Source organism: Pseudomonas sp. UMAB-08, from assembly GCF_900095225.1.
In the GTDB taxonomy this organism is placed as follows: domain Bacteria; phylum Pseudomonadota; class Gammaproteobacteria; order Pseudomonadales; family Pseudomonadaceae; genus Aquipseudomonas.
Genome location: NZ_LT607414.1, coordinates 434,618 through 492,288, shown reverse-complemented (window position 1 = coordinate 492,288; position 57,671 = coordinate 434,618). Strand labels below are relative to the sequence as shown.

The following is a 57,671-nucleotide window of genomic DNA, read 5'->3' as shown; positions in this document are numbered from 1 at the left end:
GAGAGAGGTGCGCGATGTGTCATCACGATCTGCACCGTTGTCTTTCTAGAACACATCCTACTGTTGAACATGCTAGCGATAAACGGCCTTAAACTATAATCTGGGTAGACTAAAATTCTACAATCGGCGAGCCGGCATGGTACCTATCGATTCGTTTCAGGGCGTCATCACATTCGTAGTGGCTGCGCGCTCGACCAGCTTCACCCAGGCAGCTGAGCGCCTGGGCCTGTCAAAATCCGCCGTAGGCAAAGCCATTGCGCGCCTGGAAGAGCGCTTGGGTACCCAGCTGTTTCATCGCACCACTCGCCGGATTTCCCTGACCGCGGACGGTGAGGCGTATTTCGTGGCGTGCTCTACCGCCCTTGAGGAAATTGGTGCTGCAGAGAGCGGATTGGGGCCCGGCGCTGGTGAGCCTTCCGGACGTCTGCGAGTAGACATACCTGTGGCATTCGGGCGTCGGGTCGTCGCCCCGTTGCTGTTTGAGATCGCCAACAAGTACCCGGCTTTGCAACTGAACTTGACGTTTTCCGACCACCTGGTTGATCCCTTCGAGGAGGGGATCGATTTGTTGGTCCGCTTCGGAGAACTGCAGGACACCAGCGGTCTGGTGGCGCGGCGGCTGACCCGACAACGCTGGGCCATTTGTGCCGCCCCCGACTACCTGACACGCTTTGGTGTTCCGCAGACCCTGGAAGATCTGAGCCATCACCGTTGCATTGTCGGGCATCGACGCGGCCAGCCGCTGTCATGGCGGGTCATGCAGGCGGGGCAGACCGTACGTTACGCGCCACCCTCGACCCATCAGATTGGCGACGGGGAAGCCATGATTCTCGCGGCAGTCGCTGGCACGGGCTTGTGCCAGATGCCACGCAGCCTGTTCCAGGAGGATATCGAAGCGGGCAGGCTGGTGGAGGTTCTGCAAGCGTATGAACCGGAAGCTGTCGATGTGCATGCCGTCTGGCCAAAGGTGTCCCATCTGCGGCCGAAGGTGAGGTACGTGGTCGATGAGTTGGTCAAGCTATGTGAGCATTGGCAGTGATACAGGCTGACGCCAGGTGAGTGCTATCACTGGATGAGACCGCCACTCCGTCAGCCTTCATCGCTCAATCGCTGAACAGATCAAACATCAGTTGCCTGAACCATTTGTTGGCCGGGTCCCGATTGTATTTACCGTGCCAGAACAAGTTGATGGCGATCTCGGGAAGCGGCAGTGGCAGTGGCAGAGTCGTTAACCCGAAGGGGTCCGTGCAGCTGTTGGCGAAACGTTCCGGCACTGTGGCGATCAGGTCTGTGTTCTGCAGGATATGGCCGACGGCGACAAAGTGCGGAACCTCCAGTCGAATGTCTCGTTGCAGACCGGCCCGCTGCATATGCGTATCGATCTCTCCATGCCCCGTGCTGGCGGCGATGATCCTGACATGCCCGAACTCGCAAAAGCGCTCCCGTGTCATGGGGTGTTCAGTGAGCGGATGGTCTTTATGGCATAAGCACACGTAGCGATGGTGGAACAGGCGCCTCTGGTAGAAGCCCGCTTGCAGATCCGGCAGCAAGCCGACGGCCAGATCCACTTCTCCACTAGCCAGGTTCTCGGAAAGTTCTGCATTGCTGCGCAATGTGCTGACCGATATCCCGGGGGCCTGTTTGAGCAGGGCGTCGATCAACCGTGGCACAAAGTAAACTTCCCCGATGTCGGTCATCGCCACTACAAAGCGCTTCTGGCTGGTCGCCGGATCGAACTCGTCATGGCGATTGATCGCGCCGTGCAGGAGGCTGATCGCCTGAGAGACCGGTTCGGCCAGTTGAGCGGCGTAGGGTGTCGGTTGCATCCCCTTATTGGTGCGCACAAACAGCTCGTCGTTAAACGTGTTCCGCAAACGCTTGAGCGCATTACTGACGGCGGGTTGAGTCAGCCCAAGGCTCTCGGCCGCAGCTGAAACACTTCGATCCACCAGCAATTGGTGAAAGATCACCAGCAGATTCAGATCCAGTTCACGCAGGTTCATCGCGACTTTTCTCGGCTTGGAGGCGGCTCTTGAAAGTTAATGAGTATTCAGTTTGGTGATAGTGTGTATGGGGTTGAGGGCATTTATCAATGCTTTGTGAATAGTCATGATCGGACTACTCCAAAAACAACACATAAGGTTTCCTCCATGAGTAGCCCTCATTCTGTCTTGCAAGTGGGCATTGTCGGCGGTGGCATCGCTGGCGTTGCCTTGGCACTGGATCTTTGCCGTCATCAACATCTTGATGTGAAATTATTTGAAGCTGCTCCCGCCTTTGGCGAGGTCGGCGCAGGCGTGTCCTTTGGTGCGAACGCCGTCCGCGCCATCGAAGGACTGGGTATTGGCAAACCCTATGAACTCATCGCTGACCGCACCCCGCAACCCTGGCAAGACATCTGGTTTGAATGGCGTCGAGGCGTCGATGCCGGTTATCTAGGTGCCAGCGTTGCCCAAGGCGTCGGTCAGTCCTCCGTTCACCGCGCAGATTTCCTCGACGCCTTGGCAACGCAATTGCCAGAAGGCATCGCCTGCTTCGACAAACGTGCGGTTGGCGTCCATGAGATGGGGGACAGGGTCAGCGTTCAGTTCACTGATGGCACGGACTATCAGTGCGACCTTTTGATTGCCGCCGACGGTATCAAATCCTCGATTCGCGACTATGTACTCCAGGGGCTGGGTCAGCCTTTGGTCGCGCCCCGATTCAGCGGGACCTGCGCCTATCGTGGAATGATCGACAGTGAGCAACTGCGCGCCGCCTATCGCGCTGCGGGTATTGATGAACACCTGATCAACGTCCCGCAAATGTACCTGGGGCTCGACGCCCACATCCTCACGTTCCCGGTCAAGCAGGGCCGATTGATCAACGTGGTTGCATTCGTTTCTGATCGCACTGACCCCAACCCGGTATGGCCGCAAGACACACCGTGGGTCAAAAGCACCAGCCAGGCCCAGATGCTGGAAGCATTCTCTGAGTGGGGTGATGCCGTTCGCGTGCTGCTCGAGTGCATTCCCGCGCCCACCCTCTGGGCACTTCACGAACTGGAGGAGCTTGCAGGCTACACACATGGTCGCGTAGCGCTGATCGGTGACGCCGCCCACGCGATGCTCCCCCATCAAGGAGCCGGTGCAGGGCAGGGGCTGGAAGATGCCTGGCTACTCGCGCGCCTTCTGGGGGACCCTCGTGTGCTTGAAGGTGGCACCCAAAACGTACTTGAGGTGTACGACGCTATCCGCAGACCTCGCGCCTGCAGGGTTCAGCGAACGTCCTGGGAAGCCGGCGAACTCTACGAGTTTCGAGACCGTCAGGTCGAAGATCAAGAACCTCTTCTGTCGACAACCCTGGCCAGTCGTTTCGACTGGCTGTGGAACCACGACATGCAATCGGACCTGGCAGAGGCTCGCACCCGACTCGGGTGGGCAGAGGCCATTTGATTGCGCTCCTGCAATGCGCCCGTTTCCTGAGGCTGGTGCGCGACACCCACAATAAAAACAGGTAATACCTCGATGACTGTCCGTATTTCCAATACCGCACCAATGCTTGAGCTGTTCCAAGACGCAGCAGGGCTGAAGAATGCCGCTGGCAACCCGCGCAACAAGCAAATCGTGTTACGTATCCTGCAAGAGACCGCCAGGCTTATTGAAGAGCTGGACATAAGCGACGATGAATTCTGGGTAGGTGTTGAATACATCAACCGTCTCGGCAAAAGCAACGAAGCGGGGCTGCTGGCGGCAGGTCTGGGCGTTGAGCACTTTCTGGATCTACTTAACGATGCCAAGCAAGCCGAAGCCGGGCGCACCGGAGGAACACCGCGCACGATTGAAGGGCCTTTGTACGTAGCCGGCGCGCCGCTCAGTCAGGGCTATGCCCGTATGGATGATGGTGCCGAGGATGATGTCGCGACGCCTATGTTTGTCGAGGGCCAGATCCTGGATCTGCAAGGGCAGCCGATCGCTGGTGCCCTGGTAGACCTGTGGCAAGCCGACAGCCAGGGCAACTATTCCCACTTCGATAAAAGCCAATCCGAATTCAATTTGCGCCGGCGCATCGTGACCGACGCCGAGGGACGTTATCGCGCCAGAAGTATCGTGCCGTCGGGCTACGGCTGTAACCCTCAGGGTCCGACCCAGGAGTGCCTCAACCAATTGGGCCGCCATGGCCAGCGCCCGGCGCATATCCACTTTTTCGTATCCGCCCCGGGCTACGAACACTTGACCACGCAGATCAACCTGTCCAACGACAAATACCTCTGGGATGACTTCGCTTACGCCACCCGGGATGGATTGATTGGTGAGGTGCACTTCATCGATGACCAAGCCTTGGCTGCTGCCCATGAAGTGGCAGGACGTTTTGCACAATTGTCATTTGATTTTCAGCTGCGCCCGGCAGCCAACCCTGAAGCGGAGCAACGGAGCAATCGCCCGCGTGCTTTTCAAGAAGAGTAAGCCAAAGCGGCATACCCAGAAAAACTTATTCAAGAGGATAAAGGCATGTCCACAAGCGATCTCACAGCCATCGAAGTAACCGTCGCCGTGTTGCGTGAAACAGGTGGCAAGCTCCATCTTGAGCGCGCAAAGCTGGCCGCCCCGCGTGCCGACGAGGTCCGCGTGCGTGTCGTGGCTACAGGTGTTTGCCACACCGATATGGTCGTTCGTGATCAGCTCTTTCCTACGCCGTTGCCAATCATCTTGGGCCACGAAGGTGCGGGCGTGGTTGAGGCGGTGGGCGCCGCGGTAACGACCATTGTTCCTGGCGATCATGTGGTCATGACTTACATGTCCTGCGGCTTGTGCCTGCCCTGCGAGACCGGGCATCCCGCACATTGTTCCCATATGCATCCGCTGAACTTCGGTGGCGGGCGCCTCGACGGCAGTACTTCCACCTGCAGCTGCGACACCGATGCCCCGATACATGACCATTTTTTTGGCCAGTCTTCCTTTTCGACTTACGTCATTGCGAACGAGCGCAATGTCGTGAAAGTGCCCAAGCATGCACCGCTCGAATTGCTGGGCCCGCTGGGGTGCGGCATTCAGACAGGCGCAGGTTCGGTACTCAAGGCTCTGCAGGTAGAGGCGGGAGCCAGTTTCGCCGCCTTCGGTGCTGGCGCGGTAGGCCTGGCTGCGGTGATGGCGGCCAAGGTTGCTGGCGCGACCACCATTATTGCCGTCGATGTCACGCCGAGTCGCTTGAGCCTTGCGCTTGAAGTGGGTGCCACCCACGTGATTAACAGCAGGGAAGAAGACCCGGTTCAGCGCATTCGCGAGATCACTGGCGGCGGGGTGAACTACAGCCTGGAATGCTCGGGCCGCGCAGAAGTATTGCGTCAGGCCATCGACGCCCTCACCACGCTGGGCACGTGCGGGATTGTAGGTGCGACGAAAATGGGTACTGAGGTCGCGTTCAACATCAACGACGTCATGATCCCTGGCAAGCGAATCATGGGCATTGTCCAGGGCGACGTGGTCGCCAACGCCTTCATTCCCACCCTCGTCGAACTGCACCTGCAAGGTCGCTTCCCGTTTGACAAGCTGTGCCGGTTCTACGCGTTTGACCAGGTCAACACAGCGATGGCCGACAGCGAAAGCGGTATCACGATCAAACCGATTCTACGCATGCCGGCCGCGGCCGACCTGGCGTGATTGTTCAGGCTCATTAAAGGACCCCAAAATGAATGTTCAGCTCGTAATCGACAATATCTCGCAAGATGCCTCGGACGGTAAGACCTACCAGCGTGTTGACCCTGTCAGCGGCAAGGTTGTCACTACCGGCGCCGCCTGCAGCGTCGAAGACGCCCGGCGTGTTGCGGCCTCTTCGCAGCAGGCGTTCAAAACATGGTCGAAGGTCGGTCCTACCGAACGTCGTCGTCTGTTGCTGGCGGCAGCCGATGTACTGGAAAGCAAGATGGACCTTTTCTGCAGTGTCATGGCAGAAGAGATCGGTGCTTCCCAGTTATGGTCGCAGTTCAATGTGGGGGCTTCGGCCAACCTGCTCCGTGAAGCCGCCGCACTCACGACGCAAATCAAGGGTGAAACCCTTGCCACCGACAAACCTGGCACTTTATCGGTAACCCTGCGTCAGCCCGCCGGTACGGTACTCAGCATCGCGCCCTGGAACGGCCCGGTCATCCTGGGCACCCGATCCATCGCCTACCCATTGGCGTGTGGCAACACCGTTATTTTCAAAGGTTCGGAAAATAGCCCGCGCACCCATGAGTTGCTGGTGCAGGCCTTCTATGAAGCGGGCTTTCCGCCCGGCGTGTTGAATTTCATCATCTCTGCGCCCGAAGATGCCGGTGCTGTGACGGAAGTGTTGATTGCCCACGATACGGTTCGCCGAGTGAACTTCACCGGTTCGACCAAAGTGGGCCGGATGATTGCCCAGACCAGTGCGAAACACCTTAAACGCTGCCTTCTGGAGCTGGGCGGCAAGGCGCCGTTTATCGTGCTCGATGATGCCGACCTGGATGGCGCAGTCAATGCCGCAGTGTTTGGCGCCTTTCTGTACCAGGGGCAAATTTGCATGTCGACCGAACGGTTCGTTGTCGATGAAGCCGTGGCGGACGTGTTCGTTGCGAAGTTTGCGCAGCGTATCCGCGGTCTTGAGCACGGTAACCCGGTGACCAATCCAGCCAGCGTAGTGGGTCCGGTGATTTCCCAGGGCTCCGTGCAGCGCATCAACCAGTTGCTTGACGATGCCATCGGCAAGGGCGCCAATATTGTTGTAGGTGGGCTGGCGGATCAGGCTCAAATGGCGCCGACGCTGGTGGACCGAGTGTCCTCGGCGATGGAGATCTACGATGAAGAAACCTTCGGCCCGGTCACTACTGTGGTGCGAGTCAAAGGCGCCGAGCAGGCGCTGGAAGTCGCCAACGACACCGCGTTCGGCCTGTCATCGGCGATTTTTAGCCGCAATGTCAGCCTCGCCCTGGACCTCGCCAGCCGGTTGGACGCGGGTTGCGTGCATATCAACGGGGCCACCGTGCAAAACGAGCCCCAGGCACCCTACGGCGGCATGAAGAACAGTGGCTATGGCCGGTTCGACGGCAGCGCCGTTATCGACGAGTTTACTGAAGTGAAGTGGGTCACGGTCGAGCCCTCCGACCAACTTTATCCGTTCTGACGTCAGGTCACGGTGATCGGCTCTGAGGAGCCGGTTACCGACACTCCTTGCTTTTGACGACGACACCCTTGCGCCAAGCGGTACTGGATCAAGCTAACAATTGCTCTTTAGGTTTGCTTATGCACGCTCAAGCGCTGGAGCTTCATTTACTTGAAGGTCTTTTGCAGCATGGAAATGATCAGTGCAATGGCGGCGACTACGATGACAGCCCAAAAGTATTCCATGCTTGCGACCAGGGTTGATTGTTGGTGCAAGGATTGTGCAAGCGTCGACACTGAAATCTGACTGGCTGGGCCCGCGCCTACGGCAGGGGTGAGTGCTTGAGTCAGCATCTGAGTCTGTTCCAGATAGAGCGGATCGCCTGAGCTGAAATGCCCGTTGAGGTTGTTGTATTGCAGGGTGGTGCGCCATTGCAGAAACAGGGTGGCAACGGTGGTGCCGAGTGCCATGGCAATCTGCGCCAGCATACTTTTGATCTGATAGGCATGGGCGAACAGCGTGTCATGGTGTGTCACGTCACGAAATGTCTGCATGGCCGCCGTGGCGAGCACCAGCATCACGAAGCACCCGTTAAGCACCAGCGCAGGCAAGATGTTCGACCACATATTGGCGTCGGGCGTCAGGGATGACAGCAGCATGCCAAAACTGATCAGGGCAACGAATCCGGCCACGAAAAATTTCTTGGGAGCCGGGTACTTTGGAATGACGATGGCCATGACGATCCATGTCAACAGCGCACCAGCCAAGCCGAAGGCCTGGAACGTACCGATGGTGTCCCAGGAATACCCCAGCGCCGTTTGCAGGAAGTACGGCAAAATGTAGTTGTTGCTGCCTAGCACAATGTAGGTGAAGCAGAACAACGCCACCCCGAGGATGTAGCGAGACTGCATCAAGTCCTTGACCTTAAGGAAGGGCGCCTCTTTACCGTGTTCGGCGTGGAAGAAGATATACACGCCCAGGGCGGCCAGCAGCGCGAAGGCGAGGAGGATGAACGTCTCATTGTAAAAGTCGTAGTAGGAGCGCTGGAGCACATACAGCAGGAAGAAAGTACTGACGGATAACAACAGGATGTTCGCCGGGCTGGAGGGCGTCTGGTCATCTTCATGAATCGGTGTGTTGGGTAAAAAGCGAGTGCAGAGCACGGCCGCCGCCGACGCACCGGCGATCAGTAGCCAGAAGATCGCGTGCCACGTGTCCTCGACCACCACCAGTGATGAAAGAAAGGGCGCCGCTGCCGTACCGCTGGCCAGCCCCGTGGCGAATACTTTTACCCCGACGAAACGCCCGGGACCCGGCGGGAGCAGGTTGACCATCAGGCGCGCCGAGGTCATGAACGATGCGCCGCCCAGCGCCATGACCACGCGGCCGGCGGTGAAGGTGGTGAGGTCACTGCTGACGCCGCACACAAAAGCCCCCAACACGTAAATGCTGATGGAGCCCAGCATGAAGTTGCGCCAGCCGAGCCGTTCCACCAACCAGCGCTGTTTTGAGATAACCACCACTGCGATACACGCATAGAGCGCTGCAATCAGGGTGAATTCTTCAGGGCTGGCGTCAATCTCACCGCGGATGGGGGCGGAGGCAAAGGCGATCATGCCTGCCTGCAGATACTCCAATGCGCACAGCAGCCCTACGGTGATCAACAAGGCGGCGTTTTTCCGGTACATGAGCTACCCCGTCAAGGTTTCAGATGCTTGGCATATTGGCCACGGTCATCGTTGGCGCTGATCACTTGCTCCACGACGTCATTGGCGTCCTTAAGCTCATTTTCAAAGACGTTGGTGCTGTAGGCCGGTTGCGCGGGCGTCTTTTTATTGAGCACCTGGCCACTGGTGTCGGTGGTATCTACGGACACGTGCATGGAGAGTCCGAGGCGCAGCGGGTTGGCGGCGATTTCCTCGGGTTGCAGGGCGATTCGCACTGGCACGCGCTGGGTCACCTTGATCCAGTTCCCCGTGGCGTTTTGGGCGGGCATCAAGGAAAACGCACTGCCGGTACCGGCATCCAGGCCCACGATGGTGCCGTGAAAAACCACTTTGCGGCCGTAGGCATCGGCACGCAGCACCACGGGTTGGCCGATCCGCAAATCCTGGATCTGCGACTCCTTGAAGTTAGCGTTCACCCACACTTGATCAAGCGGAACCACCGACATCAGCGCTACGCCCGGATTGATGCGCTGGCCTACTTGTACGCTGCGTTTGGTGATCAGGCCGGTAACCGGCGAGTAGATTTGCGTGCGATGCAGGGAAATAAAGGCATCGCGTAAATTGGCCGCAGCCACCAGCACGTCGGGATGGGTGCGCAGCGTCGTATTGTCGACCATAGCCAAGCGAACGGCCAGTGCATGCTGGGTGCCGTCGAGGCCTGCGAGGGCGTTTTTGAGGACTTCCTCGGCATGGCTGATCTCTTCACGGGAGACAGCGCCGCTGGCGGCAAGTTGACTGCGCCTGCGGACGTCGTCCTGGGCCTTGCGCACGTCGTTCTGTCGTTGGCTGACCTCCGCTTCCAGTTGCTGCACCTGGTAATACTGGGTCCGCGCCTGACGCACGGCGCGGGCCAGGTTGGACTGGGTGCGTTGGTACTGGATCTCGGCATCAACGGCGTTGAGCGTGACCAGAGGTGCATGGGCATCGATATGGTCGGTGTTATCGCCGCTGATCACCGTCACGGTGCCGCTGACTTGGGAGGTCACCTGAACGATGTTGCCGTCCACATAGGCATCGTCGGTAGATTCGGTACCAAGTCCCAACAGGTGCCAGATTCCCAAGGTGGCCATTAACAGCACAATGCCGAGGATCAGCAACAACTGCGGACGATAGGACGCTTTGGGTTGAGCGGGATGGACGGGGGAGGGTGTTTGGGTGGTCATGATTTATCAGCTACGGTTGGGAGTGCAGGGGCGGTGGTGGAGAGCTCGGGGCGATAGCCGCCGCCCAGCGCCCGGCTCAAGTTGGCTTGCAGAGAAAGCGCACGGGACTGCAGCGTGACCAATTGACTTTTCTGGGTCAGTGTCGCGTTCTCGGTGGCCAGCACTTGCAGGTACGTTGCCAGCCCCGAGCCATAGCGCAGGTTGACTAAATCGGCCGCGGCCTGGGCTGTGTTGACCGCTTCAGTCTGTTGTACCAGGCGCTCTTTCAACCAACGCAGCGAAGACAATTGATCCGCAATGTCACGTAGCGCGTCGATGACGGTCTGGTTGTAGTTTTCAACGGCGAGGTCGTAAGCCGCATCCTGAGCATCCAGATTGCCGCGCAAGCGCCCACCCTCGAAGATGGGCAGGCTGATCGCCGGCGAAAAACCTAGAATTCGACTGCTGTGGTCGTTGAAGGTGTCGAACGCGAGGCTTTGCAGGCCAATAAAGGACGTGAGGTTCACGTTTGGGTAAAACCGGGCTTTGGCCACATCAATCTCATGCCCCGATGCCTCTACGCGCCAGCGTTGAGCGACCACGTCGGGACGGTGCCCGACCAACTCAGCAGGAATATTACTGGGTAGCGCGATGGTGCTGGTTGCCTGCATGTGGGGGCGGGCAATCGAGCGTCCACGATCAGGCCCCTTGCCGAGCAAAGAGGCGAGCTTGTTCTGGTTAAGCTCAATCACTTCTTTGAGGCCCGCAATATTGGCCCGGCTGGCGGGCAGCGAGGCTTGGGCTTGCTTTATGTCGATCTGCGTGCCCAATTCGGCGGTAAAGCGCTGCTGCGTCAGCTGTTCGATGTGCACTTGCTGGTCGAGTAACGCTTGAGCAACGTCCAGTTGCTCATAAGTGTCCTGCAAGGCGATGTAGGTTTGCACGATGGACGCCGATAGCATCAGCGCTGCTGCGCGGCTGTCGACCTCAAGCGCATGTCGGCGCCCCACGGCGGCTTCAACTGCCGAGCGATTCTTACCCCAGAAATCCAGTTCGTACCCGACATTTAGTGTCGCCTGGTTGACGTTTTGCCAGGTGCCTTTCACGGGCGCGGGCGTGGTGCCGTTAGCACTGAAGCGTTCGCGGGTGGTACTTGCCGTCGCGTCAATTCGAGGCAACAGCGAGGCACTTTCGATGGCCTCCAGGGCGCCAGCCTGGTGCACACGAGCGGCGGCGGAGCGCAGTGTCGGACTATCCGCGAGCGCCTCTTCGACCAATGTGTTGAGCTGCGCATCGTTGAAGCTGGTCCACCAGGTTTCGGTTGGCCAAGCGGCAGGCGATAACGTGATGCCGCTATTGGCCAAGGTTTCACCGGCATCCCCGGGTGAGAGCATTCTGGACTGGGACTTCAAGTCGCTGAAAGAGCAACCGGCAAGCAGGATCAGCAGGACAGCGACTGACGCTTGGGCGGCAAAGGGGCGTCTGGATCGCACGTCCGTAAACCCCTCATTTTTTCGACTGTTCATGAACGGTATTCTCTGGCCTAAAGACTGATGTGCAGCAACGAAAGGTGACCGGTTGGAAGCGCGATGAAGCTAATAAAAACTATCAGTGTCGTTAGGGGCAAAAAAAAGATTCAGGTACCCAACCGACTATCGAACTCTCAAGCCTTTGACGATCAACGCCACCGAATGGTCGATGTCGTCAAGATTCTCCAGGTTTGCGGTGACCAGATGCAGCCAGGACATGCCGGTGAGCATAGACACGGCAACCTCCACCGCAGGACCGTCGACAATTTCCCCTGTGCTCACTGCTCTGGCGAATATCTTGCGCAAAGTACGTTCGCGACGCGGTAGAAATTCTTCTCGGAATTCCGCAATGGCCTTTGAATCCAACTGAATTTCAATGAAGACACTGCGAAGGGTTTCGCCGGCGCTTGAAGACCGCCACCAACTCCAAAGCGAGCGCAAATGTTCAATCAAATCCTGTTCCAGATTCCCGGTGTCGGGGGAGGTGACGAAAGTCAACGCTGCGCGCTCGTAAACATCCCTCAACAAAGCGCCTTTGCTGCGCCACCACCGATAGATGGTCGGCTTGCTTGACCCGGCGCGCTCGACAAGTGCATCCATGGTGAACGCCCGATACCCTTGCTCTTCAAGAATAGCGGCGGCCGCTTCCAGGATGGCCTCGGTGCTTTGCGGGCTGCGCACCGCGCCAATCGAGGATCGGCTACGTGGTTTGGCAGGCGTGGACTTGGTGGTCTTTTGGGTCATGGGCTTGGCGATGCTCGAAATCGGCTGTTCAGTGCTTTGCGAATTCTATAGAAACTGACAGTGTTTATACAATAGCATTTTCCAGGGGCAACGTAGTTAGCTGATGGTCGGAGGGGCTGCTTGCCGGTGGCTTGGGCATTTGCCGGAGCTCCGGCTTAGTGCTGAGAAAGAATGGTCTCGAGCAATCCTGGGAAGCGACAGCCAAGCACGCGTCTAGCTGGTACCGCCTGCGAGTTAGGCGTTGACGGCTGTTAGCTTGAACTGCTCTGAGTATTTACTCATAAAAAACACCCCGATCATGGCCCGTGACGCCACCTCCGCACAAAACGGATAGATATCTGCACGGGTCGGATATTGCATTTTGTTTTTCCTCCATAGCCTCACATGGCCTCAAAAAAACGATGGACTTATCGTCTGCCGTTCTTAAAAAATAATGAGAGACGGATGCCATGCGCAATATCGGCGTACATGAGGTTATCGAAAAACTGGCTGATCTTCTGTCATACCTGAACGCCGCTGTGATCGGCATGGAGGCTCATAGGGCACGTAAAGTCTGGGCAGGTTTGCTGTTGATGGTTGCAGGCGTGGGCGCTGTGGTGTTGGCCTGGGGTGATAGTGGGCGCCTGCTGCCCGGGTTTCATCAAACGTTGCCCGAGCAGCCGCCCATTACCTTATAAACCAGGCGATGGGTTTCACCTTGGTGATCGACATAAATCATGGTCGCGGGCACTACTTCGCAGGCACCTGCCGTTGGTGTGACCGATATCACCTCGGCGATATCGGGCGGCTGCGCGGGGTTGTACTGAGTCGCCGGGATTTGTTCGTTGCCGGCCGCCATGGCCGAGGTCGCGATTACTGCCAGAAATAGACCGATCAACGTTTTCATTTTTCTTTTCTCCGTGGTGATCCTGATGCCTAAAGTCTATTCCTCGCCTGCTATGGATAAAGAGGTGTTCGCTTGATGCAGCGTTACATGAAACGCAACAGTCGGCGCGCCGGGAGGACTTATGGACCTGTTCAATAGCGTGCGGGTGTTCGTCCGCGTGGTGGACAGCGGCAGTTTTACCGCAGCAGCGCAGGCGCTCGACTTATCGACTGCGCAAGTCTCGCGGTTGGTGGCGGACCTGGAGCAGCATGTGCAAGCCCGCCTTCTGCAACGCACCACACGGCGACTGGTATTGACCGAAGCCGGGGAGCGTTTTCTGTTACGTGGCCGGCAGATTCTCGAGGAAATGAAAGAGGCCACGGCTGAAGCCCGCGGCGCCCATCTCAAGCCCAGTGGTCGGCTCCGCGTACACAGCATGAACGGCCTGGGCGTACTGATCACGCCGCTGATCGCTCGGTATGGAGAGCTCTACCCCGACGTGCTCTTCGAGCTGACCCTTTCACATCGCAATCCAGACCCGCTGGAAGAAGGCTACGATGTGGTCATCTCGATTGCCCAGGAATTAGCCGATACACAATTTGTCGCACAGGCCATCGGTCAGATCTACAGCGTGCCTTGTGCCTCCAGGGATTACCTGGAGCGCCACGGCGTACCCGGCAACCCTTTGGATCTGAATGAGCATCGCTGCCTGCGAATGCTCGAACCTTTGTACAGTGATGAATGGGTATTTCACGACGAGCAGGGCGAGCATCGTGTCATCCCCGGCAAGACCTTTCAGAGCAATGTCGCCGAGTCCATGGTCAAAGCCTCTGAGGCTGGCATGGGCATCAGTCTGCTGCCGTTTTATACCGCTACCCGTCCGGTGAGTGAGGGCAAGTTGCTGCGCCTGCTGGCGGCTTATCGTCTACGGGAGCGCACTGTCTATGCGCTCTACCCATCACGGCGCTTTCTCGATGCCAAAGTCAGAACCTGGGTTGATTTTCTCAAGGCTGAGTTGCCCAGGCTATTCGCGGAGCATGAGGCTGTTTTGAAAGATCCACGGCATTGGGCCTGATGTATTTAAAGAGCAGTTGAGTGTGATGACCAGATCCGCGTCCGGTCTGTTGCGCCCAGCCCGCAACTCGGCGCGCGTAGATATCCAGCTCGCAAGTGGTAGTGGTGAACACTTTGGAGTCGATATCTGACACGTCTGGATGATCCCTGACGCAGACAATTCGGTTAGTTCTTAATAACCTTGAAAGTGGTGCGCGGAGATCAACAATGGCTATCAGTGTTTTTGACTTGTTCAAAATTGGAGTCGGCCCCTCCAGTTCCCATACCGTCGGCCCGATGCGTGCCGGAGCTCTTTTTGTCGAAGCCTTGCGCGAGCGGGAAATGCTGGCGCGGGTGCAGCGCATCGAGGTGCGGTTGTATGGTTCGCTGTCGGCCACCGGTATTGGTCATGGCACGGATAAAGCGGTGATCATGGGGTTGATGGGGGAATGGCCAAACAAGGTCGACCCGCTACAGATCGAGCCACGGCTGATGGCTCTGCGTGAGACGCAATGCCTGCTGCTGGCCGGTCAATACCGTGTGCCTTTTGTATGGCAGCGGGACATGCGCCTACTGGATGAGAACCTGCCTTACCATCCCAACGCCATGACGTTGAGTGCGTTTGCCGAGGATCATCTGCTGTTGTGCGAAACCTACTACTCCATCGGGGGTGGCTTTGTCATCGACCAGCAACAGGCAGAGAGTGGCCAACTCGATAAAGATCTGACCGAACTGCCCTATGACTTCAGTACAGCGGCACAGTTGTTGAGCCAGTGCAACGCCCATGGGCTGCGCATTTCCCAACTGATGTTGGCGAACGAGCGGGCATGGCGTAGCGAAGAAGACATCCGCCAGGGGCTGGCGCAGATCTGGCAAGCCATGCGCACCTGTGTAGACAGCGGGCTCAAGCACGAAGGCGTATTACCTGGCGGATTGAATGTGCAGCGCCGTGCGGCGCGCCTACACCGCAGTCTGCTGGAAATCGGCAAGCCGAATGTCATCGGTTCGACCTTGAGCGCCATGGAATGGGTGAACCTGTTCGCCCTGGCGGTCAACGAAGAGAATGCCGCCGGCGGGCGCATGGTCACCGCACCCACGAACGGAGCTGCGGGGATCATCCCGGCGGTGTTGCAGTACTACATGAAGTTCTGCCCCGAGGCCAAGGACAGCGACGTGGTGGACTATTTTCTCGCCGCGGCTGCCGTAGGCATTCTGTGTAAACGCAATGCGTCGATCTCGGGGGCGGAGGTCGGTTGTCAGGGCGAGGTCGGTTCAGCCTGTGCGATGGCCGCGGCCGGCCTGGCGGAAATCCTGGGAGCCAGTCCCGAACAAGTGGAAAACGCGGCGGAAATCGGCCTGGAACACAACCTCGGGCTGACCTGCGACCCTGTCGGCGGATTGGTGCAGGTGCCGTGCATCGAGCGCAACGCAATCGCAGCGGTGAAAGCGATCAATGCCGCACAAATGGCCTTGCGCGGTGACGGCACGCATTTCATCTCTCTGGACCGGGTCATTCGCACCATGCGCGATACAGGTGCCGACATGCATGACAAATATAAAGAGACCTCTCGTGGCGGGCTGGCGGTCAGTTCCATCGAGTGCTGAGCCACCTTGGCCAAAGGGAGAGCGGGACATGCTGCAACTGACCGAATCTGGCGGGCCACAACTGCCAGCGCTGCGTATTGGTTTCTGGTTGATGGAAGCCTTCGATTTGTATGCCCTGGCCAATGCGCTGGAGCCCTTGCGCCTGGCTAACCAGTTGGCTGGGCGCAATGTTTGCCAGTGGCAAATTCTCAGTCTGGAGGGCCAACAACTGAACGCCAGCAACGGGATAGCTACCGCCACTGCGCGACTGGATCAGGCACAAACGCTCGATGTGTTAATCCTCTGTGGTGGCGAGAACCTGCACACTTGCACGGATCATCCGGACTTTCGGCAGCAGCTGTGCCACTGGGCCATGCAGCCAATCAGTCTCGGTGCATTTGGCAAGGCCGGTTGGCTGCTGGCGCAGATAGGTGCACTGGACGCTTTCCGCTGCAGCCTGCCGGAATCTGATCCATTGCTGTCGTTGGGTCCCTTCAATGATTTGACCCCTGTGACCGCCCCGTTCTGCATTGACCGCCAACGTCTGACCTGCGTCGGCCCGCAGGCCGTTCAAGGGTTGATGCACGAACTGCTTGCCCGGACCCACGGCCGCGGTCTGATACTGCGTATGGAAAAACATTCAGCACGCCAGGCCAGACCTCTACAACCCATGCATAACGCCCCGGCAAAACTTCAAGCGACGCTGGCATTAATGAACGAGCACTTGACCCGAACACTGGGAATCGACGAATTGGCCGTGACCATGGGCATTTCTCGGCGGCATCTGGAGCGGCTGTTCAAACACCGTCTGGGTTGTTCGCCCTCTAGACACTACCTGGACCTGCGTTTGCAACAGGCGCGTCAGTTATTGCGGGCCGGTGAACAGCCCATGTCGGATGTCGCGCGGGAGTGCGGATTCGTCTCGTTGCAGCATTTCTTTCGTTGCTATCGTCAGTACTTCGGCGTACACCCTCGCGACGAACGGACACCCCCGCAACCGTCTTGCTCACTGACCGCCTGACCCCTTTGCCAATGCCCCCGCCAAGCGGCTTTCATCGCGCTTTTCGGGGGCATTTTGGTCTTTGTCTGATGGCCCTGAGGGTCACTTTCGGAAACAGCGGATATGACCAATTACAGGTCGGATTCGCGCAAAAAATCTCACTTTGCATCTGTTCGAATGATCTCCAGCGGCCCGCCAGAGTGGCGCCCTCTGTCGCTCAATCACTGACAAGGATAAATGACATGCAAATGCCCAAAACCATCCAGATCAAGAACGGCGAAAAAGTGACACCAACGTTCTCAGCCCAGGAATACGCCAATCGCCAGGCCAAATTACGGGCGTACCTGGCGCAGAACAATATCGACGCGGCAGTGTTCACGTCCTATCACAACATCAACTACTACAGCGATTTTCTGTACTGCTCCTTCGGTCGTCAGTACGCGCTGGTTGTGACTCAGGACAGCGCCGTGACCATCAGTGCCAACATCGATGGTGGTCAGCCATGGCGCCGTACCATGGGCACTGAAAACATCGTGTACACCGACTGGCAGCGCGACAACTATTTCGTCGCAATCCAGCAAGCCTTGCCCAAGGCCGGGCGTATCGGCATTGAGTTCGACCATCTGAATGTGCTCAACCGCGACAAACTTGCCAGCCGCTACCCGCAGGCTGAGTTGGTGGATATCGGCGCACCCTGCATGCGCATGCGCATGATCAAGTCCGCCGAAGAACACGCGATCATCCGCCATGGTGCCCGTGTAGCGGACATCGGCGGTGCCGCCATCGTCGAAGCCTTGCGTGATCAGGTTCCAGAATATGAGGTGGCCCTGCACGCCACTCAGGCGATGGTGCGCGAAATTGCCCGCACTTTCCCGAACTCCGAACTGATGGACACCTGGACCTGGTTCCAGTCCGGCATCAACACCGATGGCGCACATAACCCGGTGACGTCACGCAAGGTCAACAAGGGTGACATCCTCAGCCTTAATTGCTTTCCGATGATCGCCGGTTACTACACTGCACTGGAACGTACATTGTTCCTGGACCACTGCTCCGACGAGCATCTGCGCTTGTGGGAAGTTAACGTCAAAGTGCACGAGGCCGGTCTGAAACTGATCAAGCCGGGCGTGCGTTGCTGCGATATCGCCCTGCAACTGAACGAGATCTTCCTGGAACACGATCTGCTGCAATACCGCACCTTCGGCTACGGTCACTCCTTCGGCACGCTGAGCCACTACTACGGCCGCGAAGCCGGGCTGGAGCTGCGCGAAGACATCGACACCGTGCTGGAACCGGGGATGGTGGTCTCCATTGAACCGATGATCATGCTGCCTGAAGGCCTTCCGGGTGCAGGCGGCTATCGTGAACACGACATACTGATCGTCAACGAACAGGGTGGCGAAAACATCACCAAATTCCCGTATGGCCCGGAACACAACATCATCAAGAAGTGAGATCACGCGCCGCACAGTGAACCTGTGCGGCGCTTCTCTTTGACGAGTGGCATCGACCTTCTGCACCGGCAAGACGTGCTCTTACGCGTTAATGCAAGGAAGCCACTTGTTTACGTTCACCGATGGGCGATACACCGAAAAAGCGGCTGTAGCACTTGGAGAAATGCGCAGGTGAAACAAAGCCGCAGGCGAGGGCGATATCGCGTACTTGCGACTCGCTGCGTAGCAGTAATTGCCGCGCCCGTGAAAGGCGCAATTCCAGGTAGTACTGACTTGGCGTACGTTGCAGGTGCTTGTGAAACAGGCGTTCCAGTTGCCGCACCGACACTTCGTTCAGCCGCGCGAGTTCCTCAAGGCCCACCGGCTCCTCGAGATTGGCTTCCATGATCGCCACCATCTGACTGAGCTTGGGTTGGGAGGTGCCCAGTTTTTGCCGCAATGGCACACGCTGTTGCTCCTGCGCGCCACGTACCCGATCACACAGCAGCAACTCGGCCGCATGGGCCGCGATGTCCCGACCACCTGGTTCGCGGGCAATCAACTGCAGTGTCATGTCCATGGACGCCACGCCACCGGAGCAGGTATAGCGATCCCGATCCAGCTCGAACAGCTGGTTGGAAATGATGATCCCTGGAAAACGCTCCTTCAACGCTTCGATGTCTTCCCAGTGAATCGTGCAGCGATAACCCTTGAGCAAATCAGCGCGAGCCAACAAGTGGCTGCCGGTGCAAATCCCGCCTAGCGCCACCTGATCATGGGCCAGCTTACGTAGCCAATTGAGTAACGGTCGGCTGCTGTGATTGGAGACGATCGGGTTTGATCCGACAACGAACAGAATATCCAGTTTTGGCGCATCGGTAATGGAGTAGTCGGGCAGGATGCGCATGCCGTTGCTGGCTGTGACCGGCTCTGTGTTGGCTGCGATGATAACCGTGCGGAACATAGGTTGGCGCGCTGCCAGATTGGCCATGCGCAAGGTTTCCACGGCAGAGGCGAAGCCGATAGTAGTGAAGTTCGGTATGACCAGAAAACCTACGATCTTCACTGGCCGTTGTTCATTAGCCGAACGTCCCGCAGCAGGGGGCACCGCCTGGAGTTTCGCCATCTTTACCGCTCCTCAACTGTATAAGTGACGCGCTCTTCGGCACGCTGCCGGCTTTGGCGACATCATCTAGTTTTTATGATTATTAACCCTGCTTTCAGGTTTCTGGATCTTACACCGAGTGTTCGATCAATAGACCATAACGAAATGAATTTGCATGCAAGATGTGATTGAGATTGGATCCGACTAAATGGCCGAAGGGAAGCGTACAAAACGTAGGGAGGGAGAAAGAAAAAAACGGCCAGCTCTGTGGTGGAGAGCGGGCCGCAAAGAGGTGAGCGAGGATGAATGTTCGTATGCGACGTTATGTGGATATAGAGTTAAGCATTCTCTGTTTGAGCCATCTCAACGTTTTGCAATGTCTTCTTCTTGGCGTTGAAGATTGCGGCCATACAAACGATGGACAGTGCGAGCGCACCCGTAGCAATAACTTCCATGCGGTGCTCTGGCAAAATAAGCATGACGATCAGGATACTCAGGATGCAGAAAATAACCAGGTAGCTGAGCCAAGGATAAAACCACATTTTGAATGCGATAGGCTGTCCCGAAGCATTCATTTTTTTGCGAAGTATCAATTGAGAAATAGCAATGGCCAGATAGACCAATAGGGCAACAGCTCCAGAGCTGGCCAGGAGGAAGGAGAATACTTCGTTGGGCGCAAAATAGTTAAGCGCTGTGGTCAGGAAACCAACCGCTGTGCTGGCTAGCACCGCAACATAGGGCACCCCTGAAGACGAAGTTTTCTGCAGTACTTGAGGGCCATCCCCGCGTGTGCTCAGCGAGTAGACCATACGTGACGCCGTATAGATGGCTGAGTTAAGGCAGCTGGCTACCGCAATCAGTACAACGATATCTACAATCATCTTCGCGTGTGGAATATTCATCAACTCAAGCGCTCTCTGATAAGAACCGACTTCCATAAGCATGGGGTCGTTCCACGGGACGATGGAGATAATGAGGAACACCGATACAATATAGAAAATCCCCATTCGCCAGACGACGGAGTTTGTCGCGCGGGTTATCTGTTTGGAGGGGTTCTGAGATTCGGCCGCTGCAATGGTGACGATTTCTGTTCCCATGAAGCTGAACACTGTGGTGAGCATTGCACCGATAACGGCGGTCATGCCATTGGGCATGAAGCCACCAAACTCTTTGCTTAATTGAACGACACCACGCACCGTCGTATCAGGTAATGCGCCAGCCAGGGCAAGCGCGCCAAGCGCGATAAAGCCCAGTACTGCAATGACTTTGAGCATGGCGAACCAGAATTCAAACTCCCCATAACGAGCGACACTGAACAGGTTCGTTAACGTCAGCAGACCGGTTACCGCTATCGCAAACTCCCACGTTTGTATGGCGGGAAACCAGGCGTGCAAAATAGCGGCTGCTGCAATGGCTTCGATAGGAATGACCAACACCCAGAACCACCAGTACAGCCAGCCGATGGTAAAGCCCGCGCCGCGTCCCATCGCACGCTCGGCATAGGTCGAAAATGATCCTGTATCGGGCGAGGCTACGGCCATTTCTCCAAGCATGCGCATGACCAGAACGACCAAAGTGCCGGAAAATATGTAAGCCAGAATCGTTGCTGGACCCGCGGAGGCGATAGCGTGTCCTGAGCCGATGAACAGGCCGGCACCGATGGCGCCGGCAATTGAAAGCATGGTGACGTGACGCTGCTTGAGGCCTGGGGCCAACGTGGAGCTGCTGGACATGATATTTACCCTTTTTATTCTATTTGGGACGGTGAAGGGTTAGCTGTCGTTTGTTATTTGTGCACGTCCGTGAGCTCTTTATGTTTCCAAATCAAAAGCCTCTCGCACGGCGGCACTAATGCCTGAGACACACACTTCAAGAATCAGCTCACCTTTCTCTCGACTGGAACCTTTAGGGGATGACAGTGTTCCACACGCCGGTGTGCGCTCAGGAATGATGGGAAAGACGTCATAAGGCGGGAAGCTCGCTGGGGGATGGTCGACTGCGCGACTCAGATCGACCTTGTCAGGGTGAAGGGCCAGCATCAAAGAGGTTTCGAAAATACCGCCATGTTCTATGTCCCAGCCGAGGAACCCATCGGGATACAGCTTTTCGATCACGGCGGGCTCGTTGATGAAGTCCCAATAGGACAGCACGACAACTTTGAAGTCACTGATGCCACCGTAGCGAAGTTCTCGAAGTGCAAGGTCTATGCCCTCGACAATGAACATCGAGTTTTCATAGTGACCATTCATCATCACCAGTTTGCGTGCACCATGGCGTGCAAGTTCTCTGATGATGTCCTGCACGGTATGGGTCAGAGTGGCCCCATCGAGACTGGTCGTTCCAGGAAAGTGGTTGCCGCCTCCTGATTTCTGCTGAGACTTGTAGCCATAGGCCAGTGCAGGCAAAACCAGGCCGCTGACATTTTTTGCGACCGCCTTACATATCGCGGTAGGTAGCAGAACATCGACCTCCATGCACATGTGATGTCCATGCTGTTCCAATGCGCCAACGGGCAGAAAGATAGGGCAGCCGGTAGCGACCTTCTCTGCATACTCTGGCCAGGTGAGTTCTCCAATAACGACGCTGTTGTTCATCTACACACCCTTTGAAAGTGATTGAACTGTTGGCGGTTTTTAACCGGTGGTTGGGGGCGTTCGCCTATTGTCTGACCGACCCTTTGGATTGCAGGAATCGAAGGTGGCGCATAGAGCGATTCGATCAGATCGGGAAGGGGGCGATTTGTCCAAATCCGACCCGTAAATGACAAAACATCCTCTAATTTGGCATTTCTGGCTGGGGGAAGGCTTTCCGGGTTTTTCGCTTTTCGGTGAAAGGGGGGCGATGGGTCGGATCTGACAAACTTCAGGTCGGACGCGTACAAAAATGGGTGATGGCGACCTGCTGCAATGCATGCAGCCAGCTAATGATGCGTGTGGTTGGCAGCGACAGTAAGCAGGAGGCAAGCGCAAAAGGATGAAACGGACACGGGCAACTTTCCATCACCCAGGAGAGACAATAATGAAAAATCGCGTCGACCTTTCACGCCGTACATTCCTCAAGACCACCAGCATCCTGGCAGGCACTGCAGCGCTATCTGGGTTCCTGCCTTTGAGAAGCTTTGCTGCATCGGAAAAAGAACTGGTCATCCTGGCATGGGCCGGACACGCAGAGCCGGACATAGTCGCTGATTTTGAGCGCAAGTATGGGGTCAAAGTCCGGGCCAAGTACTACACCGGTGGGGACAACATGCTGGGGCTGATCTCGCAATCCCCGCCCGGTACCTTCGATCTGATCCTGTCCGACGCCGAATATGTGCAGCAACTCAATGCTGCCGAATACATTGAAGAGCTCGACCCCGCGGACTATCCCTTTGACGACTTCTACCCTGAGTTCCAGCACTTCCCTGGGCACTGGCAGGGTGACAAGCTCTATTCTGTCCTTATCCGCTTTGGCTTTCTGGGCATCGCTTACAACACCCAGCTCATTCCCGAAGCCAAGGTGCGCAGCTATGACATGTTCTGGGACGAAAGCCTCAAGGGCAAGGTTGGGCACTTCGACTGGCACTTGCCGAATCTGGGGCAGATCAGTCTGCTGAACGGCAATGCGCGCCCTTACGACATCGACACCGCGCACTGGCAAAGCGTCAAACAGAAGATGATGAGCCTGCGCCCACAGATCGGTGGATTCTTCGATTACGGCGGAACCTTTTCTTCGCTGAAGAACGGTCAGATCCATGCAATGTGCGGTATCGGCGACTGGATCACCGGGGTCCTGCAGCGCGCCGGCGCACCGGTGAAAACCGTGCTGCCGGAGGAGGGCGGGTTGCAATGGACGGAGTCCTACTGCATCGCCAGGAAAGCACACAGTCCGGAGCTGGCGAAGAAGTTCATCCAATACATCACATCGCCGGAAGGCCAGGTCAAGTCGGCGAAGATGGCCGCTTATCCAGCCCTCATCCCGAGCAAAAAAGGTTGGGAACTGCTGAACCAGACCGATCCCGCCGAAGCGAAGCGTCAAGGCATGGTGCTCGGCCAGCGTAACGTCATGAATGACATCAGGGATGGTCGCATCAAGTACCGCGAGCTCCCGATCCAGCAGAGCCTGGAGGAGTGGAACGACTTCTGGTCCGAATACAAGGGCGCTTGATGAGGCACTCGGAGGTGGTCGCAATGATGTTACAAAAGTTAAGGAATTCGCCGCCAGGGTATGCCGAAAGTAGTGCGGCGAAGCCGTTGGCGCGACGGTGCGGGGGCAAGAGGACATTCCGCTTGCCCTGGTACGGCTTCACGTTCGCGATGCCGATCCTGATCTGGCAGTTGATCTTCTTCATATTCCCGCTGGCGTTTCTGGTGGCCATCAGCTTCTGGACCGTGCGCAACTTCCGGATGGTGCCGACGTTCGAGTGGCTGAACTGGAGCTACATGCTCAGCCGCGGGTTCTTCTGGGACGCTTACGTCCACACCCTTGCAATGGCTGCGGGCGCCACCGTGCTGGTCAGCATGGTGGCCTTTCCCTGCGCCTATACGATCGCCTTCAAGTTCCGCGAGTCGGCAAAGCAGTTGCTGGTGCTGCTGCTGATTACACCGTTCTTCACCAGCTATCTGGTGCGCACCTATTCATGGCAGGTGTTCCTCAGCGATAACGGCATCTTTAACGCCGCACTCGGTCAACTCGGGCGAGAGCCGTTTGCAATGCTGAACACAGCGTTTGGCACCTATGTCGGCTATTTCACGCTGTGCCTGCCACTGGTGGTGTTGCTGCAACTGTTCAGCCTGATGTACATCGATCGCTCGTTGATCGAGGCGGCGCACAACCTCGGCTGCGGACGACTGCGAACGGTGTTGCTGGTGGTGGTACCGTCGGCGCGGATCGGCATCGTCGTTGCAGCGCTGTTCTGCTTCATCCTGACCTTCGGCGACTTCGTCAGCCCGCTCTATCTGGGCGGTGGTCAGCCGCCGACCTTGAGCACCCTAATCACTGACACCACCAAGTCCGGTCAACAATGGCCACGCGCGGCGGTGATCGCAACGATGATGATCGTGACGCTACTCATCACCGCCTTCGGTGCGGTTCGCTTTGCTTACCGGAGGCGCGCATGAACGAGCATCGCTTGATTAACTTCTTGCTGCGCAGCTTTGTCGTACTGGTGTTCATCTTCATTTTTACGCCAATCGCCGGCAGCTTCGTGTTCTCGTTCAACATCGACCGTTTCCCATCCTTGCCGCTGGGCGGCTTCAGTCTGCACTGGTATGAGGTGATCGCCGCCGACCCGGCAGTTTGGCAGGCATTCAGGAACAGCCTCACTGTGGGAGTGGTCGTGTCGCTGGTATCGACCTTGCTCGGATTCACTGCGGCCTACACAGACTTCCGCTACCAGTTCTTCGGCAAGTCGATATACATGGCGCTCGCGCTGCTGCCGCCAACCATTCCGGTCGTGATCATGGGGCTGGCGATGCTGGCTTTCCTGTCCCGAGTCGGGCTTTCCGGCGAGATCTATGCGGTGATGATCAGCCACATCGTAATGTGTGCGCCGTTCGCGATGGCGGTGATCCGGATGCGGTTGGCGCAGATGGATCCGAACATCGAGGCGGCGGCATGGAACCTCGGTGCCAGCCAATGGAAGGCCATGCGCTATGTGATCCTGCCGTTCTCGGCGCCCAGCATCTTCGCCGCGCTGTTTGTGACCATGGCCGTTTCTTTCGACGAGTTCGCGGTCGCCTGGTTCGTGTCGGGGCTCAACGAGACGGTGCCGGTGCGCATCCTTAACACGTTACAAGGGCAGGTGAGCCCGACCATCAATGCAATCGGGACAATCGTCTTCATCACGACCATGACCTTGGTAATCCTTGCACAGTTGCTGCTGATGCGGCGCAAGAAGCCGGCGAGCGTCTGACGCTGCCCTGACAAACACCTGAACCCGAAGGATTTCAGCCATGACTCAACCGCTGGTGGTATTTGACAACGTGGTCAAGCATTTCGGCAGTTACCTCGCCGTCGAACGTATGAACCTGGAGATTTACAAGGGCGAGTTCGTCGCGATCATGGGATCGAGCGGCTGCGGCAAGACTACGACGTTGCGCATGCTCGCGGGCCTCGACAAGCCGAGCGAAGGCGAGATTCGCCTCAACGGCGAGCGGATCAATGACCTCTACTCCTGGGAGCGGGAGACGCCGCTGGTCTGGCAAAACCTGGCGCTGTTCCCGTTTCTCAATGTGGTCGAGAACGTCGAGTTCGGTCTGCGGATGCGTGGCATGGCCAAGGCCGAGCGGCGCAAGAAAGCGCTGCACTGGCTTGAGCGCCTTGGGCTGGAGGAGTTCGCCGCACGCGACATCAGCCTGCTCTCCGGCGGCCAGCGCCAGCGCGTGGCGCTGGCACGTTCGTTGGTTACCGAACCGCCCATCCTGCTCCTCGACGAGCCGTTAAGCGCTCTCGATGCTCATCTCAGCGTGCGTATGCAGGGCGTGCTGACCGGCCTCCAAAAAGACCTTGGCATCACCTTCGTCTACGTCACGCACAGTCAATCCGAAGCCTTTGCGATGGCCGATCGCGTTGTGATCATGAGTCGGGGCCGGGTTGAACAGATCGGCTCGCCGCAGGAGGTCTTCCTCGAGCCACACAACCGCTTCGTCGCCGAGTTCGTTGGCGGCAAGAACATCCTTTGCGGCACTGTCGTCGGCTTCGACGAGGAGGGGTTGGTCCGTCTTGATTCCGAGCACGGTGACTTTCTGGCGCGGCTGCCGGACGGTAAGTCAGTCGTCCCCGGCGAGCGAGTCACTGTCTGCGTGAGCGCCGAGCATATCGATCTGACCGCGCAGCCTGGCCAGCGCAACCGGCTGGCCTGCACCGTGGTCGGTGAAGAGTTTATCGGTTCGATGGTAAACATCTACCTCGAAGCCAGCGGTGGGCTCGAGCTGCAGGTGCAGAAACCGCACGCCGATTACAACCTGCTCGGCGTACAGAACGGGCAAAAAATCTTCGCCGAATGGGACGGTGCGCGTGCGCTGATTCTGCGCGGTGACTGAGCGTCAGATCTCAAGCTGTTGGCGAGATCAATGAGCAAGAGCGTTTTTATAGGTGGGCTGACCTGGGTGGACCGGTCTAGCCCACGCGGATTGTCGCCGATGTACTAGACATAATAAATGACACTGACGGGGCGGATTTGCTGCGCACTCAACATGCGCGCCACAACGTTGTCGACACGGTTGCTTCGACTTTCACGCTTCCCTGCTTGGTAGTGGTCTGGAATGGGGCTCATAACGTGTCAAAGAGGACTGGGTTTGCAGCCTGTTGGATAAAATCACGCATCCAGATCACTGCTGGGTCAAAATGATTACGTGGATGCCAAGCCAATTGCAGGGTGAAGCAGGGGGCCGCGAAAGGCAGTTCGTAGAGCTCTAAGTCATCGCCAAATTGAATAAAATGTCCGGCTGGCAATGTGCAGACGTAGTCACTGTTGCGCAGCAAATGAGGGATCAGCGACAGTTGCGGCAGCGTCATGACCACCCGACGTCGACGCACCAGATTGGCCAGATATTCGTCCATGTAGCGTTGTGGGCTGCCTGAAGCGCTGGAAATCAATAAGTGTTCGAGATTGCAATAGGTATCCAAATCCAAGGCAGCGGTGCCGCGCGGATGGCCCTTGCGCTGCGCCATGACAAACCCCCCCTCATACAGCGTTCGCGCCTTCATGCTGCTGGGTATCATCCGATCTAAATCAATGAGCATATCGACTTCACCGCGTTCAAGTTCAGTTGCGATATGGTCAGGCCGTGGTCGCTGGATTTTTATTTGTAGTTTGTGCGGACCGAGCGTTTGTAGAAGCCCTACCAGCTTCATGCCGACGGCCAACATTGCATCTTCACCCATGGCGATGCTGAATTCACGGCTGTCTTTGTAGGGGTCGAAGGTCGGCTGAAAATTGATGACTTTTTCCAGTCCGTTGAGTGCTGCGCTCAACGGCAGCGCTAATGTTAATGCCAAGGCGCTAGGGGTCATGCCTCGACCGTTTTCAGCGGCTAATAGCAAGGGATCGCCGAACACCGTCCGCAGTCGCCCCAGTTGTGCTGACATGGCCGGTTGGCTGATATTCAGGCGTTGTGCGGCGCGGGTCACGTTGCGTTCCTGCAGCAATATCTCCAAAGAAACAAGGAGGTTCAAATCGATCTGAGACAAGTCCATATAGATACCTACGTCTATCAGAGAGGCAACTAGCCGCGAGCGGCTACCTGCAGGCTATGAATCAACCTATTTAACCAGATTATATGACCTATATCTGTTATTGATTTGATCTATCGCTATCAGTGAATTAACTTGGCGGCATCAGCTAGGTCGCAACGCGTTGTGCGGCACATCAACGCGATAGACGCGGGGACGCCAAGGTTCGCACCGAGGCGACCATCGTCGCGCCAGACGTCGTGGATTGTAGCCAGACAACAGGACGGAAAACTTCCGGGAGAGCGCTATTGCTCACCTCCTTTTAACCCGGTCGGGAACATTTTAGGAAAGCCCCCTAAACTATTCTCTGCAGAAAAGAACGCGTTTAACACTTTGAGGAGTACCGATATGAGGCACTTGCTAATAGCGGGTGGAATGTTTGTAGTTGCCGCTTCATTCAATATGCAGGCGACTGCCGCTGGGGACTTGTGCGCAGCGAACTTGCAAAGTCTTCACGATCAACAGGTCAGCACCGCCCAAACCCACGCGGTGGTCAAGACGCTGGTAGAGAGAACAATCGCGGACGCAAAGGCTGCTCAGGCCCAGGGTGATAACAAAAAATGTATAAGCATTACCAGGGCGGCGTTGACGAAGCTAAGAAATTATAATAAGTAACACCTTACACGATTATTCGTTTTGCAAGCGCCAATGTGCTGCCTCACACATTAAGCTCCTTATGCCGGTGAGGCCACTGCCTCAGAGGCTCGCTGTCTCCTGTTCAAAATATCCTCCCCTTGGGATTCCAGATGGATCGAGTCGGCTTTTCCGCGGCGCGGTCACCTATGAAACTAGTTATCACTGGGCATAGACATCCGGAAGTCTGTTTTTTTACGGATATTAGTGCGCGCTATTCAAGGCGGAATGTTCGCGACAATCTAACAGCGCATTTAGCGTTGTGCGCTAAACCATTGAACCTAAAACAGTATCAATAGCGAGTGATCGCGCCAGGCGTGCTATCACCTTTAAGTCGATAACTAAATGCTTAGCAAGCTAATCAACTGTCGTGCTAATGAGTTTTCCAACTAATCTTTCTAACCACCTTTCGCCACGAGGAGAGCTGATACATGAGCCCCAGAGTGTTTGTTAGCAGTTGCTTTTTTATGGGGTGCGTCAGTTGTGCCGCTCATGCCGATGAAGAGATGTTTTCTGCTTCTTCCCGATGGATGACCGGCGACTGGGGCGGGCTTCGTACAGAGCTACTCGATAAAGGCTACGACTTCCAACTCAGTTATCAGTCAGAAAGCGCTGCCAACCTCAGTGGCGGTTATGATCACGATCATACGGCACGCTACACCGACCAGTTCAATATTGGCGGAGCCCTTGACCTGCAAAAGATCCTGGGGTTGCCCGCCGCGAATCTGCAACTGCAGATCACTGAGCGCAGTGGTCGGGACCTGACCAATGATCGGCTGGCGGACCCGCGTACGGGGACGATTGGCTCTTCCGTGCAAGAAAACTATGGGCGCGGCCAGACCTGGCGGATCACGGTCCTGGCCTATCAGCAGAAGTTTTTCGATGACGTGCTCGACATCAAAGCGGGTCGGTTGCCAATAGGCAGTGATTTTGACTCGACCGGCTGCGTGTTCCAGAACAACTCGATGTGTGGCGGGCTGGTCGGTCACGCGTCTACCGTGTGGTTCAACTCGCCAGTCGGGCAGTGGGGCGGTCGGATCAAAGTCAACATGACGCCGCAGGTCTATGCCCAGGTCGGCGCGTACGAGTACAACCCGACGCTGCTGGATAGCAACAATGGCTTTAAGTTGAACACCTCGGGTCAGGAAGGTATGACCTATGTCGGGGAACTGGGCTGGACACCTTCGCTGGGCGCTGAAGGGATGGCAGGCAAGTACATGTTTGGCGGGTATTGGAACTCTGCCGACGCTAACGACGTGCTCAAAGATAACAACGGTATCGACAAGCAACTCTCCGGTAATCCTGCCGATGTACATGATGGCCGTTACGGTTGGTACGCCTACGCGCGGCAACAAGTCACTACAGTCGACGGTGATGCCAAACGTGGCTTAAGTCTGTTCGCGCATTACTCAGGGTACGACAAGGACAGCAGCACGCTGGACTGGCAGGCCCAGGTTGGGGCTATTTATGCGGGTCCATTTGATGCTCGCCCTCAGGACTCTCTGGCCATCGGCTTCAGTGAGCTGCATGTCAATCCGGCACTGACAAAGAACCAACGCGTGCATAACCAGGTCAACAATCTCGTTGACTATGCTAACCCTGCCTATCAGCCAATCCAGCACGCGGAATACGCGGCTGAAATTCACTACGACTTCAAACTGACAAACTGGCTAATGGTACGACCTAACCTGCAATACCTGGCCAATCCAGGAGGTGTGTACGAGGTAGACAATGCTTTCGTCGCCGGTTTGACCGTCAACACCGTTTTCTAAAAGGCCACAAGCCCAACCGAATTGTGGGGGCTTTCGACCCTTCAATGACCTGTTATCGCAGGAAAAGACATGAATAACCTGAACACGATAAAGAGCTCCAATGCGATGAAGCCCACCCGGCGGACCCTGCTCAAGAGCCTGGTGACTGCTTATACTGCGTCATTGATTCCCTGGGCGCTTGCCGAACCTGTAGACAGCGCCGACCAAGGTGCGTTTGTCGCCATGTCGGCGATTATCGCCGGGCGCCAGACCCTCGACAGTGAGCTGGCGAAAAATCTGTACCGGGCACTGCTTGCCGACGATCCGAACTTCGCCAGTGGCGTCAAAGACCTGCTGGCGCTGGTCAACGAACGCAAGATCGATCCCCTTCAGCTACAAAAAATACTCGATGACGAAAAGTCGCCATTAGCAGTTGTTCCGCGAAAAATCGCCACTGCCTGGTTCATGGGCGTCGTGGGCAGTGGTGAGCATGCGCGCTGTCTTGCTTACGAAAATGCCCTGAACGCTGTGATTGTCGCTGATGTGCTCAAGCCGCCGACCTATGCCTATGGTCCTTATGGCAGCTGGGCAAAAAAACCAAATGAAGAGGTGCCAAATGTCTGACCAGCTATCGGCTGATATTGTCGTTATCGGTTCGGGGATCTGCGGATCGCTGGCGGCGTTGAAATTGGTGAAGCAGGGCGTATCTGTTCTGATTCTCGAAGCTGGCGGGCCGATTGAACGCGGCCGGATAGTTGCGGCGTTCCGCAACTCCACGCGCAAAAGCGATTGGATGTCACCTTATACCTGCTCGGAATGGGCGCCACATCCAGTCTACAAGCCTGTCGATAACGGCTATCTGGTGCAGGCCGGGCCCTATCCGTATCCGGCGGAATACATTCGTGGTGTCGGTGGCACGACGTGGCACTGGGCGGCCCAGGCCTGGCGCGTGGTACCGGGCGATATGCGCATCCACAGCCTGTATGGCGTGGGCGTCGACTGGCCGCTGACGTATGAGGAACTCGACCCTTTCTATCAGGAAGCGGAAGAGATCTGGGGCGTCTCGGGCGCGGAAAATACCGGTTCGCCGCGCAGCAAGCCGTTTCCGATGGAGCCCGTCACCGAGCCCTACGCCATGCGTCGCATTCGTGAGCGGCTTGCCCCGACCTACGCGGTGGTGGGTAATACAACCGCACGCAACAGTCGCAGTTACGACGGCCGACCTGCCTGTTGTGGCAACAACAGTTGCCAGCCGATTTGCCCGATTGACGCGCAATACCATGGCGGCATCGCGATTCAATCAGCGGTGGATGCAGGCGTCAAAATGCAGATCAATGCGGTGGTTTACCGTATCGAGCATGACGACAGTGGCAAGATCGTAGCGGTCCATTATTTCGACCCGGATAAAAAGTCCCATCGAGTCACCGGCAAGACCTTTATCCTCGCCGCCAATGGTATCGAGAGTCCCAAGCTGTTGCTGCTGTCTGCCAGCGACAAATACCCCAATGGCCTCGCCAACAGTTCCGGCATGGTCGGCCGCAACCTGATGGACCACCCGAGCACCTCGGTCACCTTTGACGCCGATGAGGAGTTGTGGCTGGGCCGTGGGCCACAGAGTCCCAGCTCGATCAACACCATGCGCGACGGTGCCTTTCGCAAAGAACACGCACCTTACCGCCTGGACTTCACCAATATTTCGCGAGTCAACAGCGCTACCGATTCGTTGATCGCCAACGGCGTTTATGGTCCAGAGTTCGAGAAACAACTGCGTCACCGCGCCGCGTTCGAAATGAGCCTCAAAGACGTTCTAGAGGTGTTGCCAAACCCGGAAAACCGCATCACCCTCAGCTCGCAGAAAGATGCGTTGGGCATTCCAAAACCGCAGGCGCATTACGCCATCGACGACTACACCCGGCGTGGCGCGCAGGCCTCGCACAAGGATTTTGCGCGCATCGTCGAACTCATGGGCGGTACCAATGTGCGCTACAGCGCAGAGGGTAGTTTCGCCAATAACCAGCACATCACCGGCACCATGCGCATGGGGAATGACCCCAAAACTTCGGTGTGTGACAGCTTCGGTCGAACCCACGATCATGAAAACCTGTTCATCTGCAGCACCGGTGTGATGCCTACCGCGGCAACCATGAACTCGACATTGACGGGCGTGGCCCTGGCGCTACGGACCGCGCATCACATACTGCCCGATCGCATCATTGCTCGCGTATCGCCCTTCGGCTCATCGATCGAACACGTGCGAGGCTGACCTTCAATGAACTGGAAAAAACACCTCATCGGCCATCTGGTTATCCTGGCCACCAGTATCGTCACGCTGCACGCCAATGCTTCGACTCCTGACAACGAGTTGATCCAGCGCGGTAAATACCTTTCTACTGCCGGCGATTGTGTGGCCTGCCACAGCGTACCCGGAGGCAAGCCCTTTGCTGGTGGGCTGGCATTGCCAACACCGATTGGCGAGATCATCGCCACCAACATCACCCCCTCGAAAACGGTCGGTATCGGCAATTACACCCTGGAACAATTCAGTGACGCGTTGCGCAAAGGCATCCGCGCTGATGGCAAGCATCTGTATCCCGCCATGCCGTATACCTCATACGCCAAGGTCAGTGATGACGACGTGAAGGCGATGTACGCCTACTTCATGAACGATGTCGCCGCCGTGGAGACTGCACCGAAGCCGACCCAGCTACCCTTTCCGTTCAACATTCGCTTATCGATGGCCGGCTGGAATCTGCTGTTCCTCGATAGCCAGCCCTACAAGGCCGACCCTGCGCAAAGCACTGAATGGAATCGGGGCGCCTACCTGACTCAAGGCCTGACCCACTGCAGCGCCTGCCATTCGCCACGCAACCTGATGATGGCCGAGGTGGCCTCGAAGGAACTGGCGGGTGGTGACGTCGGGACGTGGCACGCGCCCAATATCACATCAGACCTCAACAGCGGGGTTGGCGGTTGGGATACCGAGGAGTTGATCAAATACCTGAAGACGGGCGAGAGTCTGGGTAAGGGCCAAGCGGCCGGGCCGATGGCTGAAGCGGTCGACCATAGCCTGCAGTACCTCACCGACGCTGATCTGAAAGCTATCGCGGTTTACATCAAAAGCGTTCCTGCGCAGCGTGAAGCTGCGGACAGTAAGCCGGTTTATGCCCTGGGTCAGAAAACCGATGAACTGAGCAGCCTGCGTGGCGTTGCATTGCCTGCCGATCCGAGCAAGATGACCGGTGCGCAAATCTACGATGGCTACTGCGGTACTTGCCACCAGGCCCAGGGCCAAGGCAGTTTCGACGGTGGCTTGCCTTCTTTGTCGCACAACACGGCGGTCGGTCGTAGCAACACCCATAACCTGGTGATGGTCATCCTCGAAGGGATTCATCGTAAAAGCGATGGCTCGGATGTGAGGATGCCCGGTTTCGCCAGGGAATTGACTGACCATCAGATCGCGACGCTGGCCAATTACCTGACCCAACACTACGGCAATCCCGGCGCCAAGGTCAGCGTGGATCAAGTCGAACAGCAACGTGCTGGCGGGGCGAAATCCCATCTGGCGGCCTTGGCCCAGGGGGCCATTGTTGTGGGTGTTATTGTCCTTCTCGTGCTGGTTTTCTGGCTGATCCGTCGTCGACGCCGTGCTTAATAAGACGGGGGCTTGAGCCTTTGCACATCACCTGTGCGTTATCTCCGGCAACATGAGTGCGGGATGCCGAACAGCACGTTCGTCATCTCCGTCTGATCATGAGCCTTGCGCAACCGCTCCCGGCTATTTGTAAGATGCAATCTCATTGCGGCCCGTGCTGCATCAGCATCCCGACATGCGATCGCCTCATAAATGTCCTCATGTTCGCGAATCAGTCGTGCCTGGTATTGCTCTGGATCGCTGTGAGCCAGCAGCGCCGAGTTAAGGCGCGTTCTCGGCAGAATACCGGGCCCGAAGTGAGACATGATGTCGGTGAAGTAACGATTACGGGTCGCCAATGCGATCTGGTAGTGAAACCGGAAGTCCGACGCCACAACGTTGCTTGAGTGAAGAGCTTGATTGAACTCATCCAGCGCTTTACGCATCAAGGCCACATCCTCGGCGCTGCAACGACTGGCTGCGAGCCCTGCGGCCTCGACCTCCAGGCTGGTTCGAAACTCCAGGATGTCAATCACGTCTCGCAGTGTGACGATGGTTGCCGGATCAATGCGCAAGCCATGGGTGTTGAGGTTATCCAGCACGAAGGTGCCCACCCCATGTCGGGTTTCCACCAGCCCAGACGCCTGCAGCCTGGAGATCGCCTCGCGTACCACCGTTCGGCTCACGTTATGTGCGCTCATGATTTCCGATTCGGTCGGCAGCTTCTCGCCGCACTTGATCACCTCTTCGGTGATTTGTCGGGAAAGCTCCACAACCAATGTTTTGGTAAAGCTCTGGCGCTTGCGGCGGGGGGGAGGTGGTTCGATGTTGTCGATCATTCGGGGCAGGGCTTCGGCTGGTTGCGACGCTCCATTATAGGCAGCTGACGCACCTTGATCAGGCAGGAGAATCCATCTCGATTTGGATAAAGCAGTTATCCATTTTTGATTGCGAAGAGCTTTTCGGCCTTCTTGTGCTGCGGGGTTGCTGCGTTCTCAGAAGGCCATCCAAGCGTCTTGTTTTATAGATATCTGTATTAGGCCGGCTTGCGTAGCTCGCCTCCGGTGCAGTTCATAAACTCCGGCTCAACGAGATCCGGAGGTTTCTATGGACGTTGCACATTCCCTAAACACTGAAAAGCTTGAAGTCTCGACGCCCTTTATCAGGGACACGGACATCGCTGAACTGGCTAAGTGGCCGAAGGTTATAGCGGCCCTCACCGAGGCCTACGCCAAGCCCATTAAGGACGCCATGGTCCCGCCGCGCATCATGGCCCGCGGTGAGGGCTTCTGGTTGCGCAGCCTGTGTGCGGTTTCACCGTCGGGCGAGTACATGGGGTGCAAGCTGATTGCCGCCTCACCAAAAATTCGTCGCGCCAGCTACCTCATTTCTCTGTTTGATCAGCGGACCATGGAGCTGGCCGCGCTGGTAGACGGCAACCGTATCACCGACCTGCGCACTGCCGCGACTGCGGTGGTGGCTGCTAATGCAGTGATTCCCGAGGGCGCCCTGCGTGTGGGCGTGATTGGCTCCGGTTCTGTCGCCAAGGGCATGCTGACTGCGCTGTTGTCGGTGCGCGAAGTGTCCCTGGCTCGCGTATTCAGCCCGACCCCTGCGAGTCGAACCAAGTTCGCCGCTTCCTTTGACGAATCCCACGGCCTGCAGTTGGAGGTCGTCGATAGCGCGCAGGCGGCAATCGACGGTGTCGATGTCGTGATCTGCGCCGCACGCAGTCGTGACGAGTCGCCGGTGCTGCTGGGTGAATGGCTGCAGCCAGGCATGGTGGTGCTGTCGGTTGGCTCCACGCTGCCGGAACAGCGCGAAGTTGACTCGGCCGCCATGGCCTGTGCCGACCTGATCATCGCCGACATGCCCGAAGAAGTGCTGCACGAGACGGGTGATTCCCTTGTCGCGACCCGTGACGGCGTGGATGTGGCGAGCAAGACCGTCAGTCTCGCCGCGGTGGTGTCCGGCCAGGTACCCGCACGTCGTTCAGCCAGCGACATCGTCATCTACAAATCGGTCGGCAGCGCCCTGCAGGACGTCGTGACTGCCGAGATGTTGCTGCGCGAGGCGCTCTCCAGCAATCGGTACCAACTCATCCCTGCGGGCATCGTGACGATTGACCGCTGATCCACCCTATCCAAGGAGAACAACAATAATGGCCAACTACAAACGCAAAGACGCCCGTGCCTGGGCCAATGAAATGCTGGTGGGCTGCTCTGGGGTGACCATTCCCAGCTACAGCACTGACCTCAAGCACCTCAACGAACAGGGTATCCGTCACGACATTCAGAAAGTCGCGGACCTTGGCTTCACCTACACATTGCTGTGTACCGAAGTCGCCATCACCCCGCAGGAGAACGCGCAGTTCACTGCCTGGGCCAAAGAGACTACAGGCGACAAGCTGGGCCTGTTCTTTCACGCCGGCTTTGGCACCCTGGCCGAGAATATCGAGGCGCTGAAACTGGCTGAGAAGGCGGGTGCCGACATCGTGCTGCTGTCTTATCCGTCGAACTTCTGGCCGACCAGCGAGCAGGAAATTTACGACTACACCAAGAGCGTGTGCGACGCCACCGACTTGGCTGTGATGCTGTTTCCTATCCCATTGTGGGGCTTCGAGCGGGTGCATCCGCAAGGCATGTCCCCCGAGTTGATCCGTCGTCTTCTCGATGACTGTCCGAACATCGTGGCGATCAAAGCTGAACAGGGCTTCCCGCATGTGGCTGGTCTGATCGAGACCTATCACCGCTTTGGTGAGGAAGTGATCATCAGCTGTCCGATCGAAAGCGACGTGATTCCGTTGATGAAGTTCATGGACCTGCAGTTTTCCGGCACCAGTTACACCCAGTGGATGGGCAACCATTTTCCGAAGATGTTTGACCTCGCCCGTAATGGCAAGTGGGAAGAGGCCATGCAACTGCACTGGCAGATTCAGCCGGCGCGCGGCGCGGTGGGCGCGGCTACCGGTGCCTATATGGCGGGTTCCAACTACATCAACCGTGCGCACTGGAAATACATGGACTGGCTGGCCGGTTTCAATGGTGGTCCGCTGCGCGCTCCGGGTGGGCGTATCCCGGATCGCCTGATGAAGGTCCTGCGTCAGGGGCTGGTAGCGTCGAAGCTCGAGTGCACCTCGGACGACGACAGCCAGTACCTGATCGGCCGATTCCCCTGCTGAGGACCTGTCGATGAGCATTGAATTGTTGAAAGACCCTTCGTTGTGGCGACAGGGCGCCTTCATCAACGGCGAATGGGTCGAGCAGACCCCTCACGGCAAGTACGCCGTCCGCAACCCGGCGAATGGTGAGGTGCTGGTTGAGTTGCCGGTGTGCAAGGAGGCAGAAGCCGAATTCGCCATCGAGTCGGCCCACGAAGCCTTCACGCGCTGGAGCAAGGTCCCCGCCAAACAGCGTGCCGACATTATCAATCGCTGGTACCAACTGGTGGTCGAACACAAGGACGATCTGGCCACGTTGATCACCCTGGAAGAAGGCAAGCCGCTGTCCGAGGCGCGGGGTGAAATCGACTATGCAGCGTCCTTTTTGCAGTGGTTCGCCGAGGAAGCAAAACGGGTGCGCGGTGACGTGATCCCGGCACCGAAGGAAACCCAGCGCATCATCGCGCTGAAACAGCCGATTGGCGTGTGCGCGGCGATCACTCCGTGGAACTTCCCCGCGGCGATGATCACCCGCAAGGCTGGTCCGGCGCTGGCCGCTGGTTGCTCCATGGTGGTCAAACCCGCCAGCCAGACGCCGCTGGCTGCCCTGGCGCTGGCCGAGTTGGCGCGCCGTGCCGGCATACCCGCTGGCGTATTCAGTGTGCTGACCGGCAACGCTACGCGGTCGGTGGGCAACGTTCTCACCGGTCACCGGTTGGTGCGCAAGATCACCTTTACCGGTTCCACCGAGGTGGGCCGCGTGCTGCTCGCGCAGTCCGCCGAAACCATCAAGAAATGCTCGATGGAGCTTGGGGGGAATGCGCCGCTGATCGTGTTCGAGGATGCTGATCTGGACCTCGCGGTGGAGGGGATTCTCAATGCCAAATTCCGCAATACCGGCCAGTCCTGTATCGCCGCTAACCGGGTGTTGATCCAGGAGGGCATCTATGACCAGCTTGCTGATCGTCTGGCCCGCCGCGCCGCGGAACTGAAAGTGGGTAATGGCCTGGAGGCGGGCGTGCAGATCGGTCCGATGATCGATGCCGCTGCGGTGAAGAAGGTCGAGGAGCATCTGCACAATGCCGTGGCCGGTGGTGCCAGGGTGCTCGCAGGCGGCAAGCGTCACGCGCTGGGCGGTGCCTTCTTCGAGCCGACCGTGGTCTCGGAGGTGACGCTGAGCATGACCATTGCCCGTGATGAGACATTCGGTCCGGTCATGCCGCTGTTGCGTTTTGGCACGGACGCCGAAGCCATCGCCATCGCCAACGACACCGACTTTGGCCTGGCCGCCTACCTGTTCAGCCGTGACGCGGCGCGTATCTGGCGCACTGCCGAAGCATTGGAAGTGGGAATGGTCGGGATCAACACCGGACTGATTTCCAGCGAGGTAGCGCCGTTCGGCGGCATCAAACAGAGCGGGCTTGGTCGCGAGGGCTCGCACTACGGGATCGAAGAATTTCTCGAGATCAAGTACCTGTGCTGGGACGGCGTGACGCCGATGTAGCACACAGCAACACGTGACCCGCGGCATGACGATGCAGCGGGTCGTTTCACCGCAATGTGGCCCCCAAAACAATCATAAAAGCAGGTAGTGCCATGACATATCGTCAGAAGAAGTGTGTTCGTTTACCGGTCGCCCTGGGAATCGTCCTTACGGTCGGTGCCTTGTCACCCACGCAGAGTTGGGCGAGTTTTAGTTGGGAGTCAGATGATGGTCTGAAGGTCGACTGGAATAACTCGCTGCGCTACTCCGCCATGTTCCGCGTCGACAAGCGCGATAGCGGGTTGTTGTCGAATCCAAACCAGGATGACGGTGACAGGAATTTCAGTACAGGACTGGTTTCCAATCGCGGTGAACTGTTCAGCGAACTGGACGTCGTCCACTCCAGCGGTTTCGGTGCGCGGATCAGTGCCGATGGCTGGTACGACTCTGTCTACAACCGTGACAACGACAACCCTGGCTTTGCCGGTGGCGCCTACCCTAACCAGCTTTCCGTCGGCCAGGACTCATTTACGCACTCGACACGGGACCAGCAAGGTCGCAACGCCGAGCTGCGCGATGCCTTCGTATTCGGGCGCCTGCAACTGGGTGGCACCGAGCTGACCGGCCGCCTTGGTCAGCACTCGCTGGTCTGGGGCGAAAGCCTGTTCTTCGCTAACAACGCGGTGGCCGGTGCGCAGAGCCCGTTCGATACGACCCGCTTGCTCGATGACCCGACGGCGGAGGCCAAGGAGTTCGTGCTTCCGGTGCCGCAGGTGTCGGCACAGTGGCAACTGAACGACTCCCTGTCGATCGGTGCTTATTATCAGTTCCGTTACGTGCATAACCGCATCCCTGCTTCGGGGAGTTATTTCTCGGTGTCCGATATCGTTGGTGCCGGCGCCGAGCGGCTGGTGCTTGATCCGACTACCGGGTTGTCGGCCGTCAAGGAGTCAGACCGCGATGCCAAGGACTCCGGGCAGTTTGGTGTGCAGGTGCGCTGGCAGGTCGGCGAGTTCGACCTGGGATTCTATGCGCTGCAATTTCATGACAAGGACTTCCAGCAGGTCACGAGCCTTGGGCAGCCGTTCGGCGCCTTCGGGCCAGTCCTGCCGACCGGCTATTACCTGGCCTACCACGAGGACACCCAGCTATACGGCTTTAGTGCCAGCCGCAGCTTTGGCGACTTGAACCTGGCGATGGAAGCCTCGATACGCAAGGGCCAGTCGCTGGCTACCACGCATGCTGTCGACACCTCCGCGTTGGGTGGCCCCGTGCCGGACAACCGCGATCATCCCGCCTATGCGGTGGGCAATACCGGCCATGTCAACCTCTCGACCATCTGGACGGTGCCACGAACGGCACTGTGGAACGAGGCGAGCCTGGCGGCCGAAGTGGCATGGACCCGTCTGCTCAGTTGCACGCAGAACTGCGACGCCACCGTCGCCGGCGTTGCGGCCCTGGACCCCAATATCACACGCGACGCCTGGTCGATGCGTGCGGTGTTCAAACCGATGTACCGCCAGGCAATGCTCGGCTGGGACATCAGCCTGCCGATGGGCGTCGGTTTCACGCCCAAGGGCTCGCGTAACCCGCTCGGCCCGGCGGCCGTACCGCCAGAGAACGGTGGTGATGTCACCCTCGGCGTCAATGGTTTGTACATGAACGCCTGGAACCTCAATTTGGCCTACACGCGCTTCTTCGGGCCATCCGGCAATTTTCTGGATGACACCAATTCCTACAGCTACAAGCAGGCCCGTGCCGACCGGGACTTTGTCGCCTTCACCGTCCGCCGCAGCTTTTGATCAGTCCGTTTAAAAACAAGAATGAGGAGAAGTCATGAATAAGGTTTTTACCTTCGGGACAGTGCTGGCGCTGCTGGCCTGCGCCATCGCCTTGCCCGTCCATGCGGCGGTTCCGGCCGACCAGGCCCAGCGTTTGAAAGGGGGAGATTTGACCCCCGTGGGCGCCGAGAAGGCCGGTAACGCCGACGGTTCCATTCCTGCCTGGACCGGTGGGCTTACCAAACCGACACCTGGCGACGTTCCGGGTGGACGACGCGGCGATCCGTTCAAGGATGAAAAGCCGCAGTTCTCGATCACCGCGCAGAACATGGCGCAGTACGTCGGCAACCTCAGCGACGGGGTGCAGGCGATGCTAAAAAAGTACCCGGGTTTCCGTCTGGACGTTTACCCGACCCGACGCACTGCGGCTGCTCCGCAATGGGTATATGACAATACCTTCGTCAATGCGACCCGAGGCTCGCTGGATAAGGGCGTGCCCAAAGGCGTCTACGGCGGGATTCCATACCCGATACCCCATAGCGCTGAAGAAATAATGTGGAACCACGTGCTGCGTTGGCGCGGCGCCCGTTTCCAGCATTTCAACAACTGGTATCAAATTGTCGCCGATGGCCGCGCCGTGTTGGTCACCGATGCCGAGATCAACGAGCAGCTGCCGTACTACGACAAGAACAGCAACCTCGAACAATTCGAGAGCGAAGGCAAGCCGTTCTGGCAGGTGGCGATCCGCAACGTCGGACCACCGTTGCGTGCAGGCGAGGCGCTACTGGCTCACGAGTACCTTGATGCCGACAAGTTACAGACCTGGGTCTATTTGAAAGGCCAGCGCCGGGTGCGCAAGTTGCCCAATGGCTGCTGTGATACTCCAACGCCAGCCGCCGCCGGCGTGATGACCTTCGATGAGATGTACACCTGGACCGGCCGTATGGACCGCTTCGACTGGAAAATGATAGGCAAGAAGGAGCTGTTCATCCCCTACAACGTCAACCGCATGCTACAGCCGACCAAGGACGAGGAGTTGCTTAAAGGCAACCTGCTGAATCCGGATTACGTGCGTTGGGAGAAGCATCGTGTGTGGGTGGTCGAGGCAAACGTGCGTAGCGGCCAGCGCCATCAGGCCGCCAAGAGCCGCTACTACTGCGACGAGGACACCTGGATCTGCGTGCTTGCTGATCGATGGGATGGCAACGGCCAGCTATGGCGAACCTTGTGGTCGCAGGTCATCGTAGTACCCGAATTGCCGGGATCGGCGATCTCCACCTTTGGCTACAACGACCTGCAAACGGACACCGCCTTCGTAGCCCAGCTCAACAACAGCAAGCCCAAGCAATACGTGCTCAAGGAACTCGACAACGACAAGGTGTTCTCGCCGGACGGTCTGGCCGGTAACAGCGTGCGCTGAAACCGCCATGCCTGCACACAACCGAAGGGGCCGAGAGGCCCCTTCGTTTTTTCTGCATCAGCCCCACTCAAGATCTGCATTTTGTAGATATCTGAATTAGAAGCCGATGCGTAGCTGGTACCGGGCGCAGTCCATACACTCGATTCACAACAGCCGGAAAGCGCGGCTGTCACTAAAAACAACAACAAGAGGCAATGCCCATGAGTCGCAAATCCAACAAGGTGCGCAGCGGCGTGCTTGGGGCGATGCTCTGTGGAATCTCCATGTGCGTCGTCGCTTCGGTGCAGAACTCCGAGGTCGGCGAGCCAGCCCACCGCACGGCCTTGGTCTCCAACCAGGCAAAGCAAGCTGTCCTGCTGGGCGCTGCCGTCACCGGCAGCAACCGCCTGGTCGCGGTGGGCGAGCGTGGCATGGTGCTACTGTCCGATGATGGCGGCGTTCAGTGGCACCAGGGCGTCGTCCCCGTCAGCGTGACCCTCACGGCCGTACGCTTCGCCGGTGAGCAGGGAGTTGCCGTTGGTCACGGCGGCGTGGTGTTGACCAGCAGCGACGGTGGCGAGCACTGGGAGCTGCGCCTGGACGGCCAGCGTGCTGCTCAATTGGCTTTAAAGGCCGCCAAGGCGGACAACAATGCTGCGCTGGTCGGTAGCGCACAGCTGCTGATGGACGAAGGTCCGGACAAGCCCTTTCTCGATGTTGCGATCGACAATCAAGGTCGCCTGTTGGTGGTCGGCGCGTACGGCATGATCTTCGCTTCGCCGGATCAGGGGCAGAACTGGAGCTCCTGGATGGGGCGCCTGGACAATCCTGACGGACTGCACCTGTATGCGATTCGCCAACGCGGCAATGAATTGCTGGTGGCTGGGGAGCGCGGTCTGGTGCTGCGCTCCGTAGATGACGGAACCACGTTCGAGCGCCTGCAAACCCCTTACAAGGGCAGTCTGTTCACGGCCGAACTGTCTGGCGAGCGGGATATCGTCGTCGCCGGCCTTAAAGGCAGCCTGTTGCGTAGCCCTGACAACGGGGCGACCTGGCAGCGTCTCACGGCCGCCGATGCGTCTTCATTCACCGGCTCCGCCCTCGGTGCCGACGGCTCCCTCTACCTTGTGACCCAAGCCGGTCATATGCTCGGCCTGCAGCATGGCGGTCTGGTGCAGTTGAGTCAGCAAGCCTTGCCATCGCTGAACGGCATCGCGCTGGTCAATGCCGAAAACGTTGTATTGCTCAGTAATCGCGGGTTGACCACGCTGCGGCTCGATGGGCGCGCGGAGGGTCTGAAATGAATCTGAATATCTCTCTGCCAGGACGTGCCCCAATGGCCGATTTCGACTCCCGTTCCGGCTCACTGGTCGAGCGCGCGATATTCAACCATCGCTTGATCGTAGTGGTGCTGTGCTTCCTGTTTACCGTCTTCTTCGCCAGCCAGTTGCGTCATCTTGAGCTCTCTGCGAGCTTCGAAAAGATGATTCCGCAAGGGCATCCCTATATCCAGAACTTCACTGCCCATGAGAAAGACCTGGTGGGGCTTGGCAACGCCGTGCGCATTGCTCTGGCCAATCCCAAGGGCACTGTCTATGACGCACAGTACATGGACGCTCTGCGTGAGTTGAACGACGAGTTGTTCTTGATGCCCGGTGTCAATCGTATGCAGATGAAGTCGCTGTGGACGCCGTCGACTCGTTGGGCAGGTGTCACCGAGGAGGGCCTGGAGGGCGGTCCGGTGATTCCGGACGGCTACGACGGATCTCCAGCCAGCTTGCAACAACTGAAAGCTAACCTGGCACGCTCCGGCGAAATCGGCCGCCTGGTCGCTACCGACTTCCGTTCCACGGCTATCTTCGTGCCGTTACTCGCCAAAGATGCCGAAGGACGTGCACTGGACTACGCCGCACTGGCAGAGTCTCTGGAGCAATTACGCCACAAGTACGAAGCACGCGGCTATGAGATGCATGTCACCGGTTTCGCCAAGCTGGTCGGCGATCTGATCGATGGGGTGCGTAGCGTGTTGCTGTTTTTCCTCATCACCCTGGCCCTGAGCAGCGCCGTACTCTACTGGTTTACCCGCTGCTGGCGCTCCACCGCTGCCGTGGTCGTTGCCTCGTTGATTGCCGTGGTCTGGGAACTCGGCATGCTGCCGACCCTCGGCTTTGCGCTTGATCCCTATTCCATTCTGGTGCCATTCCTCGTCTTCGCCATCGGCATGAGCCACGGCTCGCAGAAGATGAACGGCATCCTGCAGGATGTCGGGCGAGGCGTCAGCAAGCTAACGGCCGCACGTTTGACCTTCCGTCGATTGTTCGGTGCTGGTATGGCCGCGCTGGTGATCGACGCAGTCGGCTTCGGCGTGCTGTTGGTGATCAACATCGAGGTGATTCGCGAGCTGGCGCTGGCCGCCTCGATTGGCGTCGCAATTCTGATTTTCACCAACCTGATCCTGCTGCCGGTGATCCTCAGCTACGTCGGCGTCTCGCCGCGTGCCGCACAGCGCAGCTTGCGCGCCGAACACGCCGAGCAGAGCGGGGCGGCCAGGCATCTGGTATGGCGCCTGCTCGACCGTTTCACCCAGCGCCGCTGGGCCATCGGTGCAATCGCCGTCAGTGTATTGCTGGCCATCGGCGGGTTGATCGTTGCCAGCCATCTGCAAATCGGCGACCTGGACCCCGGCGCGCCGGAATTGCGCCAGGACAGCCGTTACAACCGCGACATGGCTTTTATGAACAGCCGTTATGGTGCTTCCAGCGACGTGCTGGCGATCATGGTCAAAACCTCGGCGGGTTACTGTTCTGCGCTACCGACCTTGAATAAGGTGGACGCCCTGGAGTGGCAGTTGCGCCAGCTCGAAGGGGTGGAAAGCACTGATACCCTAGCCCTGCTGAGCCGACGCATGAGCGCGGCACTGAACGAAGGCAACCCCAAGTGGTACGACTTTGTGCCTAATCAGGACATGCTCAACACGATTACTGCCAGCGCCCCGCGCGGGCTCTATGACGACAGCTGCTCGTTGCTGACGCTCTACGTGTACCTGACCGACCACAAGGCAGCCACCTTGTCGCGGGTCGTCAAACACGTCGAACAGTTTGCTTCGGCCAACAACACCGAAGATGTGAAATTCCTGCTGGCAGCCGGGACGGCCGGCATTGAGGCGGCTACCAACATGGTCGTCACTGATGCGTGGCGACAGATGAACCTGCTGGTTTATGCCATTGTCGCGTTACTTGCGCTGATCACCTTCCGCTCCTGGCGCGCAGTCGTCGTCGCATTATTGCCGCTGATGCTGACTTCGATACTGGCTGAGGCATTGATGGTCGTTTTGGGCATGGGCGTGAAAGTAGCAACATTGCCAGTGATCGCGTTGGGCGTCGGCATAGGTGTCGACTATGCGCTGTACATCCTGTCGGTGATGCTGGTGCAAATGAAGGCCGGGCAGCCCCTTTCGATGGCTTATTACCGCTCGTTAATCTTTACCGGCAAGGTGGTTATGCTGACCGGCATCACCCTGTCCATCGGCGTTTCCACGTGGTTGGCAAGCCCCATCAAGTTTCAGGCTGACATGGGGGCGTTACTGGCGTTCATGTTCCTGTGGAACATGTTAGGAGCCCTGGTCCTGGTGCCTTCGTTGTCCGTCTTCCTGTTGAAGTCGCAGCAGGGTTCGGCAACAAAACCGGAGTCTTTGTCCTGCAACGTGGATATGGCCGTACTGGAGCATACCGGCCGCTAGCCGGGACCGCTCAAAGGCTCAAAACAAACAAGAATAAGTAGTGAGGAGAGCAACTCAAATGATCAATTACGATCTTATCTACCCGGGCAACCCCGACCAGTACCTGGACGATCTTTGCGAGCGCGTCTCGAAAGGCATGGACGAAGGTCTGCTGCCAGTCGAAGTCTTTCGCGACGACGCCGTGTTCCGTGCGGAAATGGAACGTATCTTCACCCGCAACTGGATCTTCGTTGCCCATACCTCGGAGATCCCCAACAAGGGCGACTATGTACTGCGCCGCATAGGCATCGATAAGGTCATCGTCACCCGTGACGACGATGATCAGATCAACGTGTTGCTCAATCACTGCCGGCACCGTGGCTCGGAACTGTGTCATCAGGACAAGGGCAATGCCCGGCATTTCAAGTGCCCGTACCACGGCTGGACCTATCGCAATAACGGCGATTGGGCCGGCGCGCCACACCTCAAAGATGCCTACGGCGGTCCGCTGGACAAAAAGGAGTGGGGCCTGTTGCGGGCGGCCAAGATCGAGGCCATCCATGGCTTCGTTTTCGCCTCGCTGAGCGAGGACGTGCCGCCGCTGCGCGAATACCTCGGTGGAGCGGCCTGGATGTTCGATGCGCTGTTCGGCCTGCATCCGGATGGGATGAAGGTGCTCAAGGAGCCAGAACGTTTTGTGGTCAAGGCGGACTGGAAGAGCGGTGCGGAAAACTTCAGCGGCGACGCTTATCACGTCAGCACTGCGCACTTGTCGGCCTCGCTGTCGGAGTTCATTCCTGGGGTCAATCAGGTCAGCAGCCTGGCCAGCGGCTACGACTTCGGCAACGGCAACAGCTTTATTGGTCACGCGCTGCCGGAGCTGATCGCGCCAATGTTCGATTTCTGGGGCTACCCGCAGGAATACCGCGATCAGTTTGATCTGAGCAAACTGGATGAAGTGCAACTGGAGATGCTCAAGAAGGTCCCGCCGACCATCGGCACCATCTTCCCGAACTTCAGTTTCCTGCGCTTCCCACAACCTGACGTGCCGGGTGCAATGCCGGTTCCGTTCACCAGCATCCGTATGTGGCAGCCGGTGGCGCCGGGCGTGATGGAACTGTGGAACTACGAGTTGGAGTACGACTTCCTGCCGGAAGAGTTCAAGGCCAAAGCGTATATGGCCGGCCAGTTTGGCTTTGGCTCTGGCGGCATCTTCGAGCAGGACGACACTGCCGTGTGGGAAGGTATCGCCAAGGTCGCTTCCAGCCCTTGGGGTCGTACCAAAGGCATGCGCCTGCATTACCAACAGAAGCGCGGCGGCCCTGATCCGGACTGGAAAGGCCCGGGTGAGTTCCACCCGTCGATCTATGGCGAGTACAGCCAGGAGCGTTTCTGGCGCCGCTGGGTGAAGGAAATGACCGAAGGCAAGAGCACGAGTAAACCTGCCGATCAGTGCGATGACCAAGGGGGATGCGAGTGATGAAAAATTTGCATGAAATGCGCGGGGTCGCAGAGGACTTTCTCGCCCGTGAAGCGCTCATTCTCGACGAGCGCCGCTTCCGTGACTGGTTCGCGCTGCTCGACGATGAGATCGACTACGACGTGCCGATCCGCATCGCCATGCGCAACTATGCCGACGAGTTTCCTGATGGCGCGTTTCGCATCAAGGATTGCAAGGCGCATATCCAGACGCGCATCGCCCGCCTGGAAAGCGATCACGCCTGGGCCGAAGTGCCGCCGTCACGCACGCTGCGCGTGGTCGGTAGTGTGCTGGTGGATGCCACCGAGCGTGCCGATGTGATTTCGGTGGTCAGCGCCATGATCCTCTATCGCCAGCGCGGCCACGACGAACCCGGTGATGTGATCCCGGTCCGCCGCCACGACTTGCTGCGCATCACCGAAGAGGGTTTGAAGCTGCTCAAGCGCAGGGCATTGATCACCCATGCGGTGCTGCAGACGCCCAACCTCGGCGTATTCCTGTAACAACAAAAACAAGAGAGCGGTGATATGGCGAGCGAAAAAGTGGAAGTGATCCTCGATAGCCTCAAGTGCCAGGGCTATGGCCTGTGCCTGGGCGCTGATGACGTCTTTGAACTGGACTCCGTGGCAAACCTCGCCCACCTGAAGCAACGCTTCGTGGATATCTCGCGCAAAGGCGAGTTTGAGCAACTGGTCAGTGATTGCCCGGCTGGCGCCATCAGCCTTCGTGTGGTTCAAGAGTGAATACTGGAGCAAAACATGAGTGAAATAGCCAAAAACCTGATTGGCCGCAAATTTGACCAGATCTGCTTCGTCGTTCCGGACCTTGAGGCGGCCATGGCCCTGTGGAGCAAGACCAATGGTGTCGAAGTGTGGAACGTCGCCCATGACCTGGCCAAGGCGCAGACGCAGAAGGAGTACCGTGGACAACCCGGTGACTTCCAGTTCAGCTGCGCCTACGGCTTCGCCGGCGACACCCTGATCGAGCTGGCCCGTCACGACGGCGGCAACAGCCTGTACAAGGACTGGATAGACAGCCGTGGCTACGGGCCACACCACATCGGTTTCCGCCAGTCCAGCGCCGAGGAATACGCTCAAGCCGAGCGCCACTACCAGGAGCAGGGGCTGGAAAAAGCCATGGCCGGGTTTTTCGAAGGTCCGTTCGGTAACTGTCGCTGGAGTTATTGGGACACCCGCGAACTGATCGGTTTCTACACCGAGCTGTACTACGTCGACGGTGAGCTGAACGAACGCATGGCCGCACTGCGCCGTGGCGAGAACGTCAGTATCACTTCCTGATCCGACCGGGGCGAGCGTTGCCGCCGCCCCATGAAGCGCACTGCGCGAATAACGGAGTAACGATTCATGAATATCATCGGTCCAGATGCGGTGGTCTTCGGTGTGGACGACATCGAAGTCGCAACCAAGTACATGACGGATTTCGGTTTGAAGCCCGCAGGGCAGGTACGTGAAGGCCTGCTGTTCGAAACCCTGGACGGCACCGGCGTGATCATCTGCGATGCCAGCGATCCAAGCCTGCCGCCGCCGCTTAGCCCGACCAACAAGGCGCGCAAGATCATCTATGGCGTCGCCGATCAGCAAAGTCTCGAGCAGATCGCTGCCGAACTGGGCAAGGACCGTGAGGTCAAGCGCCTGGCCGACGGTGCCATTGAGGCACTCGACGACCTGGGTATCCCACTGGTGTTCCAGCTGACGAGGCGCCGCGAGTTCAGCCTGCCGGCCGAGAAGATCAATGCACCGGGTGCGCCGCTGCAGCGATCAATCAATTGTGTAGGGGTTGACGATCAGGATGTTGTGCCGCAGGTGCGTAGCCTGGGGCACTTCGCGATGTTCGTGCCGGACGTGGCCAAGGCCGAGGCGTTCTACGTCAACCGCCTGCAGTTTCGCGTCAACGACCGTCTCGGCGGCGGGCCGTTCATGCGCTCCAAGGGCACTCTGGAGCATCACACCATGTTCCTTATCCAGAGCCCGCCGCAGCTCAAGGGCATTGAGCATATGGCTTTTCATCTCGGTGGGCCGAGTGAAGTGATGCAGGCGGGCAACCGCTTTCGCGACTTGGGTCATCCAAGCTTCTGGGGGCCTGGCCGGCACAACTTCGGTTCGAACTGGTTCTGGTACTTCGACGGTCCGCTGGGCTGTCGCTTCGAGTACGACGCGGACATGGACAAGCACGACGACAATTGGGTCCCGCGTGAGAAACCGCTGCATGCGGACAATGCCCAGGCCTACCTGATGGAAATGCTCGAGGAGAACTGGGCACCTTTCAACGGCCCGCGCAAACCGGCGAACAACGCTGCCTGACGGCCCGCGTGATTCATCCGTAAGCCGAGGTCCGCACCTCGGCTTTTTGCTTTCAGTTCCCGCAGTGAGGGACTGAATGGGCGTACTTGATCCTGCATGAAAGCGCTTGAACGCTGCGTCACCTCCATCAGCAGGGAACCGCGTGAGCCTTGCACTTCTTGAATATCTGCCTTGTCCGAATCCCTCTGGCTCGCCTGAACAGCGCTCCCTAAGATGGAGCTCAATGAATACGCGAACGCTCCTGGAGCACGCGTACTGCTTGCGAAGTTTCAGCGAGCAATCAACGAAACAACGATAAGAACAATAGAGAAGGCAATCATGACGAAGGGCAATCCATTTCGTTTCACCGGTGTCGAGTGTGTCAGGTTCGCGGTTGAGGATCTTGCCGATGCATGCCGTTTCGCTGCCGACTGGGGGCTTTCCTATGTGCCTTCGGCCGACCCGGAGGTGAAGCTCTTTCGCGCAGTCGACGGCTCGGAAGTCCAGGTCGTCGCTGCTGATCTGTCGCGCATTGAGCGCACACCGATTGGCGGTGGCAGCGGCTTGTGCGAGATCGTCTGGGGCGTTGAGGATCAGGCCACCCTCGTGGCGCTGGCCGAGGACCTGGGCCGTGATCGCCGCGTCGAGCTCGATGCCGCAGGCGTGCTGCACAGCGTCGACGACCTGGGAATCAACCTGGCTTTCCGCATTGCCCAACGCAAATCGTCGCACTTCGATGTGACCCGTTATAACGCGCCGGGTCAGCCGGCCCGCATCAACCGCCGCGCAGCGGCCTACAAGGTCGCCATGCCACGCGAGATCAGCCATATCGCCATCGGTGTGGACGACGCGGCCGCGGCCGCGCGGTTCTATATTGAACGTTTGGGCTTCATCGTTTCCGACCGCTATGCCAATCGCGGTCTGTTCATGCGCTGCTCGCCATCCGGTAACCATCATCACGTGTTCTTCATGAACGCGCGGGTGCCGGGAACCCGCTTCAACCATCTGGCCTTCAAGGTGCGCGACATCCACGAGGTCATCGGTGGTGGCCAGCATCTCGACTCGCTGGGCTGGAAGACCTTCGCCGGTCCGGGTCGCCACACTATTTCCTCGGCCTGCTTCTGGTACTTCCAGACGCCATTCGGCGGTTCCTGGGAATACGCCGCCGACGAGGACGTCGTGACGGACGAATGGGAAGCTCAGGACTTCGCTGCCATCGCGCACATCTTCTCTGAATGGACCTTCGGCCTGGAAAAATCCGACGGCACGCTCAAGGGGCCGATTGCCGCAAGCAAGGAACAGAAGCTCTAACGCCCGCAGCTTCCTCATCGGGTGTCCCGCTACGCCATCGCTTCGGCGAGAGTGGAGGGCACCTCTTCACCAGGCTTCGAGGAGCATCTTTCGTGTCCGAATCGAACACCCTTCAAACCCCATATTGGATAGAGCTGCTGCACACCCAGGTGCGTCAGATCAAAGGCAAGTACCGCACCCGCATCATCGAGGCAGGCTCAGGCCCGGCGCTGATCCTTTTGCACGGGACCGGCGGCCATGCGGAAAACTACGCGCTGAATATTGCCGAGTTGGCCAAGCACTTCCATGTCATCGCCATGGACTTCCTCTGGCATGGCAGGTCGCAGACTGAGGGCTACGACCCCGAAATCATCCCCAATCTGGTTGATCAGGTGGTCGATGTGATGGACCAGCTTGGCCTGGCCAGTGCCTTCGTCGAAGGGCAGTCGCTGGGCGGCTGGGTGGCCATGCAACTGGCCTTGCGTCATCCCGAACGGGTCGATGCACTGGTGCTGACCACTACCATGGGTTACACGCCGGCCGCAGACGCGATTGAGGGCTATGTCGAGCCGGATTGGGCGAGCAACCTGCCGAGCTCGCTTGAAGTGCTGCGCGATCCGAGCTTCGACAATGTGCGCACCCGTATGGCACGCATTCTGGCCAGACCGGAGCGGCTCACCGATGAAGCGGTCATGGTACGTCAGGCGCTCTATCGCCAACCCGCGCTGGCCGCCGTGCAGCAGGTGTTCATCGCTGAGTACCTGGCCGGTTCCACCATTCGCAAGCATCTGGTGAGCGACGCACTGGCCCGGCAGATCAGCCAGCCCACCCTGGTTTACTGGGGTGATCGTAATCGCACACCGCCGGCCCTCGGCGAGCACATTGCGCGTCAGGTACAGAACGGCACCTTCCATTGCGCCAGCGACACGGGGCACTGGGCCCAGTTCGAGAGTGCGGCCGAACACAACGAGGTCGTGACTGCCTTCCTTGAATCGCAGCTATCAGCGGAGAAAACCCACATGTCGACAACCACCCTTAATCCAGTAGGTCGCTGGGAAATTCTTTCCTGGGAACAGGCCTTCGACGACGGCCGCCGCGAGCTGCCGATGGGCGAGCACTTGCAGGGTTTCATCCTGTACACCGAAGGCGGCTACATGGCCTGCATGATCGCTAAAGCCGAGCGGCTGAACTTCGAAACCGGCGGTCAGTGGAACGCCAGCGACGCCGAGAAGGCCAATGCCTACACCAGCATGCTGGCCTATGGCGGCCGCTACGAGGTACACGGCGACGTTATTACGCACCTGGTCGATATCAGCCTGTTCCCCAACTGGATCGGTGGTGCCCAGAAGCGCCGTTTCGAGGTCAATGCCGACGGCACGCTGACCTTGAGCGCGCGTCTTGAAGAAGGTACGCCGCAGGCCCGCAGCGCACGCCTGGTCTGGCGGCGTGCCGACGTTTGAACACGGAGAAACAGCGATGAATAGCCTACAAAATCCCGAAATCGGTCAGAGCATTCAGACCGGTTCAATCGTGACCAATTACCACGACGTCGGCAGCGGTGAGCCTGTGCTGCTGCTGCACGGCTCTGGGCCTGGCGTCAGTGCCTGGGCCAACTGGCGCCTGAGCATTCAGAGCCTCAAGAACGATTTCCGCCTGCTGGCGCCCGATCTGGCCGGGTTCGGTTTCACCGAGACGCCGCAGGAGATCGTTTACTCACGCCAGCTCTGGCTGGATCAGATGGTCGCCTTTCTGGATGCCGTGGGTGTCGAGAAGGTCAACGTGATCGGCAACTCGTTCGGCGGTTCCATGGCCCTGGCCCTGGCTATCCACCATCCGGAGCGCATCAACAAGCTGATCCTGATGGGCAGCGTTGGCGTGCCTTTTGAACTCACCCCAGGTCTGGACGCAGTGTGGGGCTATGAGCCGACGCAGGAGAACATGCGGGCGATCATGCGCATATTCGCCTACGACCAGACGTTGGTCGGCGACGACTTGGTGCGCATGCGTTACGAGGCGAGCAAGCGCGCCGGGGTCCAGGAAGCCTATGCGGCGATGTTCCCTGCACCGCGCCAGCGCTGGGTTGAGGCGATGGCCCATGACGAGGCCGAGATTCGCGGCATTGGGCACAAGACGCTGCTGGTTCACGGCCGTGACGACAAGGTGATCCCGCTTTCCACCTCGCTGACCCTGCAGCAATGGATCGACGACAGCCAACTGCATATTTTCGGGCGCTGTGGTCACTGGACCCAGATCGAGCACGCCGCCGCCTTCTGCCAGTTGGTGACGAATTTCCTCAAGGCCGACTGAACGCGCTCCTTTGCATTCGAACAAGAGCCGAACAACAACAAAAACAAGGAATCTCGCTATGCCCAAGACAGTAAAAAAAGCGTTGATAGTTGGCGCCGGCACCGCCGGAATGTCTGCCGCCATCACCTTACGGCGCATCGGTATCGACGTCGACATGATCGACATCAACCCGAACTGGGGCGCGCTGGGGGCCGGGCTAACCATCACTGGGCCGACCCTGCGCGCCTTGCATCAGCTCGGCGTCTACTCGGACATGGTCGATGAAGCTTACGTCGGTGAAGGCATTCAGGTCTGCAACACCCAGGGTGAGCTGCTGAGAAAGCTGGCAACCCCCATGCCGGCAGACAGTCCGACCGCAAGCAGCGGAGGCATCATGCGCCCGACCCTGCATGGCATCCTCGCTCGGCACGCAAACGCCAAAGGCACGCCGATCCGTCTGGGCCTCACTGTCGAGGCGCTGGAGCAGGATGACAGCGGCGTGGACGTGACCTTCAGCGACGGCAGCCGTGACCGGTACGACATCGTACTGGGCGCTGACGGTGTGTTCTCTAAAGTGCGCGGGCTGATCATGCCCGATGCACCCAAGGCCGAGTACACCGGCCAGAGCTGCTGGCGATTGTTTCTCGAGCGCCCGGCCAGCGTCGACCGCCGGACCTACTTTCTGGGTGGGCCGCACAAGGTCGGTTTCACCCCAGTCTCGGCTACCCATATGTACATGTTCCTGCTCGAACGTACCCCTCAGGTGTTCATCGAACCGGCGAACTTCCACCGTGAACTGGCTACCCGTCTTGCAAGCTACGGGGGCGCGCTCGCCGAGATCCGCGACTCGCTCGGCGAGAAGGATAACGCGGCGATCAACTTCCGCCCTCTGGAGATATTCAGCCTGCCGGCGCCCTGGTATCGCGGCCGCGTCCTGCTGATGGGTGACTCTGCGCATCCCACCACCCCACAACTGGCCTCCGGTGCCGGCATGGCCATCGAAGACGCATTGGTCCTGGCCGAAGAGCTGGTACTGGCTGACAGCGTGGAGCAGACGTTCGCTCGGTTCATGGCACGCCGCGAGGCGCGTTGCCGACTTGTCACCGATAGCTCAATGGAACTCGGTCGTCTGGAGCAGGCGCGGGCGCCAGTCGAAGAGCAGACCAAGGTGGTAGAACGAGCGCTGCTGGCCCTTAGCGAACCCATTTGAGCGGGAGTCCCCTATGAATATTGACGATTCGTTGCTGCAAGAAATCAGCGTCGACCTGTACAACGCCCAGCGCAAGGCCGAGGCCATCGCGCCGCTCACTGAGCGTTATCCGGCACTGACCCTCGAGCATGCCTATGCGATCCAACAGCGCCTGATGGCCCTGCGTCTGAATGATGGCGAGCGTGTGGTCGGCAAGAAAATCGGTGTGACCAGCCAGGCGGTAATGAACCTCCTGGGCGTCGGTCAGCCGGACTTCGGCATCCTCACCGATGCCATGACCGTCAACTCTGGAGCGGCCATCGCGGCGTCCTCGTTGATCCAGCCCAAGGCTGAGGGCGAGCTGGCGTTCGTGCTCAAGCACGACCTGATGGGGCCAGGCATCACCGTCGCTGACGTGTTGCGCGCCACTGAGGGCGTGATGGTCTGTTTCGAGATCGTCGACTCACGTATCCAGGACTGGAAGATCAAGATCCAGGACACCGTGGCGGACAACGCCTCTTGCGGGGTTTTCGTGCTCAGTGACCGGCTGGTGCCGGTGCAGGATGTGGACCTTGGGTTGTGTGGCATGGTTCTGGAGAAAAACGGCGAGATCGTCGCCACCGGGGCAGGTGCCGCGACCATGGGTTCGCCTGCGGTGGCCGTGGCCTGGCTGGCCAACACCTTGGGGCGTCTGGGCATGTCGCTGAAGGCCGGCGAAGTGATCCTCTCCGGCTCACTCGGTCCGATGATACCGGTGAAGGCGGGCGACAACCTACGGGTGTCCATCGGCGGCGTCGGCAGTTGCTCGGTGCGTTTCACCTGACGCTGGCGGGCCTTTGGCAGCCGCGCGTGAAACGGCCTCTAAAACAATAAGGAGACAAGGTATGGGCTTCGTACTTAAAGAATCGATCCTGGCCGGGATCATCGGCGGCATCATCGCTGCCATTCTGGCTTTCTGCGCCAATCAATTTCTGGTGCCGTTCCCGCAAACCATCCTGGATAACTCGCTGGGCAATGGCATCAGCGGCTTCGTCAGTGGCCTGCTCAGCGGCTTCATCGGGGTTTATCTGGTGCTGCGCAAGACCGCCAAGAACCCCTAGACACTCTGGGCCGGCTCCTATTGACCGGCCTGTCATGCACGGCTGGAGCTATGTCATGAACAAAAAACTCAAAGTCGCCATCGTCGGTTCCGGCAACATCGGCACCGACCTGATGATCAAGATTCTGCGTAATGCAAAACACCTGGAAATGGCGGTCATGGTCGGCATCGACCTGGCCTCCGATGGCCTGGCCCGCGCGCAGCGCATGGGCGTGGCCATCACCCATGAAGGCGTTGCAGGCCTGACCCGCATGGACGTATTCAAGGACATCGACTTCGTGTTCGATGCCACCTCGGCCGGTGCTCATGTGAAGAACGACGCGTTCCTGCGGTCGATCAAACCGGGCATCCGCTTGATTGACCTGACCCCGGCCGCCATCGGCCCGTACTGCGTGCCGGTGGTCAACCTTGAGCAGAACCTCGACCAGCTCAACGTCAACATGGTCACCTGCGGTGGCCAGGCGACCATCCCGATGGTCGCGGCGGTCTCGCGTATCGCCAAGGTGCATTACGCCGAAATCGTCGCCTCGATTGCCAGCAAATCCGCGGGCCCCGGCACTCGCGCCAACATTGACGAGTTCACCGAAACCACCTCCAAAGCCATCGAAGTGATCGGCGGCGCGAGCAAGGGCAAAGCGATCATCGTGATGAATCCGGCCGAGCCGCCGCTGATGATGCGCGACACGGTGTTTGTGTTGTCCGAAGCCGCCGACCAGGCTGAGATCGAAGCGTCCATCGAAGAAATGGCCGCTGCGGTAGAAGCCTATGTGCCGGGATATCGACTCAAGCAAAAGGTGCAGTTCGACGTCATTCCTGAAGACGCACCGCTGAAGATTCCGGGCCTGGGCACGTTCTCGGGCCTCAAGACCTCGATCTTCCTCGAGGTCGAAGGCGCCGCCCATTACCTGCCAGCCTACGCCGGCAACCTCGACATCATGACCTCCGCGGCCTTGGCCACCGCCGAGCGCATGGCGCTGTCGATGCTGAACGCCTAAGGAGAATCGCCATGAGTTTTAATCCCGGTAAAAAACTGTACATCTCCGATGTCACCCTGCGCGACGGCAGCCATGCCATCCGCCACCAATACTCGATCCAGAACGTCCAGGACATTGCCCGCGCCCTGGACAAGGCCAAGGTCGACAGTATCGAAGTCGCCCATGGCGACGGTCTGCAAGGCTCAAGTTTCAACTATGGCTTTGCGGCCCACACCGACCTGGAGTGGATCGAAGCGGCCGCCGATGTGATCAGTCACGCCAAAATCACCACCTTGTTGTTGCCCGGTATTGGCACGGTGCACGACCTGAAAGCCGCCTACAACGCCGGTGCCCGCGTAGTGCGCATCGCCACCCATTGCACCGAAGCGGACGTCTCGAAACAGCACATCGAATACGCCCGCGAGCTGGGTATGGACACGGTCGGCTTTTTGATGATGAGCCACATGATCCCGGCTGAACAACTGGCCGCGCAGGCCAAGCTGATGGAAAGCTATGGCGCGACCTGCGTGTACATGGCCGACTCCGGCGGCGCGATGAACATGCAGGACATCCGCGACCGCTTCCGTGCGTTCAAGGCTGTGCTCAAGCCCGAAACCGAAACCGGCATGCACGCCCACCACAACCTGAGCCTCGGGGTGGCCAACTCGATCACGGCCGTTGAGGAAGGTTGCGACCGCATCGACGCCAGCCTGGCGGGTATGGGCGCGGGCGCCGGTAACGCGCCGCTGGAAGTGTTCATCGCGGCGGCCGAGCGCTTGGGCTGGAACCACGGCACCGACCTTTACACGCTGATGGACGCCGCCGATGACATCGTGCGTCCGTTGCAGGATCGTCCGGTGCGGGTTGATCGCGAGACCTTGGCGCTGGGCTATGCCGGGGTCTATTCGAGCTTCCTGCGCCACGCCGAAGTCGCCGCCGCCAAATATGGCCTGAAGACCCTCGACATCCTCGTCGAGCTGGGCAAACGCCGGATGGTCGGCGGCCAGGAAGACATGATTGTCGACGTCGCGCTGGACCTTCTCAAGCGCTGACACCCTCATGACGCACGCACCGCTTGGTGCTGTGCGTTCGCGCATCATCACGCCCGGCCCTGTGCCGGGCGTTTCTTTCTCAGCCTCTTCAGAGCAAGGGAGTTTTCTCCTTGAACAGTACGACCACCGCTCATTCGTCAGGAAATCGGCATAGCCGCCTTTGAGTCGAATTCACGTGCGAAAACCGCTTACTGCGGCATTCAGGGTGCTGCCCACCAGTCCCAGTTCGCGTACTGCGTCTTCCAGATGAGCACTCGCCGTGCCACTGCGTTCGGCGATTGCTCGTACCCGCGCCATGCTGTCGCCGACCTGTCCGGCGACAGCACTCTGTTGCTCAGCTGCGGCGGCGATCTGTTGGCTCATGTGCTCGACGGTGGAGACAGCAGCACTAATCGCCTGCAACGCTTGTGAGGCCTGCGCGGTAAGCTCGACGCTGGCTCGGGTCAGTTCCTGGCTGCCCTGCAGCCGTTGCGAGGCCTCGCCGCTGACATGGCGCAGTTGCTCGACGATGGTGGCTATTTCCTCGGTAGAGGCCCGAGTTCGCAGGGCCAGGCTGCGCACTTCGTCGGCCACCACGGCAAAGCCACGGCCATGCTCGCCAGCACGTGCGGCCTCGATGGCGGCATTGAGCGCCAACAGGTTGGTCTGCTCGGCCAGTGCGTTGATCACTTCAAGTACCCGGCCCACCGCGCCACTTTCTTGCAGCAAGCGCTGCATCGCCTCACTGCAGCCAGTCATCTCGTCTGCCAGATGGTCGATGCGGCTGCTGGCCTGACGCACCAGATCATCGCCGCGACGGGCCTCGCGGTTGGCTTGCTGCACGGCGCTACAGGCATCACTGGCATTGCGTGCGACTTCTTGGGCGGTGGTGGTCATCTGTTGCATCGCCGTGGCGGCCAGTTCGGTTTCGGCATTTTGCTGCTCGACACCTTGGGTGGTTCGCTCAGCCAC

Annotated in this window: 50 protein-coding genes; 38 read left to right on the top strand and 12 right to left on the bottom strand. The window is 58.5% G+C overall.

Annotated features, from left to right (window positions below; translation table 11 throughout):
• Positions 1-136: 136 nt before the first annotated feature.
• A complete protein-coding gene (locus tag K0F75_RS02140) occupies positions 137-1,039 on the top strand; it encodes a LysR family transcriptional regulator (protein WP_219060108.1) in 903 nt (300 codons plus the stop codon).
• Between the two features lie 64 nt (positions 1,040-1,103).
• On the opposite strand, the gene K0F75_RS02135 is transcribed toward K0F75_RS02140, so the two are convergent.
• A complete protein-coding gene (locus tag K0F75_RS02135; protein WP_219060107.1) occupies positions 1,104-2,003 on the bottom strand; it encodes a LysR family transcriptional regulator in 900 nt (299 codons plus the stop codon).
• 147 nt (positions 2,004-2,150) lie between these two features.
• On the opposite strand from K0F75_RS02135, the gene salA reads away from it, so the two are divergent.
• The 4 genes from salA to K0F75_RS02115 all read left to right on the top strand — a co-directional run bounded on the left by salA (position 2,151) and on the right by K0F75_RS02115 (position 7,119).
• Entirely contained in the window at positions 2,151-3,434 is a 1,284-nt protein-coding gene (salA, locus tag K0F75_RS02130; RefSeq protein ID WP_219060106.1) for a salicylate 1-monooxygenase, read from the top strand.
• Positions 3,435-3,506: 72 nt separating this feature from the next.
• Positions 3,507-4,445, top strand: a complete 939-nt coding sequence (gene catA, locus K0F75_RS02125) for a catechol 1,2-dioxygenase (RefSeq protein ID WP_219060105.1) — start codon at positions 3,507-3,509, stop codon at positions 4,443-4,445.
• A 45-nt stretch (positions 4,446-4,490) separates the two neighbouring features.
• On the top strand, positions 4,491-5,639 hold the full coding sequence (locus K0F75_RS02120; protein WP_257604235.1) for an NAD(P)-dependent alcohol dehydrogenase: 1,149 nt from the start codon (positions 4,491-4,493) through the stop codon (positions 5,637-5,639).
• 28 nt (positions 5,640-5,667) lie between these two features.
• Complete coding sequence (locus K0F75_RS02115) at positions 5,668-7,119, top strand: aldehyde dehydrogenase (RefSeq protein ID WP_219060104.1); 1,452 nt, start codon at positions 5,668-5,670, stop codon at positions 7,117-7,119.
• Positions 7,120-7,265: 146 nt separating this feature from the next.
• Here the strand turns inward: K0F75_RS02115 and K0F75_RS02110 are convergent, their stop codons facing one another.
• From K0F75_RS02110 to K0F75_RS02095, 4 genes are all read right to left on the bottom strand, one after another.
• Entirely contained in the window at positions 7,266-8,786 is a 1,521-nt protein-coding gene (locus tag K0F75_RS02110) for an MFS transporter (RefSeq protein ID WP_201021257.1), read from the bottom strand.
• Between the two features lie 11 nt (positions 8,787-8,797).
• Positions 8,798-9,988 carry an efflux RND transporter periplasmic adaptor subunit gene (locus tag K0F75_RS02105; protein WP_219060103.1) on the bottom strand — a complete coding sequence of 397 codons (1,191 nt, stop codon included), beginning with the start codon at positions 9,986-9,988 and terminating at the stop codon, positions 8,798-8,800.
• Positions 9,985-11,493 (bottom strand): efflux transporter outer membrane subunit, encoded by a 1,509-nt coding sequence (locus K0F75_RS02100; protein WP_219060102.1) that lies wholly within the window; start codon positions 11,491-11,493, stop codon positions 9,985-9,987. Before K0F75_RS02100 ends, K0F75_RS02105 begins: the two co-directional genes overlap by 4 nt.
• 126 nt (positions 11,494-11,619) lie before the next feature.
• The gene (locus K0F75_RS02095) at positions 11,620-12,240 is read right to left on the bottom strand and encodes a TetR/AcrR family transcriptional regulator (protein ID WP_219060101.1); all 621 of its coding nucleotides are present in this window, start codon (positions 12,238-12,240) and stop codon (positions 11,620-11,622) included.
• A 449-nt stretch (positions 12,241-12,689) separates the two neighbouring features.
• Here K0F75_RS02095 and K0F75_RS02090 point away from each other — a divergent pair, with 449 nt between their 5' ends.
• Positions 12,690-12,917, top strand: a complete 228-nt coding sequence (locus tag K0F75_RS02090; RefSeq protein WP_219060100.1) for a hypothetical protein — start codon at positions 12,690-12,692, stop codon at positions 12,915-12,917.
• On the opposite strand, the gene K0F75_RS02085 is transcribed toward K0F75_RS02090, so the two are convergent.
• Entirely contained in the window at positions 12,881-13,126 is a 246-nt protein-coding gene (locus tag K0F75_RS02085) for a DUF2790 domain-containing protein (protein WP_219060099.1), read from the bottom strand. The two genes, K0F75_RS02090 and K0F75_RS02085, sit on opposite strands and share 37 nt — an antisense overlap.
• Before the next feature lie 121 nt (positions 13,127-13,247).
• Here K0F75_RS02085 and K0F75_RS02080 point away from each other — a divergent pair, with 121 nt between their 5' ends.
• The 4 genes from K0F75_RS02080 (at position 13,248) to K0F75_RS02065 (ending at position 18,196) form a co-directional block, all read left to right on the top strand.
• Positions 13,248-14,180 (top strand): LysR family transcriptional regulator, encoded by a 933-nt coding sequence (locus K0F75_RS02080; protein ID WP_219060098.1) that lies wholly within the window; start codon positions 13,248-13,250, stop codon positions 14,178-14,180.
• 206 nt (positions 14,181-14,386) lie between these two features.
• The gene (locus K0F75_RS02075; RefSeq protein ID WP_219060097.1) at positions 14,387-15,763 is read left to right on the top strand and encodes an L-serine ammonia-lyase; all 1,377 of its coding nucleotides are present in this window, start codon (positions 14,387-14,389) and stop codon (positions 15,761-15,763) included.
• Positions 15,764-15,791: 28 nt separating this feature from the next.
• Positions 15,792-16,763: a GlxA family transcriptional regulator gene (locus tag K0F75_RS02070; RefSeq protein ID WP_219060096.1), complete on the top strand. Its 972-nt coding sequence runs from the start codon at positions 15,792-15,794 to the stop codon at positions 16,761-16,763.
• A 221-nt stretch (positions 16,764-16,984) separates the two neighbouring features.
• On the top strand, positions 16,985-18,196 hold the full coding sequence (locus K0F75_RS02065; RefSeq protein WP_219060095.1) for a M24 family metallopeptidase: 1,212 nt from the start codon (positions 16,985-16,987) through the stop codon (positions 18,194-18,196).
• 88 nt (positions 18,197-18,284) lie between these two features.
• Here K0F75_RS02065 and K0F75_RS02060 read toward each other — a convergent pair whose 3' ends face one another.
• The 3 genes from K0F75_RS02060 to K0F75_RS02050 form a co-directional block, all read right to left on the bottom strand.
• Positions 18,285-19,301, bottom strand: a complete 1,017-nt coding sequence (locus K0F75_RS02060) for a GlxA family transcriptional regulator (RefSeq protein ID WP_219060094.1) — start codon at positions 19,299-19,301, stop codon at positions 18,285-18,287.
• A gap of 317 nt (positions 19,302-19,618) precedes the next feature.
• Positions 19,619-21,013 (bottom strand): GABA permease, encoded by a 1,395-nt coding sequence (gabP, locus tag K0F75_RS02055; protein WP_219060093.1) that lies wholly within the window; start codon positions 21,011-21,013, stop codon positions 19,619-19,621.
• 78 nt (positions 21,014-21,091) lie between these two features.
• Positions 21,092-21,874 carry a creatininase gene (locus K0F75_RS02050; protein ID WP_219060092.1) on the bottom strand — a complete coding sequence of 261 codons (783 nt, stop codon included), beginning with the start codon at positions 21,872-21,874 and terminating at the stop codon, positions 21,092-21,094.
• A 424-nt stretch (positions 21,875-22,298) separates the two neighbouring features.
• Between K0F75_RS02050 and K0F75_RS02045 the strand changes: the two genes are divergently transcribed.
• Genes K0F75_RS02045 through K0F75_RS02030 form a run of 4 tightly spaced genes read left to right on the top strand, consistent with a single transcriptional unit; the run spans position 22,299 to position 26,302 of the window.
• The gene (locus K0F75_RS02045) at positions 22,299-23,426 is read left to right on the top strand and encodes an extracellular solute-binding protein (RefSeq protein ID WP_219060091.1); all 1,128 of its coding nucleotides are present in this window, start codon (positions 22,299-22,301) and stop codon (positions 23,424-23,426) included.
• Positions 23,427-23,449: 23 nt separating this feature from the next.
• Entirely contained in the window at positions 23,450-24,379 is a 930-nt protein-coding gene (locus tag K0F75_RS02040; RefSeq protein ID WP_219060090.1) for an ABC transporter permease, read from the top strand.
• On the top strand, positions 24,376-25,173 hold the full coding sequence (locus K0F75_RS02035; RefSeq protein WP_219060089.1) for an ABC transporter permease: 798 nt from the start codon (positions 24,376-24,378) through the stop codon (positions 25,171-25,173). Before K0F75_RS02040 ends, K0F75_RS02035 begins: the two co-directional genes overlap by 4 nt.
• 40 nt (positions 25,174-25,213) lie before the next feature.
• Positions 25,214-26,302 (top strand): ABC transporter ATP-binding protein, encoded by a 1,089-nt coding sequence (locus tag K0F75_RS02030; RefSeq protein WP_219060088.1) that lies wholly within the window; start codon positions 25,214-25,216, stop codon positions 26,300-26,302.
• Positions 26,303-26,531: 229 nt separating this feature from the next.
• Here the strand turns inward: K0F75_RS02030 and K0F75_RS02025 are convergent, their stop codons facing one another.
• The gene (locus tag K0F75_RS02025; RefSeq protein WP_219060087.1) at positions 26,532-27,458 is read right to left on the bottom strand and encodes a LysR family transcriptional regulator; all 927 of its coding nucleotides are present in this window, start codon (positions 27,456-27,458) and stop codon (positions 26,532-26,534) included.
• Between the two features lie 1,100 nt (positions 27,459-28,558).
• Between K0F75_RS02025 and K0F75_RS02020 the strand changes: the two genes are divergently transcribed.
• The 4 genes from K0F75_RS02020 to K0F75_RS02005 all read left to right on the top strand — a co-directional run bounded on the left by K0F75_RS02020 (position 28,559) and on the right by K0F75_RS02005 (position 33,530).
• Positions 28,559-29,899, top strand: a complete 1,341-nt coding sequence (locus K0F75_RS02020) for a carbohydrate porin (RefSeq protein ID WP_257604234.1) — start codon at positions 28,559-28,561, stop codon at positions 29,897-29,899.
• 69 nt (positions 29,900-29,968) lie between these two features.
• The gene (locus K0F75_RS02015; RefSeq protein ID WP_219060086.1) at positions 29,969-30,502 is read left to right on the top strand and encodes a sorbitol dehydrogenase family protein; all 534 of its coding nucleotides are present in this window, start codon (positions 29,969-29,971) and stop codon (positions 30,500-30,502) included.
• Positions 30,495-32,141: a GMC family oxidoreductase gene (locus tag K0F75_RS02010; RefSeq protein WP_219060085.1), complete on the top strand. Its 1,647-nt coding sequence runs from the start codon at positions 30,495-30,497 to the stop codon at positions 32,139-32,141. Before K0F75_RS02015 ends, K0F75_RS02010 begins: the two co-directional genes overlap by 8 nt.
• Positions 32,142-32,147: 6 nt before the next feature.
• Positions 32,148-33,530, top strand: coding sequence for a cytochrome c (locus tag K0F75_RS02005; RefSeq protein WP_219060084.1), 1,383 nt, complete (start codon positions 32,148-32,150; stop codon positions 33,528-33,530).
• 38 nt (positions 33,531-33,568) lie between these two features.
• Here K0F75_RS02005 and K0F75_RS02000 read toward each other — a convergent pair whose 3' ends face one another.
• Entirely contained in the window at positions 33,569-34,348 is a 780-nt protein-coding gene (locus K0F75_RS02000; RefSeq protein WP_219060083.1) for a FadR/GntR family transcriptional regulator, read from the bottom strand.
• A gap of 268 nt (positions 34,349-34,616) precedes the next feature.
• On the opposite strand from K0F75_RS02000, the gene K0F75_RS01995 reads away from it, so the two are divergent.
• From K0F75_RS01995 to dmpG, 20 genes are all read left to right on the top strand, one after another.
• Positions 34,617-35,642, top strand: a complete 1,026-nt coding sequence (locus K0F75_RS01995) for an ornithine cyclodeaminase family protein (protein WP_219060082.1) — start codon at positions 34,617-34,619, stop codon at positions 35,640-35,642.
• 28 nt (positions 35,643-35,670) lie between these two features.
• Positions 35,671-36,690 (top strand): dihydrodipicolinate synthase family protein, encoded by a 1,020-nt coding sequence (locus tag K0F75_RS01990; protein WP_219060081.1) that lies wholly within the window; start codon positions 35,671-35,673, stop codon positions 36,688-36,690.
• Positions 36,691-36,700: 10 nt separating this feature from the next.
• Positions 36,701-38,173: an NAD-dependent succinate-semialdehyde dehydrogenase gene (locus K0F75_RS01985; protein ID WP_219060080.1), complete on the top strand. Its 1,473-nt coding sequence runs from the start codon at positions 36,701-36,703 to the stop codon at positions 38,171-38,173.
• Between the two features lie 92 nt (positions 38,174-38,265).
• Positions 38,266-39,954 (top strand): DUF1302 domain-containing protein, encoded by a 1,689-nt coding sequence (locus K0F75_RS01980; protein ID WP_219060079.1) that lies wholly within the window; start codon positions 38,266-38,268, stop codon positions 39,952-39,954.
• A gap of 34 nt (positions 39,955-39,988) precedes the next feature.
• Entirely contained in the window at positions 39,989-41,353 is a 1,365-nt protein-coding gene (locus K0F75_RS01975) for a DUF1329 domain-containing protein (protein ID WP_219060078.1), read from the top strand.
• 200 nt (positions 41,354-41,553) lie between these two features.
• Positions 41,554-42,636 (top strand): YCF48-related protein, encoded by a 1,083-nt coding sequence (locus tag K0F75_RS01970; RefSeq protein WP_219060077.1) that lies wholly within the window; start codon positions 41,554-41,556, stop codon positions 42,634-42,636.
• A complete protein-coding gene (locus tag K0F75_RS01965) occupies positions 42,633-45,071 on the top strand; it encodes an RND family transporter (protein ID WP_219060076.1) in 2,439 nt (812 codons plus the stop codon). The genes K0F75_RS01970 and K0F75_RS01965 overlap by 4 nt, the downstream gene beginning before the upstream one ends.
• 58 nt (positions 45,072-45,129) lie before the next feature.
• The gene (locus tag K0F75_RS01960) at positions 45,130-46,530 is read left to right on the top strand and encodes a Rieske 2Fe-2S domain-containing protein (RefSeq protein ID WP_219060075.1); all 1,401 of its coding nucleotides are present in this window, start codon (positions 45,130-45,132) and stop codon (positions 46,528-46,530) included.
• Entirely contained in the window at positions 46,530-47,033 is a 504-nt protein-coding gene (locus tag K0F75_RS01955; protein ID WP_219060074.1) for an aromatic-ring-hydroxylating dioxygenase subunit beta, read from the top strand. The genes K0F75_RS01960 and K0F75_RS01955 overlap by 1 nt, the downstream gene beginning before the upstream one ends.
• A gap of 24 nt (positions 47,034-47,057) precedes the next feature.
• Positions 47,058-47,273, top strand: coding sequence for a ferredoxin (locus K0F75_RS01950; protein ID WP_219060073.1), 216 nt, complete (start codon positions 47,058-47,060; stop codon positions 47,271-47,273).
• A 15-nt stretch (positions 47,274-47,288) separates the two neighbouring features.
• Positions 47,289-47,828 carry a VOC family protein gene (locus K0F75_RS01945; RefSeq protein WP_219060072.1) on the top strand — a complete coding sequence of 180 codons (540 nt, stop codon included), beginning with the start codon at positions 47,289-47,291 and terminating at the stop codon, positions 47,826-47,828.
• Between the two features lie 66 nt (positions 47,829-47,894).
• Positions 47,895-48,851 (top strand): VOC family protein, encoded by a 957-nt coding sequence (locus K0F75_RS01940; RefSeq protein WP_219060071.1) that lies wholly within the window; start codon positions 47,895-47,897, stop codon positions 48,849-48,851.
• A gap of 318 nt (positions 48,852-49,169) precedes the next feature.
• The gene (locus tag K0F75_RS01935) at positions 49,170-50,141 is read left to right on the top strand and encodes a VOC family protein (protein WP_219060070.1); all 972 of its coding nucleotides are present in this window, start codon (positions 49,170-49,172) and stop codon (positions 50,139-50,141) included.
• Positions 50,142-50,233: 92 nt separating this feature from the next.
• The gene (locus K0F75_RS01930) at positions 50,234-51,580 is read left to right on the top strand and encodes an alpha/beta fold hydrolase (RefSeq protein ID WP_219060069.1); all 1,347 of its coding nucleotides are present in this window, start codon (positions 50,234-50,236) and stop codon (positions 51,578-51,580) included.
• 16 nt (positions 51,581-51,596) lie between these two features.
• Positions 51,597-52,427, top strand: a complete 831-nt coding sequence (locus tag K0F75_RS01925) for an alpha/beta fold hydrolase (RefSeq protein WP_219060068.1) — start codon at positions 51,597-51,599, stop codon at positions 52,425-52,427.
• 58 nt (positions 52,428-52,485) lie between these two features.
• Complete coding sequence (locus tag K0F75_RS01920; RefSeq protein ID WP_219060067.1) at positions 52,486-53,616, top strand: FAD-dependent oxidoreductase; 1,131 nt, start codon at positions 52,486-52,488, stop codon at positions 53,614-53,616.
• Between the two features lie 19 nt (positions 53,617-53,635).
• The gene (gene dmpE, locus K0F75_RS01915; protein ID WP_219060360.1) at positions 53,636-54,418 is read left to right on the top strand and encodes a 2-oxopent-4-enoate hydratase; all 783 of its coding nucleotides are present in this window, start codon (positions 53,636-53,638) and stop codon (positions 54,416-54,418) included.
• Between the two features lie 61 nt (positions 54,419-54,479).
• Complete coding sequence (locus K0F75_RS01910; protein WP_219060066.1) at positions 54,480-54,695, top strand: hypothetical protein; 216 nt, start codon at positions 54,480-54,482, stop codon at positions 54,693-54,695.
• A 55-nt stretch (positions 54,696-54,750) separates the two neighbouring features.
• On the top strand, positions 54,751-55,689 hold the full coding sequence (locus tag K0F75_RS01905) for an acetaldehyde dehydrogenase (acetylating) (protein ID WP_219060065.1): 939 nt from the start codon (positions 54,751-54,753) through the stop codon (positions 55,687-55,689).
• A gap of 11 nt (positions 55,690-55,700) precedes the next feature.
• Entirely contained in the window at positions 55,701-56,720 is a 1,020-nt protein-coding gene (gene dmpG / locus K0F75_RS01900; protein WP_219060064.1) for a 4-hydroxy-2-oxovalerate aldolase, read from the top strand.
• A gap of 171 nt (positions 56,721-56,891) precedes the next feature.
• Here the strand turns inward: dmpG and K0F75_RS25545 are convergent.
• A partial coding sequence (locus K0F75_RS25545) for a methyl-accepting chemotaxis protein (RefSeq protein WP_257604233.1) occupies positions 56,892-57,671 on the bottom strand: 780 nt, incomplete at its 5' end.

Bases quoted from the DNA above. Each gene is read 5' to 3' on its own strand.
- K0F75_RS01975 (WP_219060078.1), top strand. From the start codon at position 39,989: ATGAATAAGGTTTTTACCTTCGGGACAGTGCTGGCGCTGCTGGCCTGC.
- K0F75_RS02135 (WP_219060107.1), bottom strand. From the start codon at position 2,003: ATGAACCTGCGTGAACTGGATCTGAATCTGCTGGTGATCTTTCACCAA.
- K0F75_RS01935 (WP_219060070.1), top strand. From the start codon at position 49,170: ATGACGAAGGGCAATCCATTTCGTTTCACCGGTGTCGAGTGTGTCAGG.
- K0F75_RS02005 (WP_219060084.1), top strand. From the start codon at position 32,148: ATGAACTGGAAAAAACACCTCATCGGCCATCTGGTTATCCTGGCCACC.
- K0F75_RS01955 (WP_219060074.1), top strand. From the start codon at position 46,530: ATGAAAAATTTGCATGAAATGCGCGGGGTCGCAGAGGACTTTCTCGCC.
- K0F75_RS02030 (WP_219060088.1), top strand. From the start codon at position 25,214: ATGACTCAACCGCTGGTGGTATTTGACAACGTGGTCAAGCATTTCGGC.
- K0F75_RS02050 (WP_219060092.1), bottom strand. From the start codon at position 21,874: ATGAACAACAGCGTCGTTATTGGAGAACTCACCTGGCCAGAGTATGCA.
- K0F75_RS02115 (WP_219060104.1), top strand. From the start codon at position 5,668: ATGAATGTTCAGCTCGTAATCGACAATATCTCGCAAGATGCCTCGGAC.
- K0F75_RS02075 (WP_219060097.1), top strand. From the start codon at position 14,387: ATGGCTATCAGTGTTTTTGACTTGTTCAAAATTGGAGTCGGCCCCTCC.
- K0F75_RS02035 (WP_219060089.1), top strand. From the start codon at position 24,376: ATGAACGAGCATCGCTTGATTAACTTCTTGCTGCGCAGCTTTGTCGTA.
- K0F75_RS01965 (WP_219060076.1), top strand. From the start codon at position 42,633: ATGAATCTGAATATCTCTCTGCCAGGACGTGCCCCAATGGCCGATTTC.
- K0F75_RS02015 (WP_219060086.1), top strand. From the start codon at position 29,969: ATGAATAACCTGAACACGATAAAGAGCTCCAATGCGATGAAGCCCACC.
- K0F75_RS02090 (WP_219060100.1), top strand. From the start codon at position 12,690: ATGCGCAATATCGGCGTACATGAGGTTATCGAAAAACTGGCTGATCTT.
- K0F75_RS01990 (WP_219060081.1), top strand. From the start codon at position 35,671: ATGGCCAACTACAAACGCAAAGACGCCCGTGCCTGGGCCAATGAAATG.
- K0F75_RS01995 (WP_219060082.1), top strand. From the start codon at position 34,617: ATGGACGTTGCACATTCCCTAAACACTGAAAAGCTTGAAGTCTCGACG.
- K0F75_RS01910 (WP_219060066.1), top strand. From the start codon at position 54,480: ATGGGCTTCGTACTTAAAGAATCGATCCTGGCCGGGATCATCGGCGGC.
- K0F75_RS01980 (WP_219060079.1), top strand. From the start codon at position 38,266: ATGACATATCGTCAGAAGAAGTGTGTTCGTTTACCGGTCGCCCTGGGA.
- K0F75_RS02070 (WP_219060096.1), top strand. From the start codon at position 15,792: ATGCTGCAACTGACCGAATCTGGCGGGCCACAACTGCCAGCGCTGCGT.
- gabP (WP_219060093.1), bottom strand. From the start codon at position 21,013: ATGTCCAGCAGCTCCACGTTGGCCCCAGGCCTCAAGCAGCGTCACGTC.
- K0F75_RS01920 (WP_219060067.1), top strand. From the start codon at position 52,486: ATGCCCAAGACAGTAAAAAAAGCGTTGATAGTTGGCGCCGGCACCGCC.
- K0F75_RS01950 (WP_219060073.1), top strand. From the start codon at position 47,058: ATGGCGAGCGAAAAAGTGGAAGTGATCCTCGATAGCCTCAAGTGCCAG.
- K0F75_RS02120 (WP_257604235.1), top strand. From the start codon at position 4,491: ATGTCCACAAGCGATCTCACAGCCATCGAAGTAACCGTCGCCGTGTTG.
- K0F75_RS02010 (WP_219060085.1), top strand. From the start codon at position 30,495: ATGTCTGACCAGCTATCGGCTGATATTGTCGTTATCGGTTCGGGGATC.
- K0F75_RS02140 (WP_219060108.1), top strand. From the start codon at position 137: ATGGTACCTATCGATTCGTTTCAGGGCGTCATCACATTCGTAGTGGCT.
- K0F75_RS02105 (WP_219060103.1), bottom strand. From the start codon at position 9,988: ATGACCACCCAAACACCCTCCCCCGTCCATCCCGCTCAACCCAAAGCG.
- K0F75_RS02020 (WP_257604234.1), top strand. From the start codon at position 28,559: ATGAGCCCCAGAGTGTTTGTTAGCAGTTGCTTTTTTATGGGGTGCGTC.
- K0F75_RS02085 (WP_219060099.1), bottom strand. From the start codon at position 13,126: ATGAAAACGTTGATCGGTCTATTTCTGGCAGTAATCGCGACCTCGGCC.
- dmpG (WP_219060064.1), top strand. From the start codon at position 55,701: ATGAGTTTTAATCCCGGTAAAAAACTGTACATCTCCGATGTCACCCTG.
- K0F75_RS02100 (WP_219060102.1), bottom strand. From the start codon at position 11,493: ATGAACAGTCGAAAAAATGAGGGGTTTACGGACGTGCGATCCAGACGC.
- K0F75_RS02045 (WP_219060091.1), top strand. From the start codon at position 22,299: ATGAAAAATCGCGTCGACCTTTCACGCCGTACATTCCTCAAGACCACC.
- K0F75_RS01985 (WP_219060080.1), top strand. From the start codon at position 36,701: ATGAGCATTGAATTGTTGAAAGACCCTTCGTTGTGGCGACAGGGCGCC.
- K0F75_RS02025 (WP_219060087.1), bottom strand. From the start codon at position 27,458: ATGGACTTGTCTCAGATCGATTTGAACCTCCTTGTTTCTTTGGAGATA.
- K0F75_RS01940 (WP_219060071.1), top strand. From the start codon at position 47,895: ATGAATATCATCGGTCCAGATGCGGTGGTCTTCGGTGTGGACGACATC.
- K0F75_RS01970 (WP_219060077.1), top strand. From the start codon at position 41,554: ATGAGTCGCAAATCCAACAAGGTGCGCAGCGGCGTGCTTGGGGCGATG.
- K0F75_RS02065 (WP_219060095.1), top strand. From the start codon at position 16,985: ATGCAAATGCCCAAAACCATCCAGATCAAGAACGGCGAAAAAGTGACA.
- K0F75_RS02110 (WP_201021257.1), bottom strand. From the start codon at position 8,786: ATGTACCGGAAAAACGCCGCCTTGTTGATCACCGTAGGGCTGCTGTGC.
- K0F75_RS02095 (WP_219060101.1), bottom strand. From the start codon at position 12,240: ATGACCCAAAAGACCACCAAGTCCACGCCTGCCAAACCACGTAGCCGA.
- catA (WP_219060105.1), top strand. From the start codon at position 3,507: ATGACTGTCCGTATTTCCAATACCGCACCAATGCTTGAGCTGTTCCAA.
- salA (WP_219060106.1), top strand. From the start codon at position 2,151: ATGAGTAGCCCTCATTCTGTCTTGCAAGTGGGCATTGTCGGCGGTGGC.
- K0F75_RS02000 (WP_219060083.1), bottom strand. From the start codon at position 34,348: ATGATCGACAACATCGAACCACCTCCCCCCCGCCGCAAGCGCCAGAGC.
- K0F75_RS01960 (WP_219060075.1), top strand. From the start codon at position 45,130: ATGATCAATTACGATCTTATCTACCCGGGCAACCCCGACCAGTACCTG.
- K0F75_RS02040 (WP_219060090.1), top strand. From the start codon at position 23,450: ATGATGTTACAAAAGTTAAGGAATTCGCCGCCAGGGTATGCCGAAAGT.
- K0F75_RS01925 (WP_219060068.1), top strand. From the start codon at position 51,597: ATGAATAGCCTACAAAATCCCGAAATCGGTCAGAGCATTCAGACCGGT.
- K0F75_RS01945 (WP_219060072.1), top strand. From the start codon at position 47,289: ATGAGTGAAATAGCCAAAAACCTGATTGGCCGCAAATTTGACCAGATC.
- K0F75_RS02060 (WP_219060094.1), bottom strand. From the start codon at position 19,301: ATGGCGAAACTCCAGGCGGTGCCCCCTGCTGCGGGACGTTCGGCTAAT.
- K0F75_RS01905 (WP_219060065.1), top strand. From the start codon at position 54,751: ATGAACAAAAAACTCAAAGTCGCCATCGTCGGTTCCGGCAACATCGGC.
- K0F75_RS02080 (WP_219060098.1), top strand. From the start codon at position 13,248: ATGGACCTGTTCAATAGCGTGCGGGTGTTCGTCCGCGTGGTGGACAGC.